This is a genomic window from Treponema primitia, assembly GCF_046533075.1.
In the GTDB taxonomy this organism is placed as follows: Bacteria; Spirochaetota; Spirochaetia; order Treponematales; family Breznakiellaceae; genus Termitinema; species Termitinema primitia_B.
Map to the genome: position 1 here is coordinate 1 of NZ_JAJQRB010000068.1, position 57,671 is coordinate 57,671.

Sequence of the window (57,671 nt, forward strand, 5' to 3'; positions counted from 1 at the left end):
TCTACGCCGGCCACGGGGTGCAGTCCGGGGGTGAAAACTACCTCATCCCCGTGGATGCGGTCATCCCCAGCGAAGCCTTCCTCAAGTCCAAAGCCCTGCCGGTCCAGGCTGCCCTGGACGAAATCCAGCAGGCGGGCAATTCCCTGAACGTGGTCATCCTGGACGCCTGCCGGGACAACCCCTTCAGTTGGGCCCGGGGCGGCGGCCGGGGCCTCTCCGTAGTGGGGTACCAGCCGCCGGGGAGCATCATCGTCTACGCCACCAGTGCGGGCAGGACCGCCGCAGACGGTACGGGCCGGAACGGCCTTTTTACCAGCCATCTGTTGAACCACCTCAAGACCCCGGGCCTTTCGGTGCGGGAACTCTTTGACCGGGTCTGCGAAAGCGTCCAGACCGCCAGCAATAACGCCCAGATCCCCGCCATCTACTCCCAATACTTCCGTACCGCCTACTTGGGCCGCGCCCCGGCGGTGGTAACGCCGGTGCCGGCCCCCACACCGACACCGGCCCCTCGTCCTGCGCCAACACCGGCGCCCCGGCCAACGCCTGCTCCGACACCGGCGCCCACGCAAATAAACCTGCGAAAAGTAGAGGGAGTGTTAAATAACGCATCAAATATATTAATCAACAGCCTTCCGAACAATGCCCGTATAGTAGTGTTGAATTTATATTCCGGTGACAGAAGTGCATCTGAATTTATAATAAACGAACTTATGAGTAAATTGGTACAATCGAGAAAATTTCGCGTTGTTGATAGAGCGAATGTGGATCAGGTAAGGAATGAAATAGGTTTCCAATTAAACGATGATGTTGATAGTAACTCTGCGGTATCCATAGGAAACTTACTTGGAGCAACAATTATTATTACCGGTAGAATCAGCGGCTCAGGATCAACACAAAGGCTGGTACTAACAGCGTTGGATGTGAAGACCGTCTCAATAATAGCCGGGACCTCGGCAGATTTTTAACGGATACTATGTTTCCAATCGTTCCGAAGAACCCACAAATCTTTGGGGGAAAAACATCATGTGTAATACCCAGGTAATTATGAAAGAGGGTATGGACTGTCTATTAAAGAATATTGGCGTCCTGGAGACGGAAATATTTATATCCAATCTGTTACGGGAACCTTTTGACTACACAGAATGGCAGCGGGAATATTTTGCAAAATTTACCATGGATGATTTTCTTGAAAAGGCCGCCCAATACGAAAAGACCGACCCCTGGGAAAAAGGCCCCCCGGAATAGGCGCCATCTCCGGCGCAGCCTGGAGGGGGAAGCGGTCTTCCTTTGCGGTTAAAAATCCTTAAATTCATGATATTACATTTGTTTTGTAGTGATATTTACCCGGGGTATTACCATAAAACTCTCTTTATGCTATATTGACTCTATAAAATTATGGCATACGTAAAAAACTTATTCGACCGGAATTTTCTCGAATACGCCTCCTATGTTATCAAGGACCGGGCTATTCCGGACCTTGAAGATGGCCTTAAACCGGTCCAGCGGCGCATACTCCACTCGCTTTTCGAGATGGACGACGGGAAGTACCACAAGGTGGCCAATGTGGTGGGCCACTGCATGCAGTACCACCCCCACGGGGACGCTTCCATAGGGTCCGCCCTGGTGGTATTGGCCAACAAGGACTTTTTCATCGACCGGCAGGGGAACTTTGGGAATATCCTCACCGGGGATGACGCCTCGGCGCCACGGTACATCGAGTGCCGCAGTACCCCCATGGCAAAGGATATCTTCTACAACCCCAAACTGACCCCCATGGTAGACTCCTACGATGGCCGGAAAAAGGAGCCCGTACTCTTCCCCGCTAAGATTCCCGTGATCCTGGTCATGGGCGCCGAGGGGATTGCCGTGGGTATGTCCACCAAAATCCTGTCCCACAATATCCTTGAGGTGCTGGAAGCGGAAAAGGCCTGCCTTTCCGGGAAGAAGTTCCAGGTTTTTCCGGACTTTCCTTCCGGGGGCATGGTGGATGTGTCGGAATACCGGGACGGGAACGGCAAGGTCCTGGTCCGGGCCAAGCTGGATACCTCAGACCCCAAGCGGATCGTCATACGGGAACTGCCCTTTGGCTCCACCACAGAAAGTTTAATTAACAGTGTGGAGACCGCCGCGAAAGCGGGCCGGATAAAAATTCAATCCATCAACGATTTTACCACCGGGGAAGTGGAGATAGAGGTTAAGCTGGCCCGGGGGATCTACTCGGAAGAAACGGTGAACGCCCTCTTTGCCTTTACCGAATGTGAACAATCTATCTCGGTAAATCTCCTGGTGATCAAGGATAATTATCCTGTGGTGATGACCGTCACCGAGGTGATAAAGCACCACGCCAAACAGTTAGTAAGGGTACTCACCCAGGAACTGGAGCTGGAAAAAAAGGAACTCCAGGATAAGCTCCACCTGCGTACCCTGGAGCGGATCTTCATCGAAGAGCGTATCTACAAGGGCATAGAAAAGATGAAGACCGCCGAGGGGGTACAGAAGGCGGTGGTCGATGGGTTTAAACCCTTCCTTAAGGAAATAGGGTCCCGGGGGGTCAGTGCCGAGGATGTGGAACACCTGCTGCGCATCCCCATACGCCGCATATCCCTCTACGATATCAACAAGGCCCGGGCGGAGATGGCGGAGATACAGGCCCGGATCAAGGAAATCAACGGGCATCTTAAAAACATTACCGCCTACGCACTCAGTTTTCTTGACGGCATCATCGCTAAGATAAGGGCTAACGAGGAGCTTGGCAGGGGCGCCCGTAAAACTGAGCTTATTCAATTTAACAAGGTCGATGTTAAGGAAGTGGTTAAGAAGGACCTGGAGCTTAAATACGACCGGGAGACTGGCTATCTTGGAACCGCCGTTTCGGGAGAAATTGCGGCGGAGGTATCACCCTTTGACCGCATCCTCACCCTCAAAAATAACGGCGCATGGTCCGTTACGGATCTTCCGGAAAAGACCTTTATAGGGCCTAAAGCCTGGTGGATCAGCGTAGCGGAAAAGGAACTGCTCGCCGCAACGGTGTTCACCGTTATTTATAAGGAAGCCGGAAGCGGCCATCCCTTTATAAAACGCTGTGTCATCGAAGGGTGGATCATGAACAAGGATTACTCCCTGGTACCGGAGGGCGCAGTGGTACTGCATATAGATACGCGTCAAAAATTTACCTTCACCCTCAACTATACTCCCAAACCGCGGCTCAAGGTGCTTACGGAAAACTTTAAGGCCCATAATTACGCCGTGCGGGGACTCAAGGCCGGGGGTATACGGCTTTCCTCAAAGGAAGTAAAAAAAATCGAGGTCCAGTAAAGAATGCCCGAATGGTTTGAGGATACCCATTTCTGGGAAAACTACGGCCCCATCATGTTTGACCGCAAGCGCTGGGACGAAGTACCGCTGGTAGCGGACGGCGTTACCCGGATAGCGCGTCTGGATTTGTACCACAGGGATACTACCGGCATCGCAGCGCAACTTGCAACGAAGTTTCCCGCGCACAGTAATGGTGAACAGGGCCCCCGGGTCCTGGATCTCTGCTGCGGGTTCGGCAGGATAGCCCTGGAACTGGCCCGGCGGGGCTTTTCCGTTACCGGCGTTGATATTACAGAAACATACCTTAACACCGGCAGGGAAGATGCGGCCTACGAAAAACTGGATATCGAATTTATCCAACAGGATGTTCGTGTCTTTAAGCGGCCCAATGCCTATGATCTGGCGCTAAATCTCTATATTTCCTTTGGCTACTTCGATGACCCAAAGGACGACCTGCTCTTTGCGAAAAATGCCTATGAATCCCTCAAGCCCGGCGGCAGCTTTATTATCGAAACCCTCGGCAAGGAGATCGCCGTCCGGGACTTTGTTGAAACCGAGTGGTTTGAAAGGGCAGGGTACACGGTCCTTACGGAATACGCCCCGGTGGATTCCTGGACGGGTCTTAAAAACCGGTGGATACTCGTCAAAAATGGGGAACGGATCGAAAAGACCTTTATCCAGCGCCTTTACTCCGCAGCTGAATTGCGGCGGCTTCTCTTTGACGCGGGGTTTAGGGCGGTAGAACTCTACGGCAGCTGGGAAGAAGCCCCCTACGATCACCGGGCGGAAACGCTTATTGCGGTGGGACGGAAATAAAGAATTTTAACCACAAAGGATCAGAAGGCGAAGAAGGTTTTAATACAAACCTTAAATTTTCTTTCCTTTTTCGCCTTCTGATCCTTTGCGGTTCGTTTTTCTTCAAATACCCCCGAATTAGGAGATAATCCTATTGACCTTTTTTTTATTATAGTCCATACTATTTAAAGCAATCTTAAGGAAAGGAGTCGCCGAAGTGCCCTGCGGAAGAAAGCGCAAACTGCGAAAAATTGCAACTCATAAGCGGAAGAAGAAGCTCAGAAAGAATCGACACAAGAACAAATGAGCCCTTATTTTAGGCCGCGGGGTGTTTTCCGCGGCTTTGTTTGTTATAAAGCGGCAAAATAATGGAATGGTTTCAACGCTTAACATCAATTTATGACATAATCCGCCCGGTGGTGGATATAGCCATTTTGGCGTTCCTCCTTTACAAGGCTTATGACCTTCTGGTGAAGACCCAGGCGGTTCAGCTGGTTAAAGGCGCTGGTTTCCTTGCCCTGTTTTATGGCATAGCCTATCTTTTCAAGCTAACTACCCTCCAATGGCTTCTTACCATCCTGGCGCCCGGGCTTTTTATCGCCATAGCCATCGTTTTTCAGCCGGAACTCAGGAAAATATTTATACGCCTGGGCCAGGGGGAACTGTTCCGGCCGGATAGCAAGCCCCGGATAGGTCAGCTTGAAGCGGTTATAACCGCCGCTGAGATCCTGTCCCAGGAACGCCGGGGGGCTCTGGTGGTTTTTCCCCGGCGGATTAATATCAAAAGTATTACCGAAACCGGTACACGGATAAACGGCGAGATCAGCTCCAGCCTTATTGTGGCGATCTTTGAATTTGACGGCCCCCTTCATGACGGAGCCATGATCATCCAGAACGGCCGTATCACCGCCGCGGGATGTTTCCTGCCCCTTTCGGAGCAGCAGGATATCCGGAAAAGCTTTGGTACCAGGCACCGGGCTTCGCTGGGCATGTCGGAACAGTCCGATGCGGTGATCCTGGTGGTTTCGGAAGAAACCGGGGCTATTTCTCTGGCGGTGGACGGTAAGCTGTACTACGATTTGTCCCCCATAGAGGTTCAGCGTAAACTTAAGGAACTCCTTGACCGCGGGGTGCGGAGCGGAGATTCGGAGCCAAAAGCAGGTTCCGTGGAGGTTGCCATGGATTCAACCCTTGATGACGGAAAGGATGTTTTCGTTGAACGATAGAAAGCTGACCATTGGTCCCATGCTTGCCAAGATTGCGGAAAACTGGCCGGCTAAGGTCATTTCCATTGCCCTGGCCATCATGCTTTTTGTCTTTCACCGTATGAGCCTCCAGGAAGAACGTTTTTTTTCAGTTCCCCTCAGTGTAGAAACAGATACCAGTCTGACTCCCGCCGGCCCCTATCCGGGGTTGATAGGAATTACCCTCCGGGGGGATGCTAATACCATCTATCCCATCCTGGAAGATGATATCCAGGCCTATATCGATCTTAACAAATATACCGAGCCGGGAACCTACCGGGCGCCGGTGCAGATCCGCAAAAAGGGGACCGCCCTGCGTGCCGAAGCCCTGGAGATATCGGTGGATCCCCTGGAGGTGATACTTTCCCTGGATGAACGGCTTAGTAAAACGATCTCCATAAAAGCTAATTTCAGCGGCGCCCTTGAACCGGGTTATGAGTTGGGAGAGTATACCCTGGACCCGGCCCATGTGGTTATTGAGGGGCCCAAGGGATTGTTAACGGATGTTTCTGATCTGTTCACTAATTCTATTGAACTTACCGGCAGGTCTGTTGATTTCTCCACCACCGTGCGGATTTTAAATCAGCAGCCCCTTCTGAGTATCCGGGGAAATGGGCTTATCGAATTCCATGGCGTTATCCGGGAACAGCTGCGGATTCAAAATTTTGAAAATATTCCCATCAGGATAAATAATCTTGATGAACAATTTGCCGGTGAGCTGGAAATATCGGCAGGTTCCATCCGCATTGAGGGAGGGCAGACTACGTTCAACAAAATAAAACCCCAGGATGTCAGCCTCTATGTGGAGTGCTCTTCAATTGATTCTATAGGTGAATACCTGCTGCCGGTTTCGGCGCTGTTTCCCGCCATGTTTACTCTGATGCGGCAGGACCCTGAAAATGTGCTGATCCAAATTCGCCGACGGCAGCAGCACAGTATCGGAAACGGGGGATCATGATACTCAAGCGGAGGTCTCCTATTGATTATAGGTATCGGGGTTGATGTGGTGTATGTGCGCCGCCTTGAACGGTGGCGTACAATACCGGGCTTACTGGAACGGTATTTTCATCCCCAGGAGCTTTCGGCATCCTTGTCCAAGGGAAACGGTGCGTTCCTTTCTTTGGCGGCCCGGTTTGCCGCAAAGGAAGCTTTTGGGAAAGCCCTGGGTACCGGTCTTGCGGGGATAGTTCTCCGGGATATACTGGTGGTGAACCGCCATAACGGTATGCCGGAGATAGAAGTTTTTGGAACCGCCTCTTCTGCTCTGGAGCGGAGCGGCGCTACGAAAATACACATATCCCTAACCCATGAGCGGGAAAATGCCATTGCCATGGTGGTATTGGAAAAAGATTAGGACGGGAAAAATTCATGAAGAATGAAGAACGGGAAGTAAAAATATCCTTTCAATCCAAGGAATCCTATATCTGTCCTGTCTGCGGTACGGATTTCCACCGGGAAGAGCTTCTCTCAGGCAGTGGACGGCTTATTGCCGGGGATCTTACGGATGAACTTCACCGCCTCTACGAACCATCCATACGGTACGGGGATATTTACCCCCTGGCATATCAGGCTACGGTTTGTCCTGAATGTTTGTTTGCTTCCATGGATAATGATTTTATGACCCTCCCAAAGCCGAACCGCCAGAAGGTACTGGCGGATCAGGAAAAACGAAAAAAGGACACCCTGCAAATTTTCCCCAATGTGGATTTCTATGAAAACCGTGGGCTTATTTCCGGCGCCGCTTCCCTGTACTTAGTACTCCGGTGTTACGACTTTTTTCCTAAGGAATTTTCACCCACCATCAAACAGGGTATAGCAGCCCTGCGGACGGGGTGGCTTCTGGATGAGATCAATCAAAAATACCCCGGACAGCATTACGACTGGGTGGCTACGCTTTTTAAGAAGAAGGCGGAATTTCTTTACAATGATGCCATACGGCGGGAACAATCGGGAATAGAAAGTCTGTCGAGCCTTAAAGCCTTTGGTCCCGATACGGACAAAAACTATTCCTATGAGGGCGCCCTCTATCTCTGTGCCCTGTTGAAGTCAAAGTACGGCCCCATGGCAGATGCCGCCCAGCGTATCGCATCCCTGGAAGACGCCAAGCGTACGGTGGCAAAGATTTTCGGCATGGGCAAGTCTTCCAAGTCCAAACCCGGTTCACTCCTGGAAAGCGCCCGGTCCCTCTACGAGAGTATTAATAAAGAACTAACCCAAATCGATGCCTGATACCCTTCGTAATATTAAGCTGCTCATCGCCTATGACGGAACGGATTTTTCCGGCTGGCAGCGCCAAGGCTGCAACAGGACTGTCCAGGGAACCCTTGAAGCAGCTCTGGAGCGTATCCACAAGCATCCTGTTGTCCTTACCGGTTCGGGAAGAACCGACGCGGGGGTTCACGCCGCAGGGCAGGTCGCTAATTTTACTACCCCTATCAGCAGTATTCCTGCGGAACGTTTTGTCCAAGCCTTGAACAGCCTGCTCCCCCGGGATATCCGTATCCTTAAAGCCGGTGTTACCCTGCCGGATTTCCACGCCCGCTTTGACGCCCGCTCCCGCATTTACCGGTACCACCTTATTTGCGGCCGTCCCGCTCTGCCCCATGAACTGCGCTACAATCTTCAGCTCTGGCGGCGTCCGGATTCGGATCTTCTGAACGCCTACGCCCGGCTCTTTCACGGTGAGATAAACTGTTCGCTCTTTGCATGGCCCAAGGACCCCAGCCGGTCCCGAAACCGTTATTTTTCCCACGCCGGTTTTTTATATCAGGGGGATACCCTGATCTTTGAAATCCAGGCCAATGCTTTTTTGTGGAAGATGGTCCGATCGGTTGTAGGAACACTGCTGCACTATGAGGAGAAAGGGAAATCGCCGGAGGAATTGAAGCGGATCATCGAAACCGGAGACCGAAGCCTCGCGGGGCCTACGGTTCCACCGAATGGGTTGTTTTTGTGGAAGGTAGAATATTTCAGGGAGTGAGGAACGCCTTCTTAAACCTCGCCACGTACATTGGCCCCATACCGCCGCAGAGATCCGGTAAAATAATTCTGCCATACTGTGTTTCCCCGCCTTCGCTAAAATCCGGAGGGTCCAATATTACTGTGTCCCGGTATTTGTCAACAAGCCGGGAAGTTACGCCGTCGTTTTCTTCCGGCGAAATGGCGCACGTTGCGTAGACCAGGGAAGCGCCGGGTTGTAATAACAGAAATGCTGAGGAAAGCAGTGCCCATTGCCGCTTGGCAAGAAAACGGGGGCGGGCCGGTGTCCATTCCGCCAGAGCTTTTTCATTATTGATAACATGACGTTCACTGGAACAGGGAGCATCCAGTAGTATTGCTGCAAAACGCTTATGTTCACTTTTCTTACCCCCCGCAGCCGCAGCGTCAAAACCGGAGACGGTAACCCGTTCCCGCTTTTCCGGCGGCAGGTGTTCGTCCAGGACCTTTACCAGCCGCCGCCTTCTTTCGCCGGACAGCTCGTTTGAGAGGAGTGTAGACTGAGGACACATAATCGAAGCAATAACCAGGCTCTTTCCGCCCGGGGCGGCGCAGGCATCCAGGATGGGGCCCTCGCCGGGAATACGCAGGGAAAGGGCAGCCAAAACGGAAGCATGATCCAGCATATAGGGTGTAACAAGGCCGTCACTGTAAGGGATGGGCTCGCTTTCTTTTATAAGACTTTCCCGTAAACCGGCCCAACGTTTTCCGTAAATAGTGTTGTAGTAGCTTTCAAATTGATCATTCAGGAACAAGATTGTTTAGACTTTTCTCTTAGCACGGGCAAGAATTTTTAATTTTTTGAGGGTCTCGTCGGAAAGGATATGCTCCATCTTGCAGGCGTCCTCTTCGGCAGTTTCAGCATTTACCCCAACGGTGTCCCGGAGAAAGCTGGTGAGGAAGTTATGACGGTCCCGAATTTCTGTAGCCTGGATGGCCCCCGTCTGGGTCAGGGTAACGGTACGGTATCGTTCATGTTCTAAAAGCCCCTGTTCTTCCAGGGCTTTGAGGGCGGAAAGCACTGAAGGCTTGGAAACTCCCAGCCGGGATGCGATATCCGTAACCCGAACTTCACCTTCATCGGAGAGGAAACTAACCATTTCAAGATAATCTTCCAGAGATTGGGTCATGATTTAATATTGATGGATATAGTAATAATTGTCAACCTTTTATATAATAATGTTTTGGAGGTAAGAAATGATAGCCCTTGCAAGTGATCACGCTGGATTTGATTTGAAGAATGAGATTGGGCGCTATTTGGAAGAATTAAAACTACCCTTTAAGGATTTGGGTCCCGCCACGAACGGACGGACCGATTATGCCAAGTGGGGCTATTTGGCGGCTAAAGCGGTTAGCTCCGGGGAATATGATAAGGGTATCATCATCTGCGGAACCGGGGTTGGTATATCGCTTTCCGCAAATAAGGTGAAGGGTATCCGCTGCGTGGTGTGCACCGACTGTTATACCGCAATGCTCTCCAGACAGCATAACAACACCAACATGCTCGCCCTGGGCGCCAGGGTGCTTGGGGTTGATCTGGCAAAGCTTCTTGTAAAGATATGGCTCGAAACTGAATTTGAAGGGGGCGGGCGGCACGAGCAGCGGGTGAATATGATCATGAAAATCGAAGCGGGAAATATCGATTTCCTATAAAGCTCAGAGGAGACTTACGGGGTCCACGTCCACCTCAAGGTAGACCTTGGCGTCCCGTCCCTTCTCGTAGCTGTCCAGGATAGCCTTTGCCGCCCCGTGGAGGGTCCCCATACCCTTTCCCCGGAGTATAAGCTGCCGCCGGTGGTTTCCCGCTATTATGCCGATGGGGCACTCTGCGGGGCCCAGGATATCGGCGTCCGGGGGAATCAGGGGCGCGGCAATGCCGGCCAGCCGTTTGATGGCGCCATCAGCCCTGGGCGCCTCTTTAGCGCGTACCGTAAAACGAATGAGCCGGGTATAGGGCGGAAAGCCCAGCATTTCCCGCTGGGCCAGTTCCGCCGCAAAGAAGCCCTCCACATCCAGAGCGCAGGCCCGCAGTATGGCCGGGTCCTTTGGTCTGAGGGTTTGGACAATCACCTTACCGTCGGGAAAATAGCGGCCCGCCCTCCCGGCAACCTGAACGATCAGGGAGAAGGTCCGCTCCGCCGCCCGGAAGTCCGGGAGATGGAGTCCCGTATCCGCCAATACTACCCCGACCAGCCGTACCCCGGGGAAATTGAGCCCCTTTGCTACCATCTGGGTTCCCAGGAGTATGTCGATGCCCCCGGCTTTAAAAATGTCCAGGGTTTCCGCCAGGCTGCCCTTGCGCCCGGTGGTATCCGCATCGGCCCGGCGTAAACGCAGTTCAGGAAAAGTCCGGGCAACCTCTTCTTCGATCATCTCCGTGCCAAAGCCGGTAAACCCCGCTTCCAGGGAACCGCACTGGGGACAGGCCTTAGGGGGAACTACGGAGTACCCGCAATAATGACAAACCGCCCGGCCCTTGCTCTTGTGGTAGGTTAGGGACACGGAGCAGTGCTTACAGCTGAGTTCGTAGCCGCATTGTTTACAATGGTAAAAATAGGCAAAACCCCGCCGGTTAAGAAAGAGTATACTCTGCCGGCCAAGCTGGGCGGTTTTCCGTATCTCCTCCTTCAGCTCTGCGGTCAGGCAGCCTTCGGTATGTTCCAGGCTTACGGGGATAATCTCCGGAGGGCTGCCCCCGGAAAGCCGCCGTGTCAGGTCCAGCCGGGTTATGCCCTGGTTTGACATGAGTTTCCAGGCCTCCACCGAAGGAGTGGCGGAGCCCATCACCAGCCGGGCGCCTGAAAGGGAGCTCCGGCGCATAGCCACCTGCCGGGCATGGTAGCGGGGGGTATTCCCGGACTTATAGGAACCGTCATGCTCCTCGTCGATGATGATTAACCCCAGGTTCCGCAGGGGGGCAAAGACGGCGCTCCGGGGACCTACCACGATACGAACTTCCCCGGAGCGAATCCGGAGCCATTCGGTCAGACGCTTGCCGGGGCTCATGCCGGAATGGATAGTGGCCGCTATGGGGCCGAAGCGTTTGCCGATAGCCTCGGCGGTTTGGTGGGTCAGGGAGATTTCCGGGACCAGGTAGATCACCGATTTACCGTCCCGGATTACCGCCTCCGCCGAACGGAGGAACACCTCGGTTTTCCCCGAACCGGTGATACCGAAAAGGTAGAAGGGGCGCAGTTTTTCTGCGGGCGCCGTGACCGCGGTAATCGCCGCCAGGGCTTTTTCCTGTTCATCCGACAGGGCAAGGGCTTCAGCGGCTATGTCCCCCTCATCATCCGGAAAGCTTGAATAGCCGCCGACCCGCCGCCCGGAAGGGATCATCGCTGCCAGGGCTTCCCCAAAACCGCAGAGATAGTAACCCGCCATCCACCTGGCCAGCTCAATGTCCGCTTCATCAAAGATCGGTTCGGCGTCCACCACCCGGCGTATGGCCTTTATCGCCCCTTCGCTTAGTCCCGCCGCCGGCTCCGCCCGTACGCCGATGATATAGCCCGTCATCTCCCGGCGGCCAAAGGGGGCCATGACCCGTTTCCCAACACCCGCTTCTCCTTTAGGATCCCCACGGTAGGTAAAAACCGGATTTTCCCGGATGGGAACATCAAAGACGAGATCAAAATAGGGGAGGGGAGGGGCCAAGCTACCGGCCGCCTTCCCCTGCTTCCAGGGCGTAGTTTGAGTCTAATTCCATAAGCCGCTGCCGGAGCAGCTTGAGATCTTCCCAGGAGGGACGTTTGTAGGATTCATCCCGGAGTATGGCGCTGGGGTGGTAGGTGGACAGCAGGGGAATGACCAGATCATCCGTAAGCTGATAGGGTTTAAAGCTTCCTCGAAGGCTCCCCATGGACGCGCCGGTCTTTAACAAAGCCTGGGCGGAAATCCTGCCCACACAGAGGATAATCTTAGGATTAAGCAGGGTTATTTGCCTGGCAAGGAAACGGGAACAGGGCCCCATTTCTTCCGGCAGGGGGTCCCGGTTGTTCGGGGGCCGGCATTTTACCACATTGGCGATAAAGCAGTTCTTTTCCCGGGACAGACCCACCGAGGCAAGCATCTTGTCCAGAAGCTGTCCCGCTTTTCCCACAAAGGGCCTCCCCGAAGCATCTTCATCCGCCCCGGGACCTTCGCCTATGATCATCACCAGGGGACGAGCCGCCCCCTCGCCGGGAACGGCGTTTTTTCGCTCACCTTGGAGGGCGCAGCCGGTACAGGCACCTATTTCGGCGGCAATACCATCCAGGGTGTCGCTGCTGCCGGGAACCGATACCGCATCGGGAACCGCAGCATTGGGCGCCGATGCCTCCGGGGGAAGTTCCCCGTCATCGGTGAATCCGTACTCGGCCCTGGGCAGACGGAAACCGTCCCGGAGATAATCCCCGGTTGTGTCTAGAAGATGGGCAAGCCTTAGTTTTTCGTCGGCGGTCATGGTTCTATTGAACCCTAAGAGGCAGGAGAGTTCAAGCCACTTAGGCGGCCGGCGCCATGGGCGTTTCCAAAAAAGAAATATTTTTCCGCAGACTAAAGCAAAATCAGGGCCCAACTCCTATTTAGGGCAGGAGGTTTTTATGAAAAAACCAGTGCTCAAAATTATGGTGGACTATGTGTTCAAACTCATCTTCGGCGACCAGCGGAATATCGATATTCTTGCCGGGTTTTTAAAGGCTGCCCTGAATCTGCCCGAGGCGGAATACGACAGCCTAACCATCGTGGACCCCAATCTCAAACGGGAGTTTGCAGATGACAAAGCAGGTATTTTGGATGTAAAAGTCCATACCAAAACGGGTATCGTAATTGACGTGGAAATCCAGGTTTCCGCCTATGGCGGCCTGCGCAAACGGCTTACCGAGTATGCCGTCAAAATGGTCACGGAACAGATTAAACGGGGGGAAGCCTGGAAACAAGCCAACCGGGTTGTCTGCATAATCATCATCAATGATATTCTCATTCCCGAGGAAAAGCATTATTATAATAGATATGCCTTGCTGAACCGGGAAACAGGGACTGAATTTACCGATTTATTGGAAATAAACACCCTGGAACTGCCCAAGCTGCCGGAACAGAGTGACGGTTCAGATTTATATACGTGGTCTCAGTTTTTCACAAGCGAGACGGAGGAGGATTTCATGATGGTAGCGGAAAAAGACCCGGTAATAAAGAAAGCGGTAGCCACGCTGATGGAGCTGAGCGATGATGAGCGGGAACGGTTACTGGCAGAGTCCCGGGAAAAGTTCCTGTATGACCAATATCACCGGGAAAAGGAATCCTATGAAAAGGGCCTGACTGCCGGCCGGGAAGAAGGCCGAGAAGAAGCGGAGGAAAAGGCGTATCAGGAAAAGCTGGAGTCCGCCCGGAAACTTAAGGCCAGGGGCTTTTCCGGTGAGGAGCTTTCCGGCATTTTACAACTTGTACCGGGGGATATCGCCAAGCTCTGAACCTAAAAATATAAGAAAAATAAAAAACCACAAGGTCGCAGAAGGCGAATAAGGAAGGGAAAAAAGAGAATACTTTCCTTCAAATACTTTTTTGCCTTCTGCTCCTTTGTGGTTTTTTATTCCTCTTAAATTGGTAATGCTGTCCGCGATTCATAATCCCCGGGCTTTCTGTACCCGTCGACGTCCCCCCGCCGGCGGGTAAGAAACCCAGCCCCCATATAATCCTCAAGGATGCGGCGGGACTTCTCCCAATTTTTGTATTTCCCGCACAAATTCTTCTACATTTTCAAAATGACGGTAAACCGAGGCAAACCTGATATAGGCTACCTTATCCAGGGCGCTCAGCTTTTGCTGGACTAAATCACCTATGGCGGCGGCGGCGATCTCGTGGTTTACCTTGCCCATGATGGCGGTGGCATCCTCTATTTCGTTGATGAGGTTCTCAATACTCATCTGGGACACCGGCCGTTTTTCCAGGGCCCGCTGAACCCCGCGCTCAATTTTTTCCCGGGCAAAGGGTTCCCGGCGGCCGTCGCGCTTTATCACCATGAACTGCTTGTCCTCAGTCCGTTCATAGCTGGTAAACCGGTAGCCGCAGCCGTTACACTCCCGCCGGCGCCGTATGGCATCCCCATTGGCCAGAGTTCGGGATTCTATTACCTTGTCGTCAAAATTCCCGCAGTGGGGACAGCGCATATCCTACCTCAATGGGGCTATATATAGCGTTACACCTATAGCGCACAATTCTTTATATAATAGTATATCACGCTATACATTGTGTCGCAAGAGGGGAATGGTGGGGAAAAAGGAATATCTTAAAAATAAATTTTCAGTTAGAATATAGTACAGAGGTATGTATAATGAAGGTTGGTATCGACACCTTTAACTGTGATGGCGGGACATCCGGGGTCGGTGTATATCTTTCTCAAATATTAAAACGAATTCCTCCCTCCGGAGACCTATATGAGCTCTTTGGATGGGATTATGACCGTTATGCCTATACAGAAACCGCTCCTGACCTGGAATTTATTTCAAAATGCCATTTCAACGGAAATACCGCCAATACCATCTGGCATATTCATAAGTACCCGGAATTTGCGGAACAGCGGAAGTACAATGCCTGTTTTTTCCCCGCTGCCCATAAGCAGCTGCCCCAGGGTTCCCCCTGCCCAAGCATTGGGGTGGTTCATGATATGGCGGCCTATTGGGGGAAGCGGGGTGTCCGGGAACATTTGGGGATGATACTCCGCATAGGTCTCCCCCGGGCTTTGCGCCATCTGGACCGGATCATTGCGGTAAGCCAATGGGTTAAACAGGAATTGGTTGAGCGGATGGGGGTCAAGGAGTCTTTGGTTGAGGTTATTCCCAACGGGATTGATCTATCGGTCTTTCATCCCCGGCCCCAAAACGAGGAAAGCGTGATTTTGATCCAGCCCTTCAGTTTCCGCCGTCCCTATATACTTTGCGTTTCCCGGCTGGATCATCCCGTTAAGAACCATGTCCGGCTTATCAAGGCCTTTGATATTTTTAAGGAACGAACCCGGTTTCCCCACCGCCTGGTCCTGGCCGGTTCGGACAGTAATCGTGCGGATATTATCAAGAATGCCGGGGCTTTGAGCAAATACCGGGGTGATATCTTCTTTACCGGCCATTTCCCTGCGAAAAATCTCCCCGAGCTTTATTCCGGCGCCGATATGGTGGTGGTTCCCTCCTTGTATGAGGGGGGCGGTTTAGGGGTGCTGGAGGCTATGGCTTCGGGGGTACCCGTGGCCTGCTCGCGGTCCGCGGCCCTGCCGGAAGTGGCGGAGCACGCCGCCCTGTATTTCGATCCCACAAGCCCTGAGGATATGGCGGATCGTATGGTTACCATGAGTACCAACCGGGACACCTACCTGGAATGCCGCAACCAGGGACTCAAGCGGGTAGAGGCATTCTCCTGGGATCGCTGCGCCGAACAAACTTTTCGGGTAATCAAGGAAACTGTGGGGGTATAGCTTAGGACTCTGCGGGATTTTGCGTAATGCGGATTTCCGCGTCAAAGAGAATTCCAAAGGCTTCGTTTGCGGTTTCCACAAAATCTACCCCCAGGGATGACCGTAGTTCTTTATCCAGCTCGTCCCAGTCTTCCCTGTTATCTGCGGGGAGTATGACCCGTTCCATGCCGTTGCGTATGGCCGCCAGGAGCTTTTCCTTAAGTCCTCCGATGGGGAGTATGCGGCCCGTAAGGGTAAGTTCCCCGGTCATGGCTATCGCGGGCCTGGGGGGAATGCCGCAAATGGTGGAGAGCAGTGATGCTGCCAGGGTGATCCCCGCGGAAGGGCCGTCCTTGGGGATGGCCCCCTCGGGAACATGGACATGGAAATCGGTCTTGCCTATATCGGTAAGCTTGAAATCGTAGCGATCCTGGATGCTCCGGAGGTAGGATAGGGCGATCCGGGCGCTCTCCTTCATCACATCCCCCAGGTTGCCGGTGATGATCAGCTCCCCGTTTCCCTCAAAACTGCTGGTCTCCACGGGCAGCATGGCGCCCCCGGTTTCGGTCCAGGCGAGACCGTAGGAAACTCCGACCCGGGCTTCCTTAAAGACCACATCGTTTTTGTATTTCCGCCGGCCAAGCAGTTTTTCTAAATCCGTTCGGCGCACGGTTCTCTTAAAAGTATTCAGGGGTTTTCCCCCGGATGCTCCGTAACCCTTCTCCACGGCATAACGGGCGATACGGCGTATACACCGGGCTATCTCCCGCTCCAGGCTCCGTACCCCGGACTCCATGGTCCAGTGCCGGATAATCTCCAGCAGGGCATCGTCCTTAAACTGTATCTTCGCCTCAGAAAAACTATTTTCGGCTAATTCTTTGGGAACAAGAAACTGTTTGGCTATGGCCAACTTTTCCATTTCCCCATACCCCGGGATCTCGATGATCTCCATGCGATCCAGCAAAGGGTAGGGGATGGTGTGGAGGGAATTAGCAGTGGCGATGAAGAGCACCTTGGAAAGATCATAGGGCAGCTCCATGTAGTGATCCGTAAAGGTGGAATTCTGCTCCGGGTCCAGTACCTCAAGCAGGGCCGATGCGGGGTCTCCCCGGAAGTCGCTGGAAAGTTTATCTATTTCGTCCAGCAGGAAGACCGGATTTACCGAAGCGGCTTTCCGCAGGGACTGGATGATCTTCCCCGGCAGGGCGCCCACATAGGTCTTCCGGTGGCCCCGGATCTCCGCCTCATCACGGACGCCGCCCAGGGATACCCGGACAAAGTTACGCCCCAAAGCCCGGGCTACGGACTTGCCTAAACTGGTTTTTCCCGTTCCCGGGGGGCCCACAAAACAGAGTATGGGTCCCTTGATACGCGTATTATCTTCACCCTGTAAACCAAGCTGGCGGACGGCGATAAATTCCAGGATACGTTCTTTGGCTTTTTTCATGTTAAAATGATCTTCGTTCAGTATCCGTTCCGCTTCCTTAAGGTCCACCGAATCGGGGGTGGATTCACTCCAGGGGAGATCTCCTATCCATTCCAGGTAACCCCGGAGTACCCCCGCTTCCGGAGAAAAGGGTTGGAGCTTCTGCAGCCGCTTTATTTCCTTCCGGGCCTTGAGAAGAACCTCTTCGCCGGGGTTTCTTTCCAGGATGATCCGATCCAGTTCGGCAAATTCATCCTCAGGGCCATCCTTCCCCAGTTCCTTATTTATCTCCTTAAGCTGTTCGTAGAGATAGTACTCCCGCTGGCTCTTCTCCATCCGGCTTTTAACTTTACCGCTGATATTTTTCTGGATACCGAAGATCTCATTTTCTGTTTCCAGGGCTTCCAGAATTGCCTCCATCCGTTCTTCGGTATTCTGGATTTGCAGGAGCGCAACTTTTCTGTCCGGTTTAATCCCCAGGGCATTACAGACAAGGTTGCCCATCCGTTCCGGGCTTTCAGACTTTTCCACGGACAAAATAGTTTCGGTGCTGATCTTCTTGGAATATTCCGCATACTGGGCAAAGGAACGCTGCACCGCACGTATCAGGGCCTGGCCCTGGGAATCGTTGTTTTCCTGGGTTTCGGGGGATACCATTGGCTCTATGGAAACTGTGGAAAAACTGCCCTTCTTTTGGGTTGCGGCAATGATACCCCGGTATTCCCCCTGGAGAACCACCCGGAAGGTATTGTCAGGGAGCTTCATATGCTGCAGCACCTTTACTACCGTACCCGCAGCATAGGTTTCCCCATCAAAGCCCAGGGGATAATTTGAAGGCGCCCCGACGGCCGGCTCCTTGGACTTTGCTTTTCCCTTCGGCGTTTCCTTGGCTTTCACCGCCGGGGAAGGGCTTTCCTTGAGACAGGCTGCAAAAAGGCGGCTGTCCCGTTTCAGGGCGTCTTCCAGGGCGGTGATCCCGGACTTGTAGGTAATAAAAATTGGTATAACCGTATGGGGAAATAAAACCAGCTCCCTCAGGGGGAGCAGGGGAAAATCTTCCAGGGTATTTTTTCCTTTCACCCCTGAAAGGAATTTCATGAATTCCTCATGCGGATTTCTGGACAGGATGAATTTCCGGGGGTTCGGATTTTTCGACCACATCCTGGGTGATCACCACCCGTTTGCTCCCCTTCATGGACGGTAGTTCGAACATAACGTCCGTCATGAGCCGTTCCACAATGGCCCGCAGACCCCTGGCGCCGGTTTTCTGCTTGATCGCCGTATCCGCAATGGCGTCAATGGCGCCCTCGGTAAACTCAAGCTTCACCTCGTCGATGGCCATGGAAGCCTGGAACTGTTTAACAATGGCGTTCCGCGGCTCGGTGATGATCCGCCGCAGGTCTTCCCGCTTAAGCTCTTCGAGGCTCACGGTGATGGGCAGCCGGCCGATAAACTCGGGGATCATGCCGAAACGGATAAGGTCGTCCGGGTGGAGGGCGTCGTAAAGCTCCTTGAGGTTCCGGTCTGTCCGGTCCTTAACATCCGCGCCGAAGCCCATGGGATGCTGAACCACCCGCTGTTCGATGTACTTATCAAGCCCCACAAAGGCCCCGCCGCAGATAAAGAGGATGTCCGTAGTATCGATGCGGATCATCTCCTGGTTGGGATGCTTCCGTCCGCCCTGGGGGGGCACCGAAGCGATGGTCCCTTCGATGATTTTGAGGAGCGCCTGCTGGACACCTTCGCCGGACACATCCCTGGTGATAGAAATATTCTCGCCCTTCCGGGCGATTTTGTCGATTTCGTCGATGTACACGATGCCCCGTTCGGCGGCGGCAATGTTACCCCCCGCGTTCTGGATCAGCTTGAGGAGGATATTCTCCACATCCTCACCCACATAGCCCGCCTCGGTAAGGGTGGTGGCGTCCACGATGGCAAAGGGAACCTTGAGTTTCTTCGCCAGGGTTTTGGCTAACAGGGTTTTCCCGGTCCCCGTGGGGCCGATGAGCAGTACATTGGACTTTTCTATCTCCACGTCATCCGGCTCTTTGGAGGGGTTGGCGATACGCTTGTAATGATTGTAGACCGCCACGGAAAGAGCGCGCTTGGTCGCCTCCTGGCCTATGACAAAGAGATCCAGATAAGCCTTGATTTCCTTTGGGGTAGGGATATCCCCGGTGAACTGGGTAGAAAGCTCGTGGTCTTCATCGGTGAGGATCTTCCGGCATACCTCCACACATTCATCGCAAATAAACACATCATTAGGACCGGCAATGAGACGCCGGGCCATATCGGCGCTCTTTCCGCAAAAAGAGCAAGACCGTTCATAGCCTCCGGAACCGTTACGAAGTCGCGCCATTTTTTTCCCTCGTTAAGACCCGATCCACAACGCCGTAGGCTACGGCGTCCAGGGCGGGCATGTAGAAATCCCGTTCCATATCAAGGGCTATCTGCCCCTGATCCTTGCCGGTATGTTTGGCAAAATATTCTATGGTAAGTTTTTTAAGCCTGATAATTTCCTGGGCCTGGATGCCGATATCCCGGGCCTGTCCCTGGGCGCCTCCCCAGGGCTGGTGCATAAGCACCCGGGCGGAGGGCAATACGAAACGCTTCCCTGCGGCGCCTGCGGTGAGTATCAGGGCGGCCATGCTGGCGGCCTGACCCAGGCAGATGGTTTGTACATCCGCCTTGAGGTACTGCATGGTATCGTAGATAGCCAAACCCGCGGTTACGGAACCGCCCGGGGAATTGATATACAGGTTGATGTCCTTAGCTGTATCCTGGCCGTCCAGAAAGAGCATCTGGGCTACCACCAGGTCCGCGGTAAGATCGTTGATTTCCCCGTCCAGGAAGACAATCCGGTCTTTGAGAAGCCGGGAATAGATATCGTAGGAACGTTCCCCCATACCGGTTTGTTCAACCACCACGGGGACCAGGTTATTCATATATTCATTCATATTTTTTATCATCCATTATTACTTACAAGATCCAGGTACTTTTCCTTCTTGCCCTTCTTTATAGTATTTTCGGCAAGCATGATGTCAAAAAGCTTATGTTCTTTGATATCTTCTTTCAAATATGCCCGCATATTGTCCTGTTCGTAGTATTTTTTTATATCCTCCACCGGTGAGCCGGTTTCGGCTGCCAGGTTTTCAAATTCCTTCTCCACATCATCATCGCTTGCCTCAAGGCCAAGCTCTTCTATCAGGGCTTCTACAATGAGCCGGCTATGGAGGGCCTTAAGCACATCGGGCCGCCACTCGGCGGTGATTTCCTCCGGTGTTTTTCCCGAAGCGCCCATGATTTTAAGGAGATCCTCCGGGGTGGTATTAAAGCGGCGGGCCAGGTTCCGCCATCGGGAATCAAGCTCTATACGGACCATGGATTCGGGAATCTCCACCGGAACCCCTTCCATAATTTTTTCAAGCAGATTGTTCAGCGTAATATCCCGCAGCCGCTTATCGAGGGTCTTGGTAAGCCGTTCCGTAATATTGGCCTTAAGATCACCCAGGGTCTTGAATTTTTCATCCACATCCTGGGCAAGATCGTCGTCCAGGGCGGGGAGTATCTTCTTTTTCAGGGCCGTCAGGGTAATGCGAAGTTTGATGGTTTTCCCCGCCAGGTCCTTATCGGTAAAGTCTTCAGGATAGGTTTTTACGATATCCTTGGTTTCCCCTTTCTTCATGCCAATAACTTCATCGTCAAACTTATACAGGTTATACCCCGAACCGAGGGTAAAAACGAAATCTTCCCGCTTGGTTGCGTCCAGAGGCTCCCCGGTTTCGGAAAGTTCCTGGTAATCCACGGTAACCACATCATCCTTCAGGGCTGCAACGCCGTCGTCCTTGTCCTGGACTATGGCGTTCCGATCCCGGATGGTCTCCAGTTCCCGGCCTATATCCTCGTCGGTAACGCCAGCATCGGGGGCCTCCACCGTAAGGCCCTTCCAGGTTTCCACCTTTACCGCGGGCAATACATCGTAGGTCACGGAAAAATTCAGGTCCGAATCGAGGTTAAAGACCGGTTCCTCTCCAACCTGGGGGGTGGAATAGGGGAGGGGTTTATCGCCCTTGGGAAAACTTTCATCTTCAAAAATGTCGGTAATCGATTTTTCGATGATACGGCCCAGGGCTTCTTCTTTGATGGCGGAACCTATTTTCCGTTCCAGAACCTCCCTGGGCGCCTTGCCTTTACGAAACCCCGGAATCTGCAGGTTCTTGCTGTAACCGGACAGAAGCTCGTCGTACTGGGTGCGGACATCGTCCTTGCCGACCGTTACGGTCAATTTTACACTGGAATGCTCAAGCCGGGTAATTTCCTTGGTTATAGCCACTTTATTCCTCTTCTTATGATAAATATACCATTTTTTGGTAAAAAAGGCATTTTTTTCTGAAATTGAGCCTGTCGATAGGAATGGATTTACGGTCCGACTCCCGCCTGTACCGCAAAAAAAGCCTTCGAGCGGGAAACGGGAGTCGGACCCGCGACATCGACCTTGGCAAGGTCGCGCTCTACCACTGAGCTATTCCCGCATGGTATAGGACTGTAGTTTAATATATTCGGCAAATTAGAGTCAAGTATGGAGGATTTTTAGATTGCGAAAGGGGTTCGAGTCCCTTCCCTCTTACTTCGTGCGAGGGAAGGGACTCGAACCCTCATGCCAATGGCACCAGATCCTAAGTCTGGCGTGTCTACCAATTTCACCACCCTCGCAGTGGTTAAAACAAACGATTATTGTAAAATTTACCGAAAATAGGGGAGGGTGTCAATTAAGGGGGTATACGATAATCCAGAAGGGATTTACGGTCCGCCTCCCGCCTGTGCCACCAAACGAAAGCCTTCAAGCGGGAAACGGGAGTCGGACCCGCGACATACGTCCCTTCGGTCCGTTTGTCGATAGGAATGGATTTACGGTCTGCCTCCCGCCTTTACCACCAAAAAAACTCAGCGGGAAACGGGAGTCGGACCCGCGACATCGACCTTGGCAAGGTCGCGCTCTACCACTGAGCTATTCCCGCGTAATTATGAGCCGCCCGGGCTCAATTAAGCCTATTGCGGCTTATTTAAAATTATTATGCCCAAAATTCTTTAAATGTCAAGTCCAAAATGGCCCGGAATGACCCCAGAAAAATGTCGCTTCATAAGCGACATTTTTCTGGATATACAGTATTATATTATGAATACCATGAAAAAGCATCATATAAAAAGGTGGACTGTCTTCTCGTAGGGTTAAATCCCGGGAGGCAGACATGTCTAAAAGTTACCGCAAATTCCCCTCTGACCAATCTTACGAATATTGGGGCCCTGATTGGGGCTGTATTCGTACAGAAGAGCGTCGGTGTATCTATTACGAAATGAGGGCTCGTGAAAAAGGCGATGCGATTTTCCCCCGCTATCATGCTACAGGAGATGGATGCTGGTCTTCTTCAGCACGGTTTTACTATCCCAGGAAAAAAATATGGGATGAATACACCACGGAAATCAGGAATATCCTGAATGGCTATTCCGAGCGGTATAATGCTGAAGATAATTTTTTGGATGATTTTAACCATATCAGGGCATACAAGTATTATGACGGCGTGCCCCTGCATTTTGACTGGCTCAAAAACAAAGAAGCCAAACAAATAATCAAGGCATGGAAAGGAAAACCCCTTGATGTGTTGTACTGCCTTAATGATCGCCGAATAATTGAAAAGGCGGCCCAATATGAGGTAAACAGGATGGCCAGAAAATGAGAGAACCCAAATCAATCAAGCGCGCCGAAACTTCAGAAGAAATCCGCAGGCGGGAAAAAAGGCTTTTACGGCGCGAAAAAACCATTGCCCATGTAGGAAGAAAAAGACAATACAGGTTAGAACGCAAAGAAAAAAAGGAAGCGGAAAATAGTGCGGCGGCCCAAATTTTAGCGGAGGACCGCAAAAAGAATATACCATCGGACAAAAAATCTGATGCCTGCAAACTCCTGGAAGCTTTTTCTTATATAAGCTGGACCCCCTATGACAAACGGGATACATTGCCCCAGGGATTCAGGTCCCATTCTTTTAACAAAGACCGCCAACACATAGATTTTTTTAAGACCTATATCTATCCCTACCCTATTCCCCTTCCTTTGCTGTTTACAACGCTCCAAAAGGATCATTTTCTGGATGAACGGGGCAAAGAAAGAAAGTCTGCTTACTATGGCCTAATTAACCTTTCCAAACAATGGGTAAGCGATATAGCAAGCGGCGATTCATTCCATCAAAAAAACAAGGAATACTTTACCAAAGCTGAAGCCCATTATTTCCTTACTGAAACCCTGCCATATTCAGGCCCATTATCTGTTGTCCGCCTGTATTTCTACGCAAAGTGCAAGGCAAGGAACATGGGGGTTAAACAATGCATGATTATCGCCAAAGTATTTACCCTGAAATTTGAAAAATATTTTAACCATGCCATAGTGACCGGCTTTCTTGATTTGCTTGCCCGCAGCCCGGGTTATCAGGTTGAGGAAGGCGAATTGGGTGACATTTGTGATTTTGTCCTTGCAAAAATCAACAAAAAAATCAAATGGGGGGAGAAGTTTCAGCCGTTCTCATTTAGCGGAAGAACCATGACCAGTATTATTGCGGCTGCAAATGAATGGCATGCAGAAATTCAGCGGGAACAGGAAGCGCTGAATATGGTTGCCCGAGCGGGAAATCTAAGGCAACAACACAGTCCTGCTGCGGATACCCTGGAAAAAAGATGGAAAGGATTCAGTATAGCAAATTTTGCCTTTGAAACCGTTGAATGTAAATGGAAAGTGACCCAGCTTTTAACTGCCCAGGATCTCCTTAATGAGGGACGCAAAATGAAAAACTGCGTTTCATCATACGCGTATAAATGCTTAAGCGGGGAGTGTTCAATATTCAATCTTTCCTCTTATGGCAAGGATTCCCGCTTAATTGAAAGCCACGCTACACTGGAGGTAACAAAGGATCGTCTGCTGATTCAAGCCAAGGCCAAGTGCAATTTTAGAGTTAGCCCAAAGGCTATGAATGTCATTAACCGATGGGCCCAGACGAATAGGATTAAGAATGGGGTGATATGAATTATATGCCTTTAATTATAAAATGTAATGGTATAGGCATATTTTATACTGTTAATCTTTTCAAATTTACCGCCCACGCTAATATCACATTTTTCCAAATTAGCAGAAAGCTCTGTTGATATTCCTAAATTATCTTCATATTCATATTCAATTGTAGCATTTTCAAGCGAATAGTTCCTCATATTACGCAATTCAATCCATTTTGGTTCAAAATCAAGCCAAGGAGAAGAAAACTCTTTTATCCCTTTATTTTTTCCGGAAAAAGAAAGCTCCAAAGTTTCTGCTATTGATTTTTTCTTACCACTACTTGTTCCCATCCCTATTTTAATACCTTCCGAAATTATAGCGTTTGCATGAATATCAAGTTCTATGCCATTTTCTACCGCAGATTTGAGTTTCATTTCCTTTGCACCTAAACTGGCACACAGTTCTTTGAATGCGCTGAACTTTTTTTCATTATAGAATTTTTGATATTCGCTTAATACAATATACTGATCAGGAATTACCTTATCAATGGTTGCATATGCTGTATTGACTTTCGGATGACCCGGGCTAAATTTGAATAATGAAGCGGCTTTTGAAATGGTGTACAGTGGTAAATCAGTCTCAAATACCCTGTCATTATCATCCGGTATTATAATAATAATTGTCCTTTGCCATGGTTTTAACGATTCTTCATTAATAATATTTTTCTTTACTGGTTTTTCCACTTCTGATTTTTCTTTTTTTATTTTTTTAATATACGGCGTTAATACTGCACCCATTTTAAATACAATTAGACCGATAATGCCGGCATCATCCAACAACCCGATCCCCGGTATGTAATCAGGCACTGCATCAATGGGGCTTACCAAATATGCTAATCCGGCAACAGGCAATATTTTATTGATCCATGAAACATCATTACTTTTAACATATGCCCAAAGACCTAAAACTTGATCCCATATTTTTTTTATGGGGCCTTCTTTTTTATTAGGCAGTCCTTTTTCGACATATTTTTGGGTTTCAATAATATCACTTTCAGTGCTTATCTCATTAACAAATTGATTTAAAACACTTTCTTCCTTAATAGCCATAAACAACTCCTTTAACTAATATAAAATTTAGCCCTTTCCTCACTCCCTGCAAAGCACCTTCTGGTCAGCCTCCAATAGAAGGACATTAACATCATAAATATCATATATTTTGTTGTCAAGGCAGAACATGATGGCCAAATCAAAAATCGAGCTATTATTGAGCACAAATCCCGCGCTGCTAAGCAATTCCTCCATTTCGGGCATGGAAAGCTTAAGCGATAAGCCAAGGGCAATGACGGTATTTTTGACCGGATGATAATACCGGTTCCCTATAATTTTTGAGTAAAGCCTTCGGTCGATCCAGGCCCCCTCATACAACTGCGCCGGGGTAAGCCCTTTTTCCTCCCGTAGCTTATCCAGCAAAACCGCGAAAGTTTGGGAGCTTCTTCGCTTTTTAATATAACCGCCCATTTCACTTGACAGCTTATCCAGGGACGGCATTATTCCCTGCTTTTGGGTATCAATAGGGTAAGGCTTGAAGTCATTTGCAAGAGGATAATCACCCCGTAATACATAATGCTCCTTGATATACGCTTTTAGTCCTTGGACCATTGCATCATTAATCATTCGTGCCTCCATGGTAGTGGGTATTTTGAGAGTATTTGTCCCTTTCGTGGCGACATTACTTTTTTAGTAAGGTATTATTTATTGAGTCAAGCGGTTCAAATTCGGACTTAATCCCGGCTTCATTATTTTCATCGGGCTTAGCTTGCGTACATTTTTCCTGCAAAACTTCCGCTTGTTTAAGGCTTATTCTAACTGCTAACTCATTCATATGGCGTTCATTTTCTTCTGTCATATTTGCTCCCTGAGAGTTAAGTATAATTACGTTATTTTATTATAGACAAGCTCTCTTTTTTGAATCGTTTCAATAAAATCAGGCTCTATCTTGAGAGCTTCATCATAATCTGCTAATGCATTCTTATATTTTCGGCTCAAACGATATGCCTCGCCTCGAAAATAATACGCAGACGCATTTTGATTATCCAATCGTATCGCTTCATCAAGATCCTTAATCGCTTTTTTGTATTGATGCTTACCGATGTATGCTTCTCCACGATCACGATACGCAGCGGAAAAATCCGGCATAATCCGTATCGCCTCGGTACAGTCTTTGATCGCTTTGCTATAATTACCGATTCTATTATAGTATAATCCACGGTCTGCAAACGCATAGGGTACTAATCCAGGCGGAAAGTAGAATCGAAAGCCGGTAGCTATATCCATTATAGCCTTATCATATTCGCCTTTTTCAGCGTAAAGGCTGCTTCGGTGAAGATATATTCCAAGGCCACCGCATTCTTGTTTTAACGAAAGATAAATTGAGTCTGAAAGATCGGCAATAGCTTTATCTATTTCGCCCTTATAATGCCATACTATACCGCGTTTTTCATAGGCAATTATAGCATCCAGTTCAATAACATCTGATTCTAATTTATCGGAAATTTCAACAAGGGAAACTTCAACAAGTCGTAACAATTCAGAATAATCCACTATCGCCAAATCATATTCTTCTACTTGCACATACAATTCAGCGCGTTTTTTGAGAGAATATTTATCACCCGGATTAACAGAAAGTATACTGTTGTAATTTTCTATGGCTTTTTTATTTTCCATGTTTTGTTTATCAGAATTTATTTCATCCTGTATTGAATCAGATTTAAAATAATGCGATTCATAGTGTTCTCTCGTATTTTTCCTTCCAAATCTGTATTCAAATCCTTCTTCCCATCCAACATTTATAAAGTGTAGAAAATCTGTTATAGCATCATCCTTATTCCCTTTTTTGTCATACGCATATCCGCGATCTTTATAGTTATAACTAAAATCCGGATTAATGTGTATCGATTCCGTGTAGTCAGCTATAGCCTTATCAAAGTCTCCTTTTTCATAATTATAAACATTACCTCGAAGATTATACATGAAACTCCAATTTGGCTTGAGCCGTATGGCTTCCGTATAATCGGCTATTGCTTGATCCGATTCACCACGAAAAGAATGAGCATATCCTCGCCTCCAAAATGCCACAGCATAATCCGGTTTCAGGCTGATCGCTTTAGTACAATTAACAATTCGTTCTTCATCATCCTGATCGTACAATCGGACCAGTTCAAGATATGAAGCTGGATAATTAGGCATTATATTCACCGCTTGATTATAATAAGCGAATGCCTTCTTATCATCCTGACATTTTGAATAGGAAGATTCATATATTCTACCCATACCTAAAAGCGCCGGCAACATATCAGGACACATTTTTAAAGCCTTTGTAAAATAGGGCTTGCTTTTTTCTATATCGATATTTTTACTCTCCTGTATGGCTTGGCCCTTCTTAACATAAGCCCAAAGCAATGTTTCAGGATCACTATCTTTGTTTTTGATGATATGGTTTGCTTCGCATATAATTTCCTGTAATTCATCCTCATTAATATCAACATCCGGTATGACATATTCCAATTCAAGATTGTATTTAGACATATTTCACCTCCTTGTTATTTGATAATTTCTTAAAACCATAAATCCATAAAATAGGTTCCAAATAATTCAAAACCTCTGGAAGATATTTCAATCATTTTAGGTATGATTTTTTCCTCACTTTGATAGTGTATAATATTATGCTTTACAGTATAAAAAAGGTCGCCTTCAAAGCGACAAACAAGATATCAAATCGCCTGAATCGGACGGCTCCGGTTATATAGAAATTCGGAAAGGGAATCAATGATTAAGTCGCACGGGTACTTTCTTGTTTTATTTTTCGTTTGGCAAGTTCATCGGCAAGGAACCCATTGATGTCTCCCAAGTCCCTGATACCCGCTTTAGCCGGTATGTGAAATTGAGAATGGGTTAGTCATGGGGTTTTAGGTTCCCATGTGTCACTTTTGCGTTTTTGACGCAATAGGTTAGAACGCCCTTCGTAGGGTAGTTCTTTAAAACAATCTAATCCTTTGTAACACAACGAATTAGGTTTATGAGCCGCCCGAGGATCGAACTCAGGACCCGCAGATTAAGAGTCTGCTGCTCTACCAGCTGAGCTAGCGGCCCAAGGATACAAAAAACCGCCCCTATGGCGATAAATGTTTATCTAATGTATCGAAAAACGCCGAGTACGTCAAGCCCTTTTTTAACGTATACCGGGATAAATGTCCGGGGTTTTAAGCCCTCTCCGCCTAAAATTCATAATTTTTCTTAAGTTTTTGCAAAAAATACCTTGACAGATGTTTTTCAATCGTATATGTTAGCTTTATATAATATTGTTAGTAATATATAACTATAAGGAGTTTCAGATGAAAAAGGTGGTAATCGTATACTGGAGCAGCAGCGGCAATACCGAAAGTATGGCAAAAGCGGTGGCCAAGGGAGTTACCGAAGGGGGCGGTGAGGCTATCTGCAAGACGCCGGATGCAGCCCCGGCAGATCTGGTACAGTCGGCGGATGCTCTGGCCTTTGGGTCTCCCGCCATGGGGGATGAGGTTATTGAGGAAGGGGATATGGAACCCTTTATCGCGTCCCTGGGTTCCGATCGTATTAAGGATAAACCATTGGGGCTGTTCGGTTCCTATGACTGGGGGGATGGTCAGTGGATGCGGGATTGGGCTGAACGGATGAAGGGCCTGGGGGCGAAACTTGAGGGTGAAGGAATTATTGCGCACCTCGAACCCGGGGAAGCGGAGCTTGCCAAATGTTATGAACTGGGAAAAAAGCTGGCCGGCTGAGTATGGAAAAGCGTACCGGTATTTCCGGAAGTAACGAAGCGGTTCAGGAACAGTTCATGAATAAGCGTATGCTGGCAAATATATACCGCCTTATGCTGCGGTTCCGGGGGGAACGGAACCAGCTGGAGGTCTTTATACGCTGGGCCGCCGGACCTACAATCGGGGGGATCAAACCGGCGTCTCTGGTACGTCTGCCCCGAAACGGGCTGGATAGGGCTTGGAATACCTGGGGGGAAGAAATCTGCCGAGCGCTGGACATCTCGGCAGCGTTTCTGCGGGAAAGCTCCGCCGGCGTCCTGGTACTGCTGTACCGGCGGTGTTTACTGCGGAAGGTGCTGCACAGCCCGTCCGGGCGATACCTGGGATCTCTTTCGTATCCCATAGGATCCGGATTGGATTCCTGTTTGGAACATTTAGAAAACCGGTTTTTCAACCACGCTATTTTCCCCCACGAAGTCGGAATCTTCCTGGGATATCCCCCGGAGGATGTTATTGCCTTCTGTGCGGGAAAACCGAGTCCCTATGACTGCTGTGGTTACTGGAAAGTATATCACCGGCCGGAGAAGGCGAAACGGACCTTTGCCCATTTTGACCGGGTGCGGCTAAAAATTGTTGGGGAATTTTCCCCAACATAAACGAAACCCTCTTTTAGAGCTTAAATTGATCCGGCAGATCCAGATGAATACCCAATTTTTCCAGTTCCTGTTTACCCATTGCCATAAACTCTGCAGGGGGCAGTACCGCTATGTCAAATTCGATGAGAAGACTGCCGGTGAGGGGTTTAATTTCCACCCGGGTAATTCCCGGCGTATTCCCTATGCGCTTAGAAACCGGTTCAGCAATTCCTGGGTTCCGCAGTTCTTTAAACCGCAGCCGTATGCGGCCGGGACTGTAACTTACAATCATTTTGATTCCTTAATCAGGGGACGCATACTGTTCAAACTGACCGCCAGGGTGGTGAGGTTGTGGAGCCATACAGAACTGGTGGTAGTAAAATTACCAAAAAAACTCATGAGGATGAGGACACTGTTAATGCTGATAGCAGCAACGGTATTGTCATGTATCCGCTTCATAGCCCGCTCCGACATGAGCCGTGCAATGACCAGGGGGTAGAGGGAAGGGTCCTTAAGGGTAATGTCCGCAACGCTCTGCGCCAGGTCGGCCCCGTCCTTCATGGCTATACCCACATCAGAAGCGGACATGGCCGGAGAGTCGTTCATGCCGTCCCCCACTACCGCAACGGAACAGCCCTTCTCCTTAAGCGCCCTAACCAGGTCTGTTTTTTCATTTGGCAGGAGTTCCCCGCGAAAAGCATCCACCCCAAGATTCCGGGCTATCCTTTCGGTGGTCCGCTTATTGTCCCCGGAGAGAAGATAGATCCGTTTGATCCCCAGTTTCCGCAGCATGGCGATAACTTCCGCCGCTTCCTCCCGCAGGGGATCGTCGATGACCAGAAGCCCGGCGATTTTACCTTCACTGGCAAGGTACAGAACGGATCTCCCTTCAGCGATGGCGGTGGCCTCATCACCTGAGGCGATAGCAATATCTATCCCCTCATCTTCGCTGATAAAATGCCGGGACCCGATGACGGTATGTTTTCCCTCATATTCGGTGGCTATACCATGGGCGGCAATGTACTTAACCGTACTGTGTTTTTCCCGATGTTCCACCCCTTCTTCCAATGCGCGTTTTACCACAGCCTTTGCCACCGGATGGGGAAAATGCTCCTCAAGACATGCGGCGATCCGCAGGACATCTGCGCATGCGTAACCGTTATAGGGAATGATCCGCAGAAGGGTAGGGGTAGCTTTGGTGAGAGTTCCGGTTTTGTCAAAGACAATAGTGTCCACCCCGGCAAAAGCCTCCATTGGGGCGCTGCCCTTAAAGAACACGCCATTCTGCAGACCCTCACGCATGGCGGAAAGAAAGACCAGGGGTGTAGAAAGTTTAATGGCACAAGAATAATCGATAGAAAGTATGGTTTGAGCTTTTTTAATATTACCCTTGAGGAGCGCGGCAAACGCGGCGGCAATAAAGCTAAAGGGTACCGCTTTATTCGCAAGCTCATTGACCCTGCTTTCTATCTTAGCCTTGACTGCTTCCGATTCTTCTATAAGCTGCACAATTTTTTGGAAGCGGGTATCTTCTCCTTTTTGAACAAGCTCGACCACCAGTTCCCCTTCCTCAATGACCGTTCCGGCGTGAACCGTGGCGCCTATGGTCCGGGAAGAGGCCAGGGGTTCGCCGGTCATGGAACTTTCATTTACCATGGCATTGCCTTCGACAACCCTCCCATCAATGGGGATTAGGGCCCCCGCCCGGAGTACCACCAGGTCGCCCTTTTTAAGCCGGGAGTAGGGAATCTGCTCGTCCCGGCCGTCATGCCGTATCCAGACCTGACCCACATTCAGGGAAATTCCTATGGCAAGATTTTCCCGGGAACGCGCCCTGGCCCAATCTTCAAGGTACTGACCGGTTTTAAGAAGCATCATCAAGGTTGATGCGGTCTTATAATCCTTCCCCAACAGTGAAAGTAAGATTACCGATCCGTCAAGAAGGGGAATATCCATTTTCAATTTATACAGGGAACGTAGTCCCGCAAAAATAAAAGGCAGGGCTCCCACTATCGTAAAGAGAGGTTTAAGCGCCGGGGGACGAAGAAAGCGGAAAAGTTGGTAGCCTATATAAGACCAGCCTGGACTTCCTTTTTTCCCCCCATGCGCCTTTGCGGGGATCTGGGAACTCAGATCGAGTCGCAGCAAAATTCCAAAAAGTCCCGGTTTGTCGAGCAGTGCAGGATCGTAATACAGCAGTATACTCCCCGTCCTGGGGTTAAGGGCGGCGCTCCGTACCCCGGGAATATCCGCGATATTCCGGCTAATACCGGCCAAGCCGCTGTCGGAACAAAACTTTAGCGTATCGGGGTTGGTACGAAGCCGCACCCGTCCAGGGAGGGAATGTACAACTGTAAAACGCACCGCTTATGCCTTGGCCTCTGCAGTCCCAGCCGCTTTGCGCTGGGCTTCAGCTTCGGCAAGAAGATCCTCGGCGCCCTCTTTCAGGATTTCCGCGGTCTCCATAGCCTTATCCTTCAAATCCATAACACCGCCCATAGCCTTGGTACACAGATTCCGGATTTCCCTGCTGTTTTTGTATACCAGCGCTCCGACTACCGCTCCGCCCACAAAAACCAGACCGTACTTCCACCAATTGTTCATAATCATCCCCCTTGGTTAACTTTATAGTTATATAAACATAACTATATTATACCATGCTAACATACACGGTCCGGAAGCTTTTGTAAAGTACTATTGTCCTTTTCCCCCAAAATAGCTTTTTTAGTGTCGTTTTTTGAAAAATAGGTAAAAAACGACACTAAAATGTTCAAAACATGCCATTTTTCCATTCTATTTCACACGTTTAGCGTCGGTATTAATCAGTAGTTTTCAAAAACGCGTAAAGGGTAGTATACTATCGACGGCGTTCATTAAAGGCTTTCCAAGCGCGGCAGCCGTCACGCAAGATAGGAGGTAGGTAATGTCAATCCGTACAAAGGTTTTCGCGATTATCATGCTGATAGCCGTAATAATCATAATATTTGGTATTGGGACCGGCCTGTTCTTTGTCTCAGGACATCTCGAACAAACCATTGAAAGCGATATGATTTCCATAGCGGAGATTGCGGATAGGCTTATCACCACCGAAATAAACCGGCTAAAAGCGGATGCCGTCATAGTAGGGCGGAATCTTATCAAGGCTCCGGATGAGGAACTTGAACGTATTTTGGCGGATCAGATCACCGCCTACGACAACTTTATGGCGCTGACAATTTTTGACCATAACGGTATTGTAGCGCAATGGGGAACAGCGCCGACGCCTGAAGATTTAATCGACAGCGAATATATAAAAAGCGCCTTCAATGGGGAAATTGTCATCTCAACGACCAGAGACGACCCGAGCGGGGAGTTTGTGCTGCATGTCTGCATTCCGGTGGACGGGCGTGTTCTGTCCGCGACCGTGTCCGGTCTGTTTTTCAGCGATATTCTTTCCGAATTTGCCATATGGAATACCGGTAACATCTTTATACTGGACTCTGAGGGAACCGTAATAGCCAATGTAGCCAAAGACTTTGTGACAGGGCGAAACAATTTCATCGAACTGGCAAAGACGGACAGTCAGTTTCAAGAAACTGCCGATGTTACCGGCCACATGGTTGAGGGGAAGTCCGGATTGGAACGGTATTCAATTTACGGTGCAGAGCAGTTCTGTGTCTACAGGCCGATTACGGGCTCAAGGGTCGGTTGGTCCTTAGGTGTGGTTGCGCCCCTCGTGGAAAGTCCGCTCCAGGATGTCCGTAGCGGACTGCTGCTTGTGGGGGTAGTGTGTCTGCTGCTGAGTGTCATAGCCGCGTTTGCCGCTTCCCTTACGATTGAAAGGCCATATAAAACAATAAACGAACTGGTAACGACCCTTGAATCCCAGGAAAAGCTCCTGTATACGATCAACGAGACCGCAGTGATGCTGCTTCAGGCGGAAACGAATAGTTTTGAAAACGATATGTGGAATGGCATGGATATGATAGCGCGGTGCGCCGGCGTTGACCGAATGCGCATTTGGCAAAATCATACGGAAAACGGAGAATTGTATTGCTCGCAAATATATGAGTGGTCGGGAGGAGCGGATCCGCAGTCGGGTAAACCTATTACTATGAATGTCTCCTATAGCAAAACTATTCCCGGATGGGAAGAAAAGCTCTCCTCCGGGCAGAGTATAAACGGGCTTGTCCGTACCCTTTCACAGACGGAGCAGGCGCAGCTTTCCCCCCAGGGGGTTATTTCCATTCTGGTTATTCCCGTACATTTCCAGGAACGCTTTTGGGGATTTGTGGCATTTGATGACTGTCACAAGGAACATATATTTTCCGGTGATGATGAAGGTTTGCTGCGCTCCGGCGGCTTATTGATCGCCAACACTATACTGCGCAACGAAATGACCCACGATATCGTTCAGGCGCGTGAGCTTGCAATTGCAAGCGCTGAAGCAAAGTCCGATTTTCTGGCAAATATGAGCCATGAAATGCGCACCCCCCTCAACGCTATCATCGGCCTGTCGGAGCTGACCCTTGATTCCGGGGATGTGGTTGGAAACCCCCGGGAAAATCTGGAAAAGGTATATAATTCGGGGGTTACGCTGCTCAGCCTCATCAATGATATTCTGGATATATCAAAAATTGAATCCGGAAAGTTTGAACTCATCCCTGTCGAATACGATACCCCAAGTCTTATCAACGATACTATCACACTGAACATCGTGCGCATTGGCTCCAAACCAATCACCTTTAATACGGATATTGATGAGACTATACCGGGTTTGCTTGTGGGGGATGAACTGCGTATCAAGCAGATTTTCAACAATCTTTTAAGCAACGCCTTCAAATACACAAGTGAGGGCAGGGTTGACTGGAGTATCTCCTGCGAACAGGACGGTGATGATATATGGCTGGTTTCCAGTATTAAGGATACCGGTGTTGGTATTCGATCGGAGGATATGGAAAAACTTTTTTCTGAATACAATCAGGTGGATACAAAAAGTAACCGCAAAATTGAGGGAACCGGTTTGGGTCTTTCCATCTGTAAAAGTATGGTGGAGATGATGGATGGTACTATTACGGTAAACAGCGAGTATGGAAAGGGCAGTACGTTTACGGTGCGTTTACGGCAGGGTAGGGCCGGCGCCGCTGTCCCGATTGGCGCGAAGGTTGCCGAAAATCTTAGAAACTTTTGCTATTCCGATAATAAGCGTGACCGGAGTTCAAAGCTGGTGCGTGCGTATATCCCCTATGCAAAGGTACTGGTCGTCGATGATGTGCCGACAAACCTGGATGTCGCCCGGGGCATGATGAAGCCCTATGGGATGCAAATAGACTGTGCATCCAGCGGTCCCGCGGCTATTGAAATGATCCGTAACGCCAATGTTACATACAATGCTATCTTTATGGATCACATGATGCCCGGAATGGACGGCATTGAGGCCACGCGCATCATACGCGAAGAAATCGGAACGGAATATGCAAAAACCGTTCCCATCATTGCCCTTACCGCAAACGCCATTGTCGGCAACGAAGACATGTTCCTGAACAACGGCTTCCAGGCATTTCTCTCCAAGCCCATCGATATTATGCGCATGGATATTATTATCAACCACTGGGTTCGTGATAAGGATTTAGAGAAAAGGCTCCAGGGAACTTACCCGGACGAATTGGACAGACATAGTGATAATGACAGGGGGATCAGTTTTGACAGAATCATCAACGGACTTGACTTTAAAGACGGGCTTAAGCGTTTTGGTGAGGATAAGGAAACGTATTTGGATGTACTCAAATCCTATACGCGGAATACACCCCCCCTGCTTGAGCAGCTGCGTAACTGTAGTTCGAAAAATCTGAAAAACTACGCAATTGTTGTGCATGGAATAAAAAGCAGCAGCCGCAGTATCGGAGCCGAGCCGGTTGGTGCGGAGGCCGAGACTTTAGAGCTTGCCGCAAAGGCCGGTAACTTTGATCTGGTCGACGCGAAAAACGATGATTTTATTGAAACAGTCCAAATTTTGATCAATAGTTTGTCCGTCATGCTTCAAGACATTGCGGATAAAAACCCAAGGCCAAAAAAAACAGAACCTGATGCGGATGTGCTGACCGCTTTATTGGAAGCCTGCAAACGCTTTGACATTGACGAGGTTGACCGGGCTTTGAAGGAACTGGAAAGTTATGAATACAATTCCGCCGAAGGGGTCCTGCTGGTAGAATGGTTAAAAGAGCAGGTAAGCATAACCGGGTTCAAACAGATTATCGAACGTTTGTCACAGGAATGAAAATTTGTAATTTGTAGATAGGAGGTTTTTTATGGAAAACGAACGTAAAAAAATATTTATTGTTGATGATAACATGACTAATCTTACTACCGGCAAGGAGATGCTTAAGGAACAATATAAGGTTTACCCGGTTCCTTCGGCAGATATTCTGTTCGACTTGTTGGAAAATATTACCCCCGATTTGATTTTACTGGATATCGAAATGCCGGATATAAACGGTTATGAAGCAATTAGGCATTTAAAAAGTAAACCCCAGTGGGCTGAAATCCCCGTTATATTTCTTACCTCCAAAACAGACGAAGGGAGCGAGTTAGAGGGTCTGAGCCTCGGCGCGATTGATTATGTGACAAAACCGTTTTCCGCACCGCTTCTGCTTAAGCGTATTGAGAACCATCTTCTTGCTGAAACGAGGAAAATGCAGCTCAGAGAATTTAACGCCGGCTTGGAAGAAATGGTACGCCAAAAAACTGCGCAGATATTCAATCTGCAAAACGCGGTACTGAATACGGTGGCCGACCTTGTTGAGTTTCGTGACGATGTAACGGGAGGGCATGTTTCCCGCACACAAAAATATTTGAAGATCCTGCTGGATAAATTGATCGAAGAAAAAATTTACGCAGACGAGGCATCCTCCTGGGATATGGATTACCTGCTGCCATCTGCGCAGCTTCACGATGTCGGTAAAATTGCTATAAGCGACCTGGTACTGAATAAACCAGGCAAGCTTACTGCGGAGGAGTTTGAAATTATGAAAACCCATACCACAATCGGTGTGGACGCCATAAAAAGGATAGAAAAGAATACGAATGAGCACGCTTTCCTGCGCCACGCCAGGCGAATCGCCGGAACCCATCACGAAAAATGGGATGGTACGGGATATCCCTCCGGCATAGGCGGAAAAGATATTCCGCTGGAGGGGCGCTTGATGGCGATAGCCGATGTGTATGACGCATTGATTTCGGTCCGCCCGTACAAGAAGCCCTTCAGTACCGAAGAAGCGCGGAAGATAATTGAAGAAGGCAGGGGAAGTCATTTTGATCCGGTGCTGATCGATATATTTTCCAAGGTGGCCGGCCAATTTGCGGCAGTTGCAAGGGACATATAGTTATACTATACGCCTCTTTTTGCTTCATCATAACAAACTTTTCCGTTTTTGATAACCAGGGTAACTATATTTTTCGCCGAATGATACACCAGGAAACGGTAGTCGGGGTATGCCAGTACGGTTATATCCGCCTTTTTCCCCGGTTCTATGCTGCCAATGGTGTCGGCCCTTTTTAAAGCCCCCGCGCCGTTAAGGGTAAGGGAACAGATAGCCTCTTCTATGGTCATCCCCATATGGATAACCCCCAGGGAAAAAATGAGGGGTATAGAATTAGTAAAACAGCTGCCGGGGTTAAAGTCGCTTGCCAGGGCCACAGCGCAGCCTGCGTCTATAAGCTTCCGCGCCGGTGCGTAGGGCTTGTTCAGGCAGAAGGCCGTACAGGGCAGAAGGGTAGCTGCAGTATCGCTGCCGGCAAGCATTTGGATACCCCTGTCGGACACGGCGAGCAGGTGATCCGCGCTGGCGCATCCGGTTTTTGCCGCCAGTTCCCCGCCCCCCAGGGGGATAATTTCATCGGCGTGGATCTTTGTATCAAAACCCATGTCCTTGCATGTACCCAGGTAGCGCTCGGATTCTTCGGGGGTAAAGACGCCTTCTTCACAGAATATATCCGCAAAGCGGGCCAGTTTTTTCTCCCGGATAAGCGGTAAAACTTCCTTCACCATAAAATCGATATAAGCATCGCTTCCTCCGGGGTAGCCCCGGGGAATTGCATGGGCGCCCATGTAGGTTACTTCCACATCCACCGGATGTTCCCGGTTTAAATGGTTTAAAACCTCAAGCTGTTTCAGCTCGCAGTCCCTGTCAAGCCCGTACCCGCTCTTCCCTTCAACGGTGGTAACCCCCATGGAAAGCATATCGTTAAGCCGTTTAAAGCCGTCGCTGAACAGCGTTTCTGCGGGAGTGTTTTTGGTGGCGTCCACTGTACTCTGTATACCTCCCCCCATTTTCATGATATCCAGGTACTGGGCGCCGGAAAGCCGCATGATAAATTCTTCCGGCCGGTACCCGCCAAAAACAAAATGGGTATGGGAATCCACAAAGCCGGGGATAATTACTTTCCCGGTCAGGTCAATGCTTTCCATCCCGGTTTTCTCAGGATGGTATTTTTTCAGCAAAATATCGGTTGGACCCGCTTCTATGATGGTATCACCTTCGATATATATGGCGGCATCGGGTATAATTTCCAGCTTGCCCATTTCTTTGCCGTGTTTTAAGGCATTTCCAATGGGCGTTACAAGCTGGGCCGCGTGGTACAATAGCAGGGATTGTGATTCAGATACGGTATTTGATGGGTTCCTAAACATTTTTATCTCCCTGTTTAGTATAGGTCCAATATTGTATTATAACTCCGCTTTTTAGTAAAGAAAGATATTGCACAAATTTTTCGTATTTGCTATAATATTTCCATGTTTCAGGTAGTATCGTGGAAAAAAAGGAGCAGCCGGATGAACCATAAAAATTTCGTTCCCCTGTTTTGCGTTGTTTTCTTTGCCCTTGTCCTTGGGTCATGCGTCTCGTCCGAGTCTGTACAGGAACCGGTGGTCCCGGAAAAGACACCCCTGTTTACCGGCGATGGCGGCAAGGGCATAAGCCTCGCCATCCTGGCGCCCGACTCCCGGGGCCTGACCGAAGAGCAGGATTACATTCCCGCACTGGTGCAGGGGGAATTTGTCAGCAATTTTGCCAGCTATTCCGCCATTTCCGTGCTGGACCGGCAACGCCTGGATGCGCAGTATGCGGAGATATTTTCCGGCTATTACGATGACGACTCGAAAGCGGGCGCCGACCTTGGTCACCTTATCCCCACGGAACTCATTATGGGCGGGGTCATCACGAAAACTGTAGACGGTTATGTCCTGCAAATCCAGATAACCAAAACCAGCGATAAAACAACCATCCATTCGTATTCGGGAAATTGTACATTTGAGGAACTGAATAACCTTACCGGAGTCCGCAAGACTTCCCTGGACCTTCTGGCAAAAATGGGTGTGCAGCTAAGCACGGAGGCAAAGAACGAGCTTTCAGGCGCGGCGGCGGTGCACGAGGTGCAGGGCCAGACCGCCCTGGCCCAGGGGCTTACCGCCCAGCGGGGAGGCACGGAGGTGCAGGCGCTGTCATATTACCTGCAGTCCGCCAACTACGACCCCGGTTTGATCGAGGCGGCGAGCCGGGTCAATATCCTCACCGCGAATATCACCAGCGGCAATATGGGGCAGGACATACGGAACGATATAGCGTGGCGGGACCAGTGGAGGGCCCGCCTTGCCGAAGCGGAGCAGGTCTATGCGGACTATATAAAGCAGCAGCCCCTTTACTCCCTTGTGTATGACGTGAACCTCAAGCATGGGGAGACCAACTATTCGAATAACACGGTACCCATCAGCGGCGTGACCATTGATCTTGTGCCTGACGTGGCGTGGTTTAATACCGCGGGAAGCGTGGTGCGGGTGATCAACGTGGTGCGGGAGGGGCTTTTGGCGACCGGGCAGGCCGACAAATGGGGGATGAACTGGCCCAAAAACACCGTGGGGAATTCCCCCTTCGGCGACCGGGACCAGCGCTTTGATGTGGTGGTGGAACTGGTGAACTCGGAGGGTAAAACCATCGGGAGCGAGCGCATTACCATGCAGAGCGGCTATGATGTGGAGTGGTGGAGAGACAATACTTTTCGGCGGCTCATTCCCCGGCTGCGGGGCGTCCAGAATCTGGGATTCAGTTCGGTGAACGCCTATGATATTACCGACAGCCTGACGGTTAGAATCGCCCGCATCGATGGGGTGGACGCCGAAACCGCGGCAAAAACCAAGAGCATCAACATTCTGCGGGAAGCGGCATACGCGCAGCTTCCCGATGTTATCGCTGGAGTGGACAGCCGGAAAGTCGCCCGCTTATCGCCGGACCTTGTAATAAGCGCCTCCGGGGAAATTACCGAGTATAAAGGTTCCGGCGGAAGGATTATTATACCCCCCACGGTCTTCGGCCTTCCGGTTACTTCGATTGGCAAGGAGGCATTTTCGACGAAACATACAGAGACTCTCTATACTTCTCAAGGAACTCGATACACACGTGTGACCTTTTCGGGAAAAGGATTAACCGGTGTAACCATACCCAGCAGCGTTACCCGCATTGGAGCGAATGCGTTTAACCACAATCACCTGACCAGCATAATTATCCCCACCAGCGTTACCAGCATTGGTTTTGGGGCATTTGAGAAAAATAATTTCACCAGCATAACCATACCGTACAACGTTACCATACCGTCCACATGGGGTATGCAAATTTCAGAGATGGAAAACGCAAATAGTATATTTGGTGATTCCCACACTGTATATTACAACAACTCTTTCGAAGGTACTTACAACAAGAACGGGAAAAAAGCCGGAACCTATACGCGGACCGACCTTAAATCCAGGAAGTGGACATACCGGCCCTAGGCAAGGTACAGCCTGAGGTGTCTGACCGTGATTATGCAAATACGGAAACGGAGGTTTTGGAAATGAAAAGAAATACAGCCTGGGCTCTTATCGGCGTTATTGTTTTGTTTGGCTTGATCCTTACCGGATGTGCGTCAATCACTCGTCACTTTTACCGAGGTTGGGAATCCGCCCAGGGTGAAACGGAACCAATGTTGTCGGGTACCTTGTGGGAATCACCATTTTTTGACTATAGCACCGGTAATATGAAGACCAGGACTACTGAATTTCAGGAATTTGGCCAATATTATGACGGAGGTGTTACTAATAGTAGATGGCAGCGTGACGGTAATACGGTAAAAATGTATCCCAACAAGGGCTATAGCGAAGCAATCGGCACCATATCGTATAACGATGATGGAGTGCAAATCATTACCGGCATTATTACCATGCCCAATGGACTCAGTGGGAAGTTCACCTTGACTAAAGTTGATTAAAAAATGCAAATACGGAAACGGAGGTTTTGGAAATGAAAAGAAATACATCTTGGGCCGTTATCGGCGTTATTGTTTTGTTTGGCTTAATTCTTATTGGGTGCGCGTCAACCTCGCATCGCTATTACCAAAGTTGGGAATCCGCCCAGGGTGAAACGGAACCAATGTTGTCGGGTACCTGGTGGAAAGAAATTGAAGAATTCAGCGATGGTTCGAAAAATACCCGAACTACTGAATTTCAGGATTATGGTCAATATAATAACGGAACTGCATATAGTCATAGATGGCAGCGTGATGGAAATACGGTAAAAATGTATCCCAACAAGGGTTATAGTGAAGGAGTCGGTACCATATCGTACAACGATAATGGAGTACAAACCATTACAGGCGTTTATACCCTCACCAATGGAAGCACGATAAAGTTCACAATGACTAAAGTTGATTAGAGGAAGGATAATCTCGCCTCTGCGAAAATTATTCTTCCTCTACAAAGGAATTTCCTACACCTTTAATGATGTTCCCAACGCCGCCCCAAATATTTGCAGCCCCTTCGGCGACGGTTTTCAATACCGATCCGGTTTCCTTAACCGCCGAGCCCAATGATATTTTGTTGGCAACATCTTTTAAATCATTTTGTAATAAACCTATTTTGTATTGCTCAATATTATTTAAATCAAGCTTTATAGCATCTTTAAGCGCGGTGTTTGCATGGTCTACATTATCTTTTCCCGCATTCCAATTTTTGGCGGAAATATCGGATCTTGCGGAATCTATATAAATCTTCACTTCTGTCATAATTTTTATTGCATCGCTGTTAAATGGTTTGTTTGGTTTCTCTAATAATTTCAAATTAATATTTTTATATTCACTGAGTGAATCGGAATACTGTTTATCCAGCCCATTCATGGTTATTTCGATATGCAGGTTTGTATACGAGGCAGCATCCCAGCCGCCGACTTTTTCCTTTGTAGCTGTATAATATCCATCTGATGTTACACTTTTGGCTGTCTCTTTTACGGTCCTTATTTGTATTTCCGTTTTAGTTTTCGCATCAGATATTTTTGTTGATAATTTCCCAACCTTATCATAATCTGAATCTGATAAGGCGCCTATTTTATTTTCATAAGCGGATAATTCTTTTACATGTTCACTAAAAGTTATAATGCTTTTTTCAACCTTATCGGTTTCTTTTAAAAATGTTGATGAAAACTTTTCAAATTGATTTGACCCATGTGGTGTACTTGTGCATGAAATAGTAAATGCAGAAACAAGTAAAATTCCCGCAAATAGTATTAAAAACCGTAAAGTATGTTTCATAGTTTAACCTACCCAATAACAGAAAATTTATTTATTAAAAGACCCCTTATAGGAGGCAACCCCTATAAGGGTGAAAAAGGAAAGGTTTATTCGCTGTTATTTAATACGAATAAACCGCAGCAGGTTATCCATAGTCAGGGCAAGGTCATTTTTACTCCGGGACCGTAATTCTTTATAGGGCAAAGCAACCCGGTTGATGCTGAAGACGGCGCTGACCCCTTCGTCATAGGCCCCTTCAATGTTGTCCCCGATGTCTCCGACTATTGCGATGACCGGAACATTTTGTTTTTTTGCCCGCCGGGCAACACCGATTACCACCTTACCCCGGAGGCTTTGGAAATCGATTTTACCTTCGCCGGTAAAAACCACATCCGCACCCTGCAGGATACGATCAAAATGTACCGCATCCAAAACAGTTTCTATGCCCATCTGCAGGCGGGAACCAAAGAAGGCAACCATGCCGCCGCCCATGCCCCCTGCGGCGCCTGCGCCGGGCAGTTCCGCCACATCGGTTTTTAATTCCCGCTTTACCGTTTCCGACACGGCTCGAAGCTGGTTGTCAAGAAATTCCACCATGGCCGGATCGGCTCCCTTCTGGGGACCAAATACGTGGGCTGCCCCTGTCGGCCCGTAAAGGGGATTATCAATATCACACATGGTAACAAATTCGATCGACCCCAGAGCCGTCCGTAAGCCGCTCGTATCAATACGGCCTATCTGATCCAGGGTCTCCCCCAGGGGGATAAATTCCTTACCGCTGTGATCATAGAAGCGCACCCCCGCGCCGGCCGCCGCGCCAGCGCCGAAGTCATTGGTGGCGCTTCCCCCGAGGCAAACGATAATTTTTGTACAGCCCCGCCCGGCGGCGTCGGCTATCAACTGTCCTACCCCAAAGGTAGTGGTTTTCCCCGGATTGAGTTTATCCCCTACCATGGGAAGTCCGGCGCAGGCGGCCATTTCAATTACCGCCGTTTTTCCGCCGTCAATAAGACCGTAGAAACCCTGTATGTCTTCCATATAGGGACCCTTTGCGGGGATGGAGACCTTTTGCCCCCCCACCGCCGCAAGGTATGAATCTACGCTGCCCTCTCCACCGTCTGCCACGGGGATCGACACCACCTGTGCTTCAGGATAATACGTATGAATCTGCTTTTCCATGATTGAACAAATTTCCGCAGAATCCATAGTTCCCTTGAATGAGTCTGGAATAAGGATAAATTTTTTCAAAGAAGTACCGATCCCCATGAATTTCGTCCTAGTGCAGAATTAGGGAGAGTATAAACACTCCCGCCATACCGCAGATACCTTCAATGAGGGTCGCGGTGGTTTGGGTTTTATAACCCTGTTCAGGGGTCATACCGCCGAAGTTGGTAACCACCCAGAAATAGGAATCGTTGGCATGGGACACCGTCATAGCGCCGGCGCCTATGGCGATTACCGTCAGGGCTGCCCGGGCGGGGGAATCCAGATTCAGGACCCCGAGGAGGGGCGCCACAATACCTGCGGTGGTGGTCAGGGCTACGGTTGAGGAACCCTGAGCGGTTTTAAGAATCGTCGAAAGCAGGAAGGGGAAGAAGATTCCCACCGTTGCCAGGGCTTGGGAATTGGTGGTAATAAACCGTACAATATCCGTAGAGGCGATAACCCGGCCCAAAACACCGCCCGCTGCGGTGATGAAGAGGATGGGACCGACAACCTTGAGGGTCTCATTGGTAATATCGTAGAATTTATCCAGCTTGTTTGCGACAATAAGCTGCCAGACCGCGAAAAGAACTCCCACCGCCAGGGCGATAATGGGGGTTCCCAGGAAGGAGGAGATCTGAAAAGCAGAGCCCGTCCATTTTGCCATGGAGGCGATTGAACCCAGGGCCATGAGGAGGATGGGGACAATAATGGGGGCCAGGGAGATAGCGCCGTTGGGCAATTTGCCGTAACCGGCGACAATTTCCTCGTAGGACTTAGTAGAGCCGTCAATCTCAAGGTCTTCCTTGGACTTTACTTTTTTCCCGATGTATTGGGCAAACAGCATGGCGCCAACCAGGGCGGGTATGGAGACCAGGAGACCGAGACCCATAACGAGGAGCAGGTTGTTTCCCACTCCCAGGGTATTAGCCGCCGCAATAGGACCGGGGGTTGGGGGAATAAAGACATGGGACGCATAGAGACCGGTGGACAAGGCCACGGACATGGCAACGCTGCTCACCTTCGTACGCTTGACCAGGGCTTTCCGGATGGGGTCAAGGATAACAAAGCCGGAATCGCAGAATACGGGAATGGAAACTACCCAGCCCATGAGCTGCATAGCCAGAACCGGATGTTTGGGGCCAACCAGCTTAATGACCAGATCGGCCAGCTTAAAGGCCGCTCCGGTGGCTTCCAGCACGGTTCCGATAAGGGCGCCCAGGATAATCACAATACCGATGCTGGTAAAGGTTCCCGAGAACCCTGCGCCGATAACATTGGCAATACCCTGTACTACACTCTTATCTTCCCGGGTGACATTCACCAGGGGAATTCCCCCTATCAGCCCAAAAAGAAGAGAGATCGCCATAATCGCCAAAAAAGGGTGAATCTTTAGCTTGGAGATAGCAAGGATCATCGCGATAATGGCGATGACAAAAACAACAATAAGTCCAACACCGGTCATTACTAAGCCTCCTGAATAAGAATTATATCATTATACACGAATTTCGTAAAAAGATATAGAGGGATAATGAAATCTTTAGCTTATTCGATCCCCATAAGATCGGCGTATAACCCTGCCAAGCGCTTCCGTAAGTGCAGCACCGCGTAATGTTTCCGTGACAAAACCGTATTAACCGGAATCCGGGTTTTTTCCGCCACCTCTTTTACCGAAAAGCCTAAGTATTCGGTCAGCTCAAAAACGTCCCGCTGTTCTTTCGGTAATTCCTCAAGGGCGTTTTTTATCTCGTCTAAAACAACCGATTGCAGATATTCTGTTTCCGGCGTTGTTTCGGTATCAAAGATAAGATCCGCTATATCCTGTAAAACAAATTCGTCATCCTCATCATCATAATACACGGGCATTTGTTCATCATGTTTTTTGTTTTGATGGTTGATTATTTTGTTGCGCGCCACCCGGTAGAGCCAGGCTGCTGTCTGTTCCACCGGCTGGGCCATGTTATTTACCCGGGTAAATTGATAAAAAACTTCCTGGAGAATATCCTCCGAATCCTCAGGAAGGCGTACCCGTTTGCGGATGAACCTTGAGAGCCTTTCGCGGTATGTATTAAAAACTTCGGTAACGGTCTGTATTTTGTTTTTTCCTTACTATATTAACGGTTTGTCTCTGAACGGACAAAGGCAATGGTACCTGCCACAAAAAACACCACAGTGAAGGCGCCGATGATCATCAAATCAAGGGCGGGGGCAAACAGGGTAACGGTATTGGCAGCGCCCATGGTTTGATAAAATACCCCGCGGGCAAAATCAATACAATAGGTCATGGGCAAAAGGCGGCTCAGGACGGCCATGAGGCCCGTGGAGTGGTTCACGGGAATCAGGGCGCCGGAAAGGAACATCTGGGCCATGGACAGCATCATAACAATCATGCTGGCGGTACCGCTTTTGCGGATAAAGCCTATGCAGAGGAGGGCGAGGGAACCGGCGGCAAGGCACATAAGGGGCGATACCGCCAGGAGCAGCAGAAATTGTGTGCCGCTCAGGCGCGCGCCTATGCAAAGCCCCACGATGATGGACGCAAAAAATTGTATATAGCTCATCAGGGAGGCGCCGATTATTTTTCCAAAGATGATGGCATAACGGGAAATCGGGGAAACAAGGATTTCCTGGGTAAAGTCATTTTCCCGGTCCTCAACCAGGGAGGTGATCCCCATCATGGTCATCATAAAGAGGCCGTTGACCAGCATTCCTACCAGCATAAACTGGTTAAAGTCAAAGCCCATATTGAAGCCCATGTTTTGGGACAACTGGCTGCCGAACATCCCCAGCATCATAACCGGCCAAATGAGGGCCATGACAATGCGGGGGGGCGATTTAAGGCTTAACATAAATTCGCGGCTCGCGATGGTAAGCACGGCGTTTATTTCCCGGACAGCTCTGTTCATGTGCGTGTTCATGCGGCGCCCCCTTCGGTAAGCAGGTTGATATAGGCGTCTTCCAGGGAACCTTGATGCCGTAGTTCCTTTAACTCTTCCGGCGCGCCCTCAAAAACAATGCAACCTTTGTTTATCAAGCAGAGGCGGTCCACCTGTTCCGCTTCATCAATATAGTGGGTGGTGAGGAATACGGTGGTGCCGTATTCCCTGCGGGTCTGGTTGATGTAGTCCCAGAGGGACCGGCGGCTTACCGGGTCAAGCCCCTGGGAGGGCTCGTCGAGGAACAGCACATCGGGTTGATGGATAAGGCTGCGTACAATTTCTATTTTCCGCTGCATACCCCCGGAAAAAGTTTTAAGGGGTTTCCAGAGCTTATCCGCAATACCCATAATCTCCGCCAGCTTGATAACCCGTTCCCGGTAGCCTTTCGGCATCCAGCTGAAAAACGGGCGGTAGCCGTACATTCCGTAGAGGCAGGCGTGGAGCCTGATGTTTTCTTCCGCCGAAAGGTCCAGGTCAAGGCTGGGTTTTTGGAAGATGATGCCGATATGCGCCCGCGCTGCCCGGGCATCCTTCTCAAGGTCAAAGCCCGCAACACTAACTTCGCCGGAACTTTTCCCCAGGGTGGTGGTAAGTATCGAAATGGTGGTGGTTTTTCCCGCGCCGTTGGGCCCGAGGAAGGCAAAGAATTCCCCTTCCTCCACGGAAAAACTGATGTTGTCCACTGCGGGTTTACCCGCACCCTTATACTGTTTGGTCAAGTTTTGAACGTCTATAGCCAGTTTCATTTTGTATCATCCTCTTTTTTATTATGGCCATGATCTTCATGGTCCCGGTCGTGGTCCTGGCCGTTATGGCCGCTCCAAAAGTCGCGAAACCCATGGCGCTTTGCAATAAATTCCCGGCGTTCCTCCTCCGACATCTGCATCCATTTTTCCCGAAACGGATTGTCATGTCCCCGGCCGCCGGCAAATCCTATCCCTGCCAAACGCCTGCTTCCGCCAAACCCGATGCCCCCAAGGAGGATACGGGCCAGCGCTAAAAACCCTACCGCCTGAAGATAGTTTATCTCGGGTAGACCGAAAATCGCCGGAAATAACCAGTTCCATAGGAACATTACGGCGCCGCCGAACAGGGCGATGATTACAAGGAAAATGCCCATATAGGGTAATCTGCTAAAAAAAGGTTTTTTCATTTTTTACTCCATTATAAGCCGCTTTAGCGGCAATGTAAAATCGGAAGGGAACCTGCGGTTCCAAGAACCAACGGTTCCCAATGCTCCTTACCTATGTAGACAAGTGGGGAAGGAGAATATTTTATTTATTTTGATTTTTTTTTATATAATTTTACTACTTTCAGGATATATATGGCTGACCGGTTGTTTTTTGTATATAGTTAGTACCGACGGTAATAAATAGAGTCGGGATTTGTTTTTTCCGTAAGCTGGCCGGCTTCATGGACAGAACATTTCAGTATCTACCTAAAGGTGGTGAAAGCATCCTTGGAGGTAGGGCATGAAGAAATTATTATTTTGCTTTGCAATTCTAACGGCCTTAGCCGGCGGGGCAGCGACCCAAACTTTTTCGGTAGAAACACCGGTTTCTGAAAAAAAAACACTGGGAATAAGTCTCTGGACCGGGCCGGAATGGAACATGAATTCCCGTACCATGTTCAGCCTGGGGGGAAGCCTGGGCGCAGATTATGCCATCCAACCCTCTTTTGCGGCGGGGATTAAGGGTGTTATTAATTATAACTTCAATGAAATTATGGTTTTGGAATCTGAAGTTTTTTTCCGGTGGTATTTTTTGCGGCTTAATCCGGGAAACATTTTCATCCAGGGCGGCCTGGGGGCGAGTCTTATATTTGCAGATTCACTGCTTTATCCGAAACTCCTGGGCGGTATAAGCGGGGGTATTCGCATACCCTTTAAAAGCGGTTTCTTTTTGGAACCCGGCGGACGTTTGGGATATCCCTTTGTCTTTGGCATCGGTATTACCGGCGGATATTCTTTCTAAGGAGGTGTAGGATGAAAAAAAATTTCTGGTTAATAAACGGCCTTGCCCTATTACTGGTAAGCGGCTGCAGCAACCACTTCTTTCCTCCGAAACCGGAGGCGGTTCTGGAATCCCTGCATCTAAACAGTTTGCCTGCTAAAATTTTTTATATCATCGGGGAGGATCTGGATCATGAGGGATTGGAAGTAATCGGGATCTATTCCGACAACAGGGAAAAAATCGAACCCATAGACCAGAAAAACCTGATCGGTTACGATAGCGAAAAACCGGGCCCCCAGCTTATCACCGTCTTGGTAGAAGACCAGACGGTGGTCTTTATGGTCACGGTCTGCGAGCTCCAATATATTGAGCTAATCACACCGCCGGAAAAAATCGATTACGCCATAGGAGATACGATTGATACAACAGGTCTGGTGGTTACGGGTTACTATTCCTACGAAGAAAACCTGCCTTTATCCCGGAACGAATTGATTTCCCCGGATAACCTGAGCGGATATGCCATGGGAACGCCGGGGAAACAAACCGTTACCGTTACGGTAAAGGATAAGACGGTAACTTTTGTAATAAAGATATATCCCCTTGATTATATAGCAGTAACCGATCCCGGGAGAGAACATTACCTCCGCGGAGAAGTTCTGGAACTGAGCGCCATGGAGGTAACGGGGTATTACGCAAATCGTGATGGGGAGGATCCTGCCGAGCCGATTATCAGGATTGAAACCCTTGAACCGTATATGATAAGCAATTATGACCCGGAAACTTTGGGCAGCCAGACGGTTACCGTAACCATAGAAGAAAAAACGGACAACTTTGATGTAATGGTCTGGGAATTTATCGATTTACAGATAACCGCGCCGCCCTTGAAAACCATTTATGCAAAGGGCGAAGAACTGGACATTAAAGGGCTTGCAGTAACCGGATCGTATAATAACGGTACTGTTACTAAAACGTACCCGGAACCCATCACCATGGACAATATCAGCGGGTACGATGCGTATTCTCAGGTTACCCAAGTCATTACGGTGACGGTAAGGGATCGGCAGACAAGCTTTGAAGTAAGCATGGGAGGTCAGATGAATATATCTATCAATCTTGACGATTCCCCGGGCGGCTTAGAAGAGAATATCATTCTTTCTAAAACCGGAACCCTTCATCCTAAAGAAACGACCTTAAGCCTCTCGAAGGAATATGCGGAATACGCATGGTTTATTAATGACAGCGATAGTTCCGCCTCTGCGGAAAAAACCTTTGTTCTGAAAGCCGAAGGACTTCCCTTTGACAATAATCGTCTCCGGGTAGAAGTAAAAACGGATACCGGGATTTTTTACGGCAGAGAGCTGATCTTTACCATTAAAGAATAGAAGGAGAACGTACCATGAAAAATAGCATTGAAAGATTTTTTATTCCTGTCCTGATTATGACTATAACCTGGACTTTTATGGCCGCCTGTAGCTCTGAACTGAACGCCCCTTCCATAGTTCGGGGAGGGGGAAGCGGTTTGGTCAGGATTCTCATTAACAGCGGGCAGGCGGAATCCCCCAGGGCCAGAACCGTGGTTCCCGAAAATCCGCTTTTCACCTATACCCTGATCTTCACCAACGGGTCCGAGCAGGTGAGAAACGAAAGCTCCGATGAGGAAATCCTTGTAGAGCTGGGATCGGGAAACTGGGATCTCCGGATAGAGGGGAAAAAAGACGGTCTCACGGTGGCGGAATCGGATACGGTTCAGATCAATATGGTGTATGCCGAAGAGGCTTCTCCCCAAACGCTGCGGGTTGTACTGCATCCGGTTATAGCGGACCCCAGTCTGCCGGATGGAAATTTCCGTTATGATATACGGTTTGACAGCGGCCTCACCGTCAGTGAGTCCCTCCTTGTCCTCCGCCCCCTGAGCGGCGGAACCGATCCGGGGCCCATAGACCTGAGCGCCGGGGGAGGGAGTGGGGATGTTTCCCTGGCCCCGGGATATTACCGCCTCAAGGTTACCGCCCGCCGGTTTTCCCAGATCGCCGCCAAGGGCGACATTGTCCATATCTACTCCGATACCCAAACGGAAAAGAGCTATACCTTTAAACCGGAAGATTTTGCTGATCGCATATTCCTTGCGGGCACGGCCGTATCTTCCGGCTACACCCCCGTCTGGATGTTCTTTTACGAGGATGAAGAGTGTATTAATCAAATTGACAATGCGATTGTTGTCGGGGGAGAGTGGGAACTGTTTATACCATCATCCCTTGACAAGATCTTCATAAAGACGGAACTGGAAAAGGACGGAACCCTCTCTTTTAGTAAAGCCGAGATCTATCCTGCGGGCGGCGGCAGTATTCCTGCCGGAGGGGACGAACATATTTCTCTGGCCGTTGAGAAATATGGTATCCGGAAAAACCCCATGTCCGGGGGAAACCTTGTTGTCCCTTCCGCCGCCTTTGCGGGCGAGCATGTATCGATCACCGTAAACCCCAACGGCCTATACCATCTGCGCCCGGACAGTTTACGCTATACGCCGGAAGGAGAGGCAGCGATACTAATCCCCTGGACCACTTATCCGATAAGCTTTGTCATGCCCGACAACGATGTGGTTATAGATGCGGCATTTGACAGCGACATGATTCGTATTTCCTCCTGGGCGATCAAGTTCCCCGCCGGACCTTTAAACGCCGAACACATTCCTCTGAATTATAATTTTAGCCTTGGAGAGACGGAAGTTACCTACGAACTCTGGTACCGTGTGCGGATGTGGGCGAAAGATCATGCTTATACCTTTGACAATCCCGGAACGGTACAAGATACGGACTATGCTCCGGGCAGAACTCCCGCATCCCTCGGGGCCCAGCGCCTACAGCCTATAGCCAGGATAAGCTGGCATGACGCGTTGGTATGGTGCAATGCCCTGACCGAGTGGTATAACGCCCAAACCGGCAGTTCCTTTGAGCCCGTATATGTGAGAGAAGGCAATGTTATACGCAACAGTACTGAAAATACTACGACCATTAACGCAAAGTCCGGCGCTAATGGCTTCCGTTTACCAACCAGTGCTGAATGGGAATTTGCCGCCCGGTGGCAGGGAACCAAACGCGACTTTCCCGCAGCCATAGGCATCACTTCCAGCGGGACGCAATATTACTTTACCCCCGGGGATTATGCCAGCGGGGCAAATAGTTCCGTCTCCAATAACACTGAGACCAGCCGGGTGGCAGTGTTCTCTGAAACGGAAACTCTGAGGGTAAAACAAAGGGCGCCGAATCAACTGGGTTTCTATGATCTGAGCGGAAATGTTCAGGAATGGTGTTTCGATACAAACGGTTCAAATCGGGAAATTCGGGGCGGATATTACGGGGATGCCCTAGCCAACATGGCCCTGGGAAGGGCCAACAGTGCCGGGCCCTTACGGGTGGATAAATTTACCGGTTTCCGGATAGCTAAAACGGAATAGGGGAGGCGGGGCAAAGCGTCTGTCCTTGTACTTAACCGGAACGTGCATCATGTAAAGTGTTTGTGGACCGTCTCCGCGACCAAATCCTCATCCGCAAGGTAGGGGAGGGTGATCTGGCTTTCCCCGGCGTATTTTTTATTATACTCCTTAACGGTTTCAATGGAGTGGGGATTACGCGCCCAGTTCCGTCTGGCTACACCGCCCATCACATCCCAGAGCATGGCGCTTTGTATGACGCCGTCAACACGGGCGCTGCCGTCCAGCACCAGGCCGAAGCCGCCGTTAATAGCCTTACCTATGCCGGTGCCTCCGCCGTTGTGCAGGGCCACCAGACTCATGCCCCGGGCGGCGTTGCCCACATAACACTGTACCGCCATGTCGGCCATCACATTGGAGCCGTCTTTGATATTGGAGGTTTCCCGGAAGGGAGAATCGGTTCCGCTTACATCGTGGTGATCCCGCCCCAGCATGACCGGGCCTATCTCGCCCTTCCGCACCAGTTCGTTGAATTTGAGTGCTATCTTTATTCTACCCTCTGCGTCCTGGTAGAGTATACGCGCCTGGGTTCCCACAACCATTCTGTTTTTTTCCGCGTCCCTGATCCAATTGTAGTTGTCCATGTCCTGGTATCTTCTGTTCCGGTCTATGCAGTCCATGGCCGCCCGATCCGTTTTACGCAGATCCCCGCTTTTTCCGCTCAGGCATACCCAACGGAAGGGACCGTACCCATAGTCGAAGAGCAGGGGACCCATGATGTCTTCCACATAGGATGGGAAGGTGAATCCGTCCTTATCATCAATACCGTTTTTTGACACCTCTCTTACCCCCGCATCGTATACGGCCTTTAGAAAAGCATTCCCGTAATCGAAAAAGTACGATCCCCGGTCGACACAGATTTTAATAAGTTCATAATGCTTCCGCAGTGAGGCGTTGACCCTTTCGACAAACAGATCCCGTTGGTCTTTCTGTGCAAGCAGGGCGGTCCTTTCCGCAAAGCTCATCCCCTGGGGACAGTAACCTCCCTCGTATGCCGCATGACAGGATGTCTGATCGCTCATGAGCTCAACCGTAATGTTACTATCAACGACGTATTGAAGCAGATCAACAATATTCCCATGGTAGGCTATTGAATAGGGTTCCTTCTTTTCTAAATATTCATTTGCCTTGGCAAAAACATCCGGGAGCTTAGATGAGGAATAGGAAACCCAGCCCTGGTCAAGCCGGGTTTTAATGCGGCTCTCGTCCACCTCGGCTACAATCCCCACTGCTCCGGCAATCTCCGCAGCCTTGGGTTGGGCTCCGCTCATGCCGCCCAGCCCCGAGCTGACAAAGAGATGCCCCCGCAAATCGCTGTCCGTGGGGATACCCAGTTCATTCCTGCCGGCGTTAAGCAGGGTGTTGTAGGTTCCGTGCACTATGCCCTGGGGGCCTATGTACATCCAACCCCCTGCGGTCATCTGCCCGTAGTTTGCCACCCCCATCTCCTCGGCTATTTCCCAATCCGCCTGGTTATCGAAAAGGCCGACCATAAGCGCGTTGGTAACCGTTACCCGCGGCGCTTCGAGCCGTGATTTAAAGAGCCCCGCCGGATGCCCGGAGGCGACAACCAGGGTTTGATTTTCCGTAAGATTTTCCAGGTATTTTTTTATCAGCCGGTACTGCAGCCAGTCGTGGCAGACGCTGCCGGTCTCACCGTAGGTTACCAGTTCATAGGGGTAGAGGGCAACTTCAAAATCAAGGTTGTTATCGATCATGACCTGAAAGGCCCTGCCTTCGATACACTTACCCTTGTATTCATCGATGGGTTTTCCATATATTCTGCCCGCGGGTCTGAACCGGTAGGCGTAGATTCTGCCATAGGTATACAGTTCTTCCAGGAATTCCGGAATAAGCTCCCGGTGATATTCCGGCGGCACATAACGCAGGGCATTTTTTAACGCAGTTTTTGTCTGCTCCTCACTAAGCCTGAACCCCCGGGACGGCGCCCGGCGTATGTTTTTTTCAAACACCGGTTTGGGGGGAAGCTCGTCTCCTTCTTTAAACAAACGTATCTGCATAAAATCGTTCATGATAGATTATCCTCCTCATTTTCATTCAAATTACTTTTAGTAACTTTGTTTAATGTTTCCAACTGGGGAGCAGTTCACATTCGACTGCGTCTGCAAATATTCCGTTGTCAATTAAATTTGCCGCCATTTCTATGTCCGGTGCAAAAAAACGGTCCTTGTCATAATTCGGGACTACCTTCCTCAGTGCCGAATGATATTTTTCAAGGGCCGGAGTGGTCTTTAATCCCTTCTTAAATTCGATCCCCTGGACGGATGCTAAATACTCTATGGCCAATATATATTTCAGGTTTTCCGCCATCTCCCAGAGCCTGCGTCCCGCATTGGGCGCCATGGACACCTGGTCTTCCTGATTGGCGGAAGTCGGCAGGCTATCAACGCAGGAGGGGAAGGAAAGTGTTTTGTTCTGGCTTGCCAGGGCCGCCGCTGTAACGTGGGCTATCATAAAGCCCGAGTTAACCCCGGCGTTTTCAACCAGGAAGGGCGGGAGCCGGGACATGTGGGGATCCACCAAAGTTGCTATACGGCGTTCCGAAATGGCGCTGATCTCCGCAAAGGCCAGAGCCAGGTTATCCGCCGCCATTGCCACCGGTTCGGCGTGGAAGTTACCCCCGGAAATAACATCGCCGTTGTCGGTAAAGACCAGAGGATTATCGGAAGCTGCGTTTGCCTCGACTTCAAGAACCACCGCCGCATTTCGGATCTGTGTAAGGCATGCGCCCATTACCTGGGGCTGACAGCGCAGGGAATAAGGATCCTGAACACGATCGCAGTTGATATGATCATCCCCTATTTCACTCTGGGGACCTAAAAGACGCCTGTATGCGGCAGCGGCGTCGATCTGTCCCTGTTGGCCGCGGGCTTGGTGTATCCGTTCATCAAAGATCGTACGGGCAGCCGAAACTCCTTCAACGGTTAAACAGCCGCAGGCGATGGCCGCAGCAAAAAGGTCCTCCCCAAGGAACAGGCCCTTTAAGGCAAAGGCTGTTGAAACCTGGGTTCCGTTCAAAAGTGCAAGCCCCTCTTTCGGGCCCAATTCTATGGGGGAAAGACCGGCGACTTTCAGGGCTTCCTTGCCGCTGAGGGTTTGCCCTTTATAATGGGCAAACCCTTCGCCCATAAGTACAAGGGTCATATGCGCCAGGGGGGCAAGATCCCCGGATGCTCCCACGGAGCCTTTCCGCGGAATGACCGGATAAACTTCGGCGTTAAGCATGTCCGCAAGACGGCGTACGACCTCAAGCCTGACGCCGGAATATCCTCTGGAAAGCCCCTTTATTTTGAGCAGCATGATAAGCCGTGTAAGACCATCTTCGATAGGTTCACCAACCCCTGCGGCATGGGAAAGTACCAGGGATTTTTGTAAAAGAGTCAGATCCTCCGTTTCTATCCGTTTGTTGGCAAGATGGCCAAAACCGGTATTTATACCATAAACAACCTTGCCGGAGTTTATCACATCCCGTACAACACCGGCGCCTTTTTTGATACCCTCCTCAACGTCCTTACTAAGGGTCACCTCAACAGGTTCTTTCAGTACAATTTTCAGTTCAGAAATTTTGAGCGAAGAAACGCCTATTGTTATTCTGTACATATATTTATCCCTCCAAGATCTACTTTCTGCCGGGCTAATCCCGTAGAGCGATTATAAATTATGATATAGTATAAGTCAATAAAATAATATATATTAATCATATTGACAATTCAGGATAATCCCAATATACTTTTATTTGATGATATAGATATATATCAATTTCATTATTGCATTAGCTTTTTATAGAGGGGATGCCAATGGAAAAGAAAAAGTTGATCATAGGCGTCATCGGCGCCGATGTCCACGCCGTGGGAAATAAGATTCTCTACCATGCTTTTACCGACGCCGGTTTTGATGTAACTAATTTGGGGGTCATGGTTTCCCAGGAGGAATATATTGACGCCGCCCTGGAAACCGCCGCGGAGGCCATCCTGGTATCCTCCCTTTATGGGCATGGAGAATTGGACTGCCGGGGTTTTCGGGATAAATGTGACGAGGCGGGCTTAAAGGGTATTCTGCTCTACATTGGCGGCAATATCGTGGTGGGCAAGCAGGATCTTGCGGATGTGGAGAAACGTTTCAAGGCCATGGGATTTAACCGTGTTTTTGGTCCCGGTTCCAGCCCGGAAGCGGGTATACAGGCCCTGCGGGAAGATCTGCACATGGATGACGAAAAATGAAGCGGGATATGGAAGCGATTTTGTTAATCGATTTCGGAAGCACAAACACCAAGGTAACTGCGGTGGATCCGGAGGGCGAAGGGCTGCTCGGAACTGCGGCGGCCTATACCACCGTGGACACCGATGTCGGTACAGGCCTTGCCGAGGCTTTGGAAATATTGCAAAAACAAACCGGTCCGTTAAAAATCATAAAGCGCTTTGCCTGCAGCAGCGCCGCCGGGGGTTTAAGGATGATCACCAGCGGCCTGGTCCCGGCCCTTACCGCCGAGGCTGCACGGCTGGCTTCTCTGGGCGCCGGAGCAAAAATTATCCGGGTATTTTCCTACGAATTGACGGAGGAGGATATTCTTGAAATAGGGGCTTTGAAGCCCGATATCTTTCTTTTAACCGGCGGCGTAGACGGAGGCAACAGGGAATGTATACTCCACAACGCAAAGATGCTGGCGTCAATGTCCGGTTCGGCAGCCGAGCCCTTTCCTATTATTATAGCGGGAAACCGGGGAGCGGCGGCGGAATGTGAGACTATCCTCGCCGCAGGCATAGCAGGCAGGGAGATTTTTCGCTGTCCAAATGTAATGCCCGCCTTGAACAAGCTCAATATAGAACCGGTTCAGGAGGAGATACGCCGCCTCTTTTTACGGCGCATCATCCAGGCTAAGGGACTGAGCCGGGAACAGGAATTAATTTCCGGCATACTGATGCCCACACCCTCGGCGGTAAAGCGGGCCCTGGAACTTTTATCGGCCGGGACGGATACCCAAAAGGGCCTTGGAGAACTGGTTGCGGTAGACCTTGGGGGGGCTACCACGGATGTCTATTCGGTGGCCAAGGGCTTCCCCCAGAGGAACGGGGATGTGGTTATGAAGGGACTCCCGGAACCGGAATCCAAACGTACCGTGGAAGGGGACATTGGGATGCGTTACAGTTCCGCCGGTGTGCTGGAGGTGGCGGGCGCAGAAAAACTGTCCTTGCTCTCCGGCCTTTCCGTAGAAAAAATACGGGCAGGGGTTGCATATCTGGGACTGCACCCGGACGCCATACCCGTATCGGAAGAAGACGCCGCCCTGGACTTTGCCCTGGCCGCTGCGGCCATAGAGACTGCGGTTACCCGCCATGCCGGAACCATAGAGGAGGTCTACACACCGGCGGGCCGGGTTTTTGTCCAGACCGGCAAGGATCTTTCAGGGGTTGACCGGCTCATCCTTACCGGCGGGGCCATTATCCACAATGGCCGGGCAGGGGATCTGGCAGCACAGGCTCTTTTTAACAATGAAAATCCCGCTTCCCTGCGTCCCAGGGCTGCGGAAATTTATATCGACAAGTCGTACATCCTTGCGGCCATGGGACTCCTCGCAGAAACCTGGCCGGATAAGGCTCTCTCTATCATGAGAAAGGAGATACAAGTATATGGAACTGGAAAATAAGAAACTCAGTGATGATGATTTTTTTCGGATACGTCAGGAGGTACTCCAGCAGTGGCCCACGGGCAAGGATGTGAACCTGGAAGAAAGCTTTACCTATCATAAAAAACTGCCGGAACACAAAATCTTTTCAAAGAAACTCATCAAGGCTAAACTGGCGGGGACTACCCTGATCCAGCCCCG

General features: G+C 49.9%; 53 protein-coding genes and 4 tRNA genes (1 of these 57 running past the window's edge). 27 read left to right on the plus strand and 30 right to left on the minus strand.

Going from position 1 to position 57,671, the window contains the following annotated elements:
* The 9 genes from LQZ19_RS14035 to truA form a co-directional block, all read left to right on the plus strand.
* Positions 1-968, plus strand: a 968-nt coding sequence (locus tag LQZ19_RS14035; RefSeq protein WP_411048307.1) for a caspase family protein, incomplete at its 5' end; no start/stop codon positions are given.
* Positions 969-1,059: 91 nt separating this feature from the next.
* Complete coding sequence (locus tag LQZ19_RS14040) at positions 1,060-1,248, plus strand: hypothetical protein (RefSeq protein ID WP_411048308.1); 189 nt, start codon at positions 1,060-1,062, stop codon at positions 1,246-1,248.
* 150 nt (positions 1,249-1,398) lie between these two features.
* Positions 1,399-3,318 (plus strand): DNA topoisomerase IV subunit A, encoded by a 1,920-nt coding sequence (locus LQZ19_RS14045; protein WP_411048309.1) that lies wholly within the window; start codon positions 1,399-1,401, stop codon positions 3,316-3,318.
* A gap of 3 nt (positions 3,319-3,321) precedes the next feature.
* The gene (locus tag LQZ19_RS14050) at positions 3,322-4,134 is read left to right on the plus strand and encodes a class I SAM-dependent methyltransferase (RefSeq protein ID WP_411048310.1); all 813 of its coding nucleotides are present in this window, start codon (positions 3,322-3,324) and stop codon (positions 4,132-4,134) included.
* 347 nt (positions 4,135-4,481) lie between these two features.
* Entirely contained in the window at positions 4,482-5,339 is an 858-nt protein-coding gene (cdaA, locus tag LQZ19_RS14055; RefSeq protein ID WP_411048311.1) for a diadenylate cyclase CdaA, read from the plus strand.
* The gene (locus LQZ19_RS14060; RefSeq protein WP_411048455.1) at positions 5,320-6,315 is read left to right on the plus strand and encodes a CdaR family protein; all 996 of its coding nucleotides are present in this window, start codon (positions 5,320-5,322) and stop codon (positions 6,313-6,315) included. Before cdaA ends, LQZ19_RS14060 begins: the two co-directional genes overlap by 20 nt.
* 21 nt (positions 6,316-6,336) lie before the next feature.
* Entirely contained in the window at positions 6,337-6,711 is a 375-nt protein-coding gene (locus LQZ19_RS14065) for a holo-ACP synthase (RefSeq protein WP_411048312.1), read from the plus strand.
* Positions 6,712-6,725: 14 nt separating this feature from the next.
* A complete protein-coding gene (locus tag LQZ19_RS14070) occupies positions 6,726-7,586 on the plus strand; it encodes a DUF2225 domain-containing protein (RefSeq protein ID WP_411048313.1) in 861 nt (286 codons plus the stop codon).
* Complete coding sequence (gene truA / locus LQZ19_RS14075; RefSeq protein ID WP_411048314.1) at positions 7,579-8,337, plus strand: tRNA pseudouridine(38-40) synthase TruA; 759 nt, start codon at positions 7,579-7,581, stop codon at positions 8,335-8,337. The genes LQZ19_RS14070 and truA overlap by 8 nt, the downstream gene beginning before the upstream one ends.
* Here truA and LQZ19_RS14080 read toward each other — a convergent pair.
* Positions 8,327-9,109, minus strand: a complete 783-nt coding sequence (locus LQZ19_RS14080; protein ID WP_411048315.1) for an RsmB/NOP family class I SAM-dependent RNA methyltransferase — start codon at positions 9,107-9,109, stop codon at positions 8,327-8,329. The two genes, truA and LQZ19_RS14080, sit on opposite strands and share 11 nt — an antisense overlap.
* A 6-nt stretch (positions 9,110-9,115) precedes the next feature.
* Complete coding sequence (locus LQZ19_RS14085) at positions 9,116-9,484, minus strand: metal-dependent transcriptional regulator (protein ID WP_411048316.1); 369 nt, start codon at positions 9,482-9,484, stop codon at positions 9,116-9,118.
* A gap of 67 nt (positions 9,485-9,551) precedes the next feature.
* Here LQZ19_RS14085 and rpiB point away from each other — a divergent pair, with 67 nt between their 5' ends.
* Positions 9,552-10,007, plus strand: coding sequence for a ribose 5-phosphate isomerase B (gene rpiB / locus LQZ19_RS14090; RefSeq protein WP_411048317.1), 456 nt, complete (start codon positions 9,552-9,554; stop codon positions 10,005-10,007).
* A 3-nt stretch (positions 10,008-10,010) separates the two neighbouring features.
* Here rpiB and priA read toward each other — a convergent pair whose 3' ends face one another.
* Positions 10,011-12,008, minus strand: a complete 1,998-nt coding sequence (gene priA, locus LQZ19_RS14095; protein WP_411048318.1) for a replication restart helicase PriA — start codon at positions 12,006-12,008, stop codon at positions 10,011-10,013.
* A 1-nt stretch (position 12,009) separates the two neighbouring features.
* Positions 12,010-12,795, minus strand: a complete 786-nt coding sequence (locus LQZ19_RS14100; protein WP_411048319.1) for a uracil-DNA glycosylase — start codon at positions 12,793-12,795, stop codon at positions 12,010-12,012.
* Between the two features lie 139 nt (positions 12,796-12,934).
* Here LQZ19_RS14100 and LQZ19_RS14105 point away from each other — a divergent pair, with 139 nt between their 5' ends.
* Entirely contained in the window at positions 12,935-13,801 is an 867-nt protein-coding gene (locus LQZ19_RS14105; protein WP_411048320.1) for an Rpn family recombination-promoting nuclease/putative transposase, read from the plus strand.
* Positions 13,802-14,026: 225 nt separating this feature from the next.
* On the opposite strand, the gene nrdR is transcribed toward LQZ19_RS14105, so the two are convergent.
* Entirely contained in the window at positions 14,027-14,497 is a 471-nt protein-coding gene (gene nrdR / locus LQZ19_RS14110; RefSeq protein ID WP_411048321.1) for a transcriptional regulator NrdR, read from the minus strand.
* A gap of 164 nt (positions 14,498-14,661) precedes the next feature.
* On the opposite strand from nrdR, the gene LQZ19_RS14115 reads away from it, so the two are divergent.
* The gene (locus LQZ19_RS14115; protein WP_411048322.1) at positions 14,662-15,795 is read left to right on the plus strand and encodes a glycosyltransferase family 4 protein; all 1,134 of its coding nucleotides are present in this window, start codon (positions 14,662-14,664) and stop codon (positions 15,793-15,795) included.
* Between the two features lies 1 nt (position 15,796).
* On the opposite strand, the gene lon is transcribed toward LQZ19_RS14115, so the two are convergent.
* The 7 genes from lon to LQZ19_RS14150 form a co-directional block, all read right to left on the minus strand.
* A complete protein-coding gene (gene lon, locus LQZ19_RS14120; protein ID WP_411048323.1) occupies positions 15,797-18,298 on the minus strand; it encodes an endopeptidase La in 2,502 nt (833 codons plus the stop codon).
* Between the two features lie 7 nt (positions 18,299-18,305).
* Complete coding sequence (clpX, locus tag LQZ19_RS14125; protein ID WP_411048324.1) at positions 18,306-19,559, minus strand: ATP-dependent Clp protease ATP-binding subunit ClpX; 1,254 nt, start codon at positions 19,557-19,559, stop codon at positions 18,306-18,308.
* On the minus strand, positions 19,543-20,157 hold the full coding sequence (locus LQZ19_RS14130; protein WP_010258679.1) for an ATP-dependent Clp protease proteolytic subunit: 615 nt from the start codon (positions 20,155-20,157) through the stop codon (positions 19,543-19,545). The genes clpX and LQZ19_RS14130 overlap by 17 nt, the downstream gene beginning before the upstream one ends.
* A gap of 8 nt (positions 20,158-20,165) precedes the next feature.
* Positions 20,166-21,533 carry a trigger factor gene (gene tig, locus LQZ19_RS14135; protein WP_411048325.1) on the minus strand — a complete coding sequence of 456 codons (1,368 nt, stop codon included), beginning with the start codon at positions 21,531-21,533 and terminating at the stop codon, positions 20,166-20,168.
* 127 nt (positions 21,534-21,660) lie between these two features.
* A tRNA-Gly gene (locus LQZ19_RS14140) sits at positions 21,661-21,732 on the minus strand.
* Positions 21,733-21,832: 100 nt separating this feature from the next.
* Positions 21,833-21,913, minus strand: a tRNA-Leu gene (locus LQZ19_RS14145).
* A gap of 233 nt (positions 21,914-22,146) precedes the next feature.
* Positions 22,147-22,218 (minus strand) — tRNA-Gly (locus LQZ19_RS14150).
* Between the two features lie 336 nt (positions 22,219-22,554).
* Between LQZ19_RS14150 and LQZ19_RS14155 the strand changes: the two genes are divergently transcribed.
* A complete protein-coding gene (locus tag LQZ19_RS14155; protein ID WP_411048326.1) occupies positions 22,555-22,935 on the plus strand; it encodes a hypothetical protein in 381 nt (126 codons plus the stop codon).
* Positions 22,932-24,272: a PcfJ domain-containing protein gene (locus LQZ19_RS14160; RefSeq protein WP_411048327.1), complete on the plus strand. Its 1,341-nt coding sequence runs from the start codon at positions 22,932-22,934 to the stop codon at positions 24,270-24,272. The genes LQZ19_RS14155 and LQZ19_RS14160 overlap by 4 nt, the downstream gene beginning before the upstream one ends.
* An 11-nt stretch (positions 24,273-24,283) precedes the next feature.
* On the opposite strand, the gene LQZ19_RS14165 is transcribed toward LQZ19_RS14160, so the two are convergent.
* The 5 genes from LQZ19_RS14165 to LQZ19_RS14185 form a co-directional block, all read right to left on the minus strand.
* Complete coding sequence (locus tag LQZ19_RS14165; RefSeq protein ID WP_411048328.1) at positions 24,284-25,348, minus strand: YkvA family protein; 1,065 nt, start codon at positions 25,346-25,348, stop codon at positions 24,284-24,286.
* Positions 25,349-25,387: 39 nt separating this feature from the next.
* Complete coding sequence (locus LQZ19_RS14170) at positions 25,388-25,915, minus strand: DNA-binding protein (protein WP_411048329.1); 528 nt, start codon at positions 25,913-25,915, stop codon at positions 25,388-25,390.
* Positions 25,916-25,970: 55 nt separating this feature from the next.
* Positions 25,971-26,147 (minus strand): hypothetical protein, encoded by a 177-nt coding sequence (locus tag LQZ19_RS14175; protein WP_411048330.1) that lies wholly within the window; start codon positions 26,145-26,147, stop codon positions 25,971-25,973.
* Positions 26,148-26,173: 26 nt separating this feature from the next.
* Positions 26,174-27,826: a tetratricopeptide repeat protein gene (locus LQZ19_RS14180; RefSeq protein ID WP_411048331.1), complete on the minus strand. Its 1,653-nt coding sequence runs from the start codon at positions 27,824-27,826 to the stop codon at positions 26,174-26,176.
* Between the two features lie 491 nt (positions 27,827-28,317).
* A tRNA-Lys gene (locus LQZ19_RS14185) sits at positions 28,318-28,390 on the minus strand.
* Between the two features lie 242 nt (positions 28,391-28,632).
* Here LQZ19_RS14185 and LQZ19_RS14190 point away from each other — a divergent pair.
* Positions 28,633-29,061: a flavodoxin gene (locus LQZ19_RS14190; RefSeq protein WP_411048332.1), complete on the plus strand. Its 429-nt coding sequence runs from the start codon at positions 28,633-28,635 to the stop codon at positions 29,059-29,061.
* Between the two features lie 2 nt (positions 29,062-29,063).
* Positions 29,064-29,696, plus strand: coding sequence for a DUF3793 family protein (locus tag LQZ19_RS14195; protein WP_411048333.1), 633 nt, complete (start codon positions 29,064-29,066; stop codon positions 29,694-29,696).
* A 13-nt stretch (positions 29,697-29,709) separates the two neighbouring features.
* Here LQZ19_RS14195 and LQZ19_RS14200 read toward each other — a convergent pair whose 3' ends face one another.
* Genes LQZ19_RS14200 through LQZ19_RS14210 form a run of 3 tightly spaced genes read right to left on the minus strand, consistent with a single transcriptional unit; the run spans position 29,710 to position 32,279 of the window.
* Positions 29,710-29,967: an HMA2 domain-containing protein gene (locus LQZ19_RS14200; RefSeq protein ID WP_411048334.1), complete on the minus strand. Its 258-nt coding sequence runs from the start codon at positions 29,965-29,967 to the stop codon at positions 29,710-29,712.
* Positions 29,964-32,039, minus strand: coding sequence for a heavy metal translocating P-type ATPase (locus LQZ19_RS14205; protein WP_411048335.1), 2,076 nt, complete (start codon positions 32,037-32,039; stop codon positions 29,964-29,966). Before LQZ19_RS14205 ends, LQZ19_RS14200 begins: the two co-directional genes overlap by 4 nt.
* Before the next feature lie 3 nt (positions 32,040-32,042).
* The gene (locus LQZ19_RS14210) at positions 32,043-32,279 is read right to left on the minus strand and encodes a hypothetical protein (protein WP_411048336.1); all 237 of its coding nucleotides are present in this window, start codon (positions 32,277-32,279) and stop codon (positions 32,043-32,045) included.
* Between the two features lie 319 nt (positions 32,280-32,598).
* Here LQZ19_RS14210 and LQZ19_RS14215 point away from each other — a divergent pair, with 319 nt between their 5' ends.
* Both LQZ19_RS14215 and LQZ19_RS14220 read left to right on the plus strand, forming a co-directional pair.
* Positions 32,599-35,931, plus strand: coding sequence for an ATP-binding protein (locus tag LQZ19_RS14215; RefSeq protein WP_411048337.1), 3,333 nt, complete (start codon positions 32,599-32,601; stop codon positions 35,929-35,931).
* 31 nt (positions 35,932-35,962) lie between these two features.
* The gene (locus LQZ19_RS14220; RefSeq protein ID WP_411048338.1) at positions 35,963-37,036 is read left to right on the plus strand and encodes an HD domain-containing phosphohydrolase; all 1,074 of its coding nucleotides are present in this window, start codon (positions 35,963-35,965) and stop codon (positions 37,034-37,036) included.
* Positions 37,037-37,041: 5 nt separating this feature from the next.
* Here the strand turns inward: LQZ19_RS14220 and hutI are convergent, their stop codons facing one another.
* The gene (hutI, locus tag LQZ19_RS14225; RefSeq protein ID WP_411048339.1) at positions 37,042-38,343 is read right to left on the minus strand and encodes an imidazolonepropionase; all 1,302 of its coding nucleotides are present in this window, start codon (positions 38,341-38,343) and stop codon (positions 37,042-37,044) included.
* 141 nt (positions 38,344-38,484) lie between these two features.
* Between hutI and LQZ19_RS14230 the strand changes: the two genes are divergently transcribed.
* From LQZ19_RS14230 to LQZ19_RS14240, 3 genes are all read left to right on the plus strand, one after another.
* On the plus strand, positions 38,485-40,473 hold the full coding sequence (locus LQZ19_RS14230; protein WP_411048340.1) for a leucine-rich repeat domain-containing protein: 1,989 nt from the start codon (positions 38,485-38,487) through the stop codon (positions 40,471-40,473).
* 62 nt (positions 40,474-40,535) lie between these two features.
* Entirely contained in the window at positions 40,536-40,949 is a 414-nt protein-coding gene (locus tag LQZ19_RS14235) for a hypothetical protein (protein ID WP_411048341.1), read from the plus strand.
* A gap of 32 nt (positions 40,950-40,981) precedes the next feature.
* Positions 40,982-41,392: a hypothetical protein gene (locus tag LQZ19_RS14240; RefSeq protein WP_411048342.1), complete on the plus strand. Its 411-nt coding sequence runs from the start codon at positions 40,982-40,984 to the stop codon at positions 41,390-41,392.
* 28 nt (positions 41,393-41,420) lie between these two features.
* On the opposite strand, the gene LQZ19_RS14245 is transcribed toward LQZ19_RS14240, so the two are convergent.
* The 7 genes from LQZ19_RS14245 to LQZ19_RS14275 all read right to left on the minus strand — a co-directional run bounded on the left by LQZ19_RS14245 (position 41,421) and on the right by LQZ19_RS14275 (position 47,537).
* Entirely contained in the window at positions 41,421-42,263 is an 843-nt protein-coding gene (locus LQZ19_RS14245) for a hypothetical protein (protein ID WP_411048343.1), read from the minus strand.
* 96 nt (positions 42,264-42,359) lie between these two features.
* A complete protein-coding gene (locus tag LQZ19_RS14250; RefSeq protein WP_411048344.1) occupies positions 42,360-43,490 on the minus strand; it encodes a glycerate kinase family protein in 1,131 nt (376 codons plus the stop codon).
* Between the two features lie 28 nt (positions 43,491-43,518).
* Positions 43,519-44,910: a GntP family permease gene (locus tag LQZ19_RS14255; protein ID WP_411048345.1), complete on the minus strand. Its 1,392-nt coding sequence runs from the start codon at positions 44,908-44,910 to the stop codon at positions 43,519-43,521.
* Positions 44,911-44,990: 80 nt separating this feature from the next.
* Entirely contained in the window at positions 44,991-45,539 is a 549-nt protein-coding gene (locus LQZ19_RS14260) for an RNA polymerase sigma factor (protein ID WP_411048456.1), read from the minus strand.
* Between the two features lie 20 nt (positions 45,540-45,559).
* Positions 45,560-46,363 (minus strand): ABC transporter permease, encoded by an 804-nt coding sequence (locus tag LQZ19_RS14265; protein WP_411048346.1) that lies wholly within the window; start codon positions 46,361-46,363, stop codon positions 45,560-45,562.
* The gene (locus tag LQZ19_RS14270) at positions 46,360-47,130 is read right to left on the minus strand and encodes an ABC transporter ATP-binding protein (RefSeq protein ID WP_411048347.1); all 771 of its coding nucleotides are present in this window, start codon (positions 47,128-47,130) and stop codon (positions 46,360-46,362) included. The genes LQZ19_RS14265 and LQZ19_RS14270 overlap by 4 nt, the downstream gene beginning before the upstream one ends.
* Positions 47,127-47,537, minus strand: coding sequence for a hypothetical protein (locus LQZ19_RS14275; protein WP_411048348.1), 411 nt, complete (start codon positions 47,535-47,537; stop codon positions 47,127-47,129). Before LQZ19_RS14275 ends, LQZ19_RS14270 begins: the two co-directional genes overlap by 4 nt.
* A gap of 319 nt (positions 47,538-47,856) precedes the next feature.
* On the opposite strand from LQZ19_RS14275, the gene LQZ19_RS14280 reads away from it, so the two are divergent.
* From LQZ19_RS14280 to LQZ19_RS14290, 3 genes are read left to right on the plus strand one after another with little or no spacing between them, the layout of a single operon-like run.
* Positions 47,857-48,357: a hypothetical protein gene (locus LQZ19_RS14280; RefSeq protein ID WP_411048349.1), complete on the plus strand. Its 501-nt coding sequence runs from the start codon at positions 47,857-47,859 to the stop codon at positions 48,355-48,357.
* Positions 48,358-48,368: 11 nt separating this feature from the next.
* A complete protein-coding gene (locus LQZ19_RS14285) occupies positions 48,369-49,718 on the plus strand; it encodes a bacterial Ig-like domain-containing protein (RefSeq protein ID WP_411048350.1) in 1,350 nt (449 codons plus the stop codon).
* Positions 49,719-49,732: 14 nt separating this feature from the next.
* A complete protein-coding gene (locus LQZ19_RS14290; protein ID WP_411048351.1) occupies positions 49,733-51,790 on the plus strand; it encodes a formylglycine-generating enzyme family protein in 2,058 nt (685 codons plus the stop codon).
* 47 nt (positions 51,791-51,837) lie between these two features.
* On the opposite strand, the gene LQZ19_RS14295 is transcribed toward LQZ19_RS14290, so the two are convergent.
* Together LQZ19_RS14295 and hutH are read right to left on the minus strand one after the other, a co-directional pair.
* Positions 51,838-53,859 (minus strand): urocanate hydratase, encoded by a 2,022-nt coding sequence (locus LQZ19_RS14295; protein WP_411048352.1) that lies wholly within the window; start codon positions 53,857-53,859, stop codon positions 51,838-51,840.
* Between the two features lie 49 nt (positions 53,860-53,908).
* Positions 53,909-55,447 (minus strand): histidine ammonia-lyase, encoded by a 1,539-nt coding sequence (hutH, locus tag LQZ19_RS14300; protein ID WP_411048353.1) that lies wholly within the window; start codon positions 55,445-55,447, stop codon positions 53,909-53,911.
* Positions 55,448-55,644: 197 nt separating this feature from the next.
* Between hutH and glmS the strand changes: the two genes are divergently transcribed.
* The 3 genes in view from glmS to LQZ19_RS14315 are tightly spaced (each overlapping or abutting the next) and all read left to right on the plus strand, a layout consistent with a single transcriptional unit that may run on beyond the window.
* Positions 55,645-56,067 (plus strand): methylaspartate mutase subunit S, encoded by a 423-nt coding sequence (glmS, locus tag LQZ19_RS14305; RefSeq protein ID WP_411048354.1) that lies wholly within the window; start codon positions 55,645-55,647, stop codon positions 56,065-56,067.
* Positions 56,064-57,491 carry a methylaspartate mutase accessory protein GlmL gene (gene glmL / locus LQZ19_RS14310; RefSeq protein WP_411048355.1) on the plus strand — a complete coding sequence of 476 codons (1,428 nt, stop codon included), beginning with the start codon at positions 56,064-56,066 and terminating at the stop codon, positions 57,489-57,491. Before glmS ends, glmL begins: the two co-directional genes overlap by 4 nt.
* On the plus strand, positions 57,475-57,671 hold the start of the coding sequence (locus LQZ19_RS14315) for a methylaspartate mutase subunit E (protein ID WP_411048356.1). 1,252 nt of this gene lie beyond the right edge of the window; 197 of the gene's 1,449 nt are visible here — the first part of the coding sequence; it begins with the start codon at positions 57,475-57,477; its stop codon lies beyond the right edge, outside the window. Before glmL ends, LQZ19_RS14315 begins: the two co-directional genes overlap by 17 nt.

Bases quoted from the DNA above. Each gene is read 5' to 3' on its own strand.
- LQZ19_RS14040 (WP_411048308.1), top strand. From the start codon at position 1,060: ATGGACTGTCTATTAAAGAATATTGGCGTCCTGGAGACGGAAATATTT.
- LQZ19_RS14045 (WP_411048309.1), top strand. From the start codon at position 1,399: ATGGCATACGTAAAAAACTTATTCGACCGGAATTTTCTCGAATACGCC.
- LQZ19_RS14050 (WP_411048310.1), top strand. From the start codon at position 3,322: ATGCCCGAATGGTTTGAGGATACCCATTTCTGGGAAAACTACGGCCCC.
- cdaA (WP_411048311.1), top strand. From the start codon at position 4,482: ATGGAATGGTTTCAACGCTTAACATCAATTTATGACATAATCCGCCCG.
- LQZ19_RS14060 (WP_411048455.1), top strand. From the start codon at position 5,320: ATGTTTTCGTTGAACGATAGAAAGCTGACCATTGGTCCCATGCTTGCC.
- LQZ19_RS14070 (WP_411048313.1), top strand. From the start codon at position 6,726: ATGAAGAATGAAGAACGGGAAGTAAAAATATCCTTTCAATCCAAGGAA.
- truA (WP_411048314.1), top strand. From the start codon at position 7,579: ATGCCTGATACCCTTCGTAATATTAAGCTGCTCATCGCCTATGACGGA.
- LQZ19_RS14085 (WP_411048316.1), bottom strand. From the start codon at position 9,484: ATGACCCAATCTCTGGAAGATTATCTTGAAATGGTTAGTTTCCTCTCC.
- rpiB (WP_411048317.1), top strand. From the start codon at position 9,552: ATGATAGCCCTTGCAAGTGATCACGCTGGATTTGATTTGAAGAATGAG.
- LQZ19_RS14100 (WP_411048319.1), bottom strand. From the start codon at position 12,795: ATGACCGCCGACGAAAAACTAAGGCTTGCCCATCTTCTAGACACAACC.
- LQZ19_RS14105 (WP_411048320.1), top strand. From the start codon at position 12,935: ATGAAAAAACCAGTGCTCAAAATTATGGTGGACTATGTGTTCAAACTC.
- nrdR (WP_411048321.1), bottom strand. From the start codon at position 14,497: ATGCGCTGTCCCCACTGCGGGAATTTTGACGACAAGGTAATAGAATCC.
- LQZ19_RS14115 (WP_411048322.1), top strand. From the start codon at position 14,662: ATGAAGGTTGGTATCGACACCTTTAACTGTGATGGCGGGACATCCGGG.
- lon (WP_411048323.1), bottom strand. From the start codon at position 18,298: ATGAAATTCCTTTCAGGGGTGAAAGGAAAAAATACCCTGGAAGATTTT.
- clpX (WP_411048324.1), bottom strand. From the start codon at position 19,559: ATGGCGCGACTTCGTAACGGTTCCGGAGGCTATGAACGGTCTTGCTCT.
- LQZ19_RS14130 (WP_010258679.1), bottom strand. From the start codon at position 20,157: ATGAATGAATATATGAATAACCTGGTCCCCGTGGTGGTTGAACAAACC.
- LQZ19_RS14155 (WP_411048326.1), top strand. From the start codon at position 22,555: ATGAGGGCTCGTGAAAAAGGCGATGCGATTTTCCCCCGCTATCATGCT.
- LQZ19_RS14160 (WP_411048327.1), top strand. From the start codon at position 22,932: ATGAGAGAACCCAAATCAATCAAGCGCGCCGAAACTTCAGAAGAAATC.
- LQZ19_RS14165 (WP_411048328.1), bottom strand. From the start codon at position 25,348: ATGGCTATTAAGGAAGAAAGTGTTTTAAATCAATTTGTTAATGAGATA.
- LQZ19_RS14170 (WP_411048329.1), bottom strand. From the start codon at position 25,915: ATGATTAATGATGCAATGGTCCAAGGACTAAAAGCGTATATCAAGGAG.
- LQZ19_RS14175 (WP_411048330.1), bottom strand. From the start codon at position 26,147: ATGACAGAAGAAAATGAACGCCATATGAATGAGTTAGCAGTTAGAATA.
- LQZ19_RS14180 (WP_411048331.1), bottom strand. From the start codon at position 27,826: ATGTCTAAATACAATCTTGAATTGGAATATGTCATACCGGATGTTGAT.
- LQZ19_RS14190 (WP_411048332.1), top strand. From the start codon at position 28,633: ATGAAAAAGGTGGTAATCGTATACTGGAGCAGCAGCGGCAATACCGAA.
- LQZ19_RS14195 (WP_411048333.1), top strand. From the start codon at position 29,064: ATGGAAAAGCGTACCGGTATTTCCGGAAGTAACGAAGCGGTTCAGGAA.
- LQZ19_RS14200 (WP_411048334.1), bottom strand. From the start codon at position 29,967: ATGATTGTAAGTTACAGTCCCGGCCGCATACGGCTGCGGTTTAAAGAA.
- LQZ19_RS14210 (WP_411048336.1), bottom strand. From the start codon at position 32,279: ATGAACAATTGGTGGAAGTACGGTCTGGTTTTTGTGGGCGGAGCGGTA.
- LQZ19_RS14215 (WP_411048337.1), top strand. From the start codon at position 32,599: ATGTCAATCCGTACAAAGGTTTTCGCGATTATCATGCTGATAGCCGTA.
- LQZ19_RS14220 (WP_411048338.1), top strand. From the start codon at position 35,963: ATGGAAAACGAACGTAAAAAAATATTTATTGTTGATGATAACATGACT.
- hutI (WP_411048339.1), bottom strand. From the start codon at position 38,343: ATGTTTAGGAACCCATCAAATACCGTATCTGAATCACAATCCCTGCTA.
- LQZ19_RS14230 (WP_411048340.1), top strand. From the start codon at position 38,485: ATGAACCATAAAAATTTCGTTCCCCTGTTTTGCGTTGTTTTCTTTGCC.
- LQZ19_RS14235 (WP_411048341.1), top strand. From the start codon at position 40,536: ATGAAAAGAAATACAGCCTGGGCTCTTATCGGCGTTATTGTTTTGTTT.
- LQZ19_RS14240 (WP_411048342.1), top strand. From the start codon at position 40,982: ATGAAAAGAAATACATCTTGGGCCGTTATCGGCGTTATTGTTTTGTTT.
- LQZ19_RS14245 (WP_411048343.1), bottom strand. From the start codon at position 42,263: ATGAAACATACTTTACGGTTTTTAATACTATTTGCGGGAATTTTACTT.
- LQZ19_RS14255 (WP_411048345.1), bottom strand. From the start codon at position 44,910: ATGACCGGTGTTGGACTTATTGTTGTTTTTGTCATCGCCATTATCGCG.
- LQZ19_RS14265 (WP_411048346.1), bottom strand. From the start codon at position 46,363: ATGAACACGCACATGAACAGAGCTGTCCGGGAAATAAACGCCGTGCTT.
- LQZ19_RS14270 (WP_411048347.1), bottom strand. From the start codon at position 47,130: ATGAAACTGGCTATAGACGTTCAAAACTTGACCAAACAGTATAAGGGT.
- LQZ19_RS14275 (WP_411048348.1), bottom strand. From the start codon at position 47,537: ATGAAAAAACCTTTTTTTAGCAGATTACCCTATATGGGCATTTTCCTT.
- LQZ19_RS14280 (WP_411048349.1), top strand. From the start codon at position 47,857: ATGAAGAAATTATTATTTTGCTTTGCAATTCTAACGGCCTTAGCCGGC.
- LQZ19_RS14285 (WP_411048350.1), top strand. From the start codon at position 48,369: ATGAAAAAAAATTTCTGGTTAATAAACGGCCTTGCCCTATTACTGGTA.
- LQZ19_RS14290 (WP_411048351.1), top strand. From the start codon at position 49,733: ATGAAAAATAGCATTGAAAGATTTTTTATTCCTGTCCTGATTATGACT.
- LQZ19_RS14295 (WP_411048352.1), bottom strand. From the start codon at position 53,859: ATGAACGATTTTATGCAGATACGTTTGTTTAAAGAAGGAGACGAGCTT.
- hutH (WP_411048353.1), bottom strand. From the start codon at position 55,447: ATGTACAGAATAACAATAGGCGTTTCTTCGCTCAAAATTTCTGAACTG.
- glmS (WP_411048354.1), top strand. From the start codon at position 55,645: ATGGAAAAGAAAAAGTTGATCATAGGCGTCATCGGCGCCGATGTCCAC.
- glmL (WP_411048355.1), top strand. From the start codon at position 56,064: ATGAAGCGGGATATGGAAGCGATTTTGTTAATCGATTTCGGAAGCACA.